General features: G+C 70.7%; 54 protein-coding genes and 1 tRNA gene (2 of these 55 running past the window's edge). 23 read left to right on the forward strand and 32 right to left on the reverse strand.

Annotation, left to right across the window (positions count from 1 at the left end; translation table 11 throughout):
- Positions 1 to 39, reverse strand: the beginning of a protein-coding gene (locus H4W81_RS27590) for a DMT family transporter (RefSeq protein ID WP_192777485.1). Its footprint begins 846 nt before the window's first position; the window shows 39 of its 885 coding nt (coding positions 1-39); it begins with the start codon at positions 37 to 39; its stop codon lies off the left edge, out of view.
- 80 nt (positions 40 to 119) lie between these two features.
- Positions 120 to 482 carry a VOC family protein gene (locus tag H4W81_RS27595; protein ID WP_192777486.1) on the reverse strand — a complete coding sequence of 121 codons (363 nt, stop codon included), beginning with the start codon at positions 480 to 482 and terminating at the stop codon, positions 120 to 122.
- A gap of 206 nt (positions 483 to 688) precedes the next feature.
- Between H4W81_RS27595 and H4W81_RS27600 the strand changes: the two genes are divergently transcribed.
- From H4W81_RS27600 to H4W81_RS27615, 4 genes are all read left to right on the forward strand, one after another.
- Entirely contained in the window at positions 689 to 1,552 is an 864-nt protein-coding gene (locus tag H4W81_RS27600; protein ID WP_192777487.1) for a DMT family transporter, read from the forward strand.
- A 79-nt stretch (positions 1,553 to 1,631) separates the two neighbouring features.
- Positions 1,632 to 3,821 carry an accessory Sec system translocase SecA2 gene (gene secA2, locus H4W81_RS27605; protein ID WP_192777488.1) on the forward strand — a complete coding sequence of 730 codons (2,190 nt, stop codon included), beginning with the start codon at positions 1,632 to 1,634 and terminating at the stop codon, positions 3,819 to 3,821.
- A gap of 17 nt (positions 3,822 to 3,838) precedes the next feature.
- Complete coding sequence (locus H4W81_RS27610; protein ID WP_192777489.1) at positions 3,839 to 4,159, forward strand: hypothetical protein; 321 nt, start codon at positions 3,839 to 3,841, stop codon at positions 4,157 to 4,159.
- A 47-nt stretch (positions 4,160 to 4,206) separates the two neighbouring features.
- Positions 4,207 to 4,557: a PRC-barrel domain-containing protein gene (locus H4W81_RS27615; protein ID WP_192777490.1), complete on the forward strand. Its 351-nt coding sequence runs from the start codon at positions 4,207 to 4,209 to the stop codon at positions 4,555 to 4,557.
- Positions 4,558 to 4,601: 44 nt separating this feature from the next.
- On the opposite strand, the gene H4W81_RS27620 is transcribed toward H4W81_RS27615, so the two are convergent.
- Positions 4,602 to 5,198 carry a nucleotidyltransferase family protein gene (locus H4W81_RS27620; protein ID WP_192777491.1) on the reverse strand — a complete coding sequence of 199 codons (597 nt, stop codon included), beginning with the start codon at positions 5,196 to 5,198 and terminating at the stop codon, positions 4,602 to 4,604.
- A gap of 62 nt (positions 5,199 to 5,260) precedes the next feature.
- Between H4W81_RS27620 and H4W81_RS27625 the strand changes: the two genes are divergently transcribed.
- Together H4W81_RS27625 and H4W81_RS27630 are read left to right on the forward strand one after the other, a co-directional pair.
- Positions 5,261 to 5,722 carry a DUF1360 domain-containing protein gene (locus H4W81_RS27625; protein WP_192777492.1) on the forward strand — a complete coding sequence of 154 codons (462 nt, stop codon included), beginning with the start codon at positions 5,261 to 5,263 and terminating at the stop codon, positions 5,720 to 5,722.
- The gene (locus H4W81_RS27630; protein WP_192777493.1) at positions 5,719 to 6,210 is read left to right on the forward strand and encodes a DUF6328 family protein; all 492 of its coding nucleotides are present in this window, start codon (positions 5,719 to 5,721) and stop codon (positions 6,208 to 6,210) included. Before H4W81_RS27625 ends, H4W81_RS27630 begins: the two co-directional genes overlap by 4 nt.
- Here H4W81_RS27630 and H4W81_RS27635 read toward each other — a convergent pair.
- Positions 6,177 to 7,130 (reverse strand): LLM class F420-dependent oxidoreductase, encoded by a 954-nt coding sequence (locus tag H4W81_RS27635; RefSeq protein WP_192777494.1) that lies wholly within the window; start codon positions 7,128 to 7,130, stop codon positions 6,177 to 6,179. The two genes, H4W81_RS27630 and H4W81_RS27635, sit on opposite strands and share 34 nt — an antisense overlap.
- A 63-nt stretch (positions 7,131 to 7,193) precedes the next feature.
- Here H4W81_RS27635 and H4W81_RS27640 point away from each other — a divergent pair, with 63 nt between their 5' ends.
- Positions 7,194 to 7,343: a GPGG-motif small membrane protein gene (locus H4W81_RS27640; protein ID WP_164903902.1), complete on the forward strand. Its 150-nt coding sequence runs from the start codon at positions 7,194 to 7,196 to the stop codon at positions 7,341 to 7,343.
- Positions 7,344 to 7,710: 367 nt separating this feature from the next.
- Here the strand turns inward: H4W81_RS27640 and H4W81_RS27645 are convergent, their stop codons facing one another.
- Genes H4W81_RS27645 through H4W81_RS27660 form a run of 4 tightly spaced genes read right to left on the reverse strand, consistent with a single transcriptional unit; the run spans position 7,711 to position 11,233 of the window.
- Complete coding sequence (locus H4W81_RS27645) at positions 7,711 to 9,264, reverse strand: membrane dipeptidase (RefSeq protein ID WP_192777495.1); 1,554 nt, start codon at positions 9,262 to 9,264, stop codon at positions 7,711 to 7,713.
- A 38-nt stretch (positions 9,265 to 9,302) separates the two neighbouring features.
- A complete protein-coding gene (locus H4W81_RS27650; protein WP_225958819.1) occupies positions 9,303 to 10,034 on the reverse strand; it encodes a metallophosphoesterase family protein in 732 nt (243 codons plus the stop codon).
- The gene (locus H4W81_RS27655; protein ID WP_192777497.1) at positions 10,027 to 10,275 is read right to left on the reverse strand and encodes a BON domain-containing protein; all 249 of its coding nucleotides are present in this window, start codon (positions 10,273 to 10,275) and stop codon (positions 10,027 to 10,029) included. The genes H4W81_RS27650 and H4W81_RS27655 overlap by 8 nt, the downstream gene beginning before the upstream one ends.
- 46 nt (positions 10,276 to 10,321) lie before the next feature.
- Entirely contained in the window at positions 10,322 to 11,233 is a 912-nt protein-coding gene (locus H4W81_RS27660) for a DNA topoisomerase IB (RefSeq protein ID WP_337959976.1), read from the reverse strand.
- 54 nt (positions 11,234 to 11,287) lie between these two features.
- Here H4W81_RS27660 and H4W81_RS27665 point away from each other — a divergent pair, with 54 nt between their 5' ends.
- The 3 genes from H4W81_RS27665 (at position 11,288) to H4W81_RS27675 (ending at position 14,473) form a co-directional block, all read left to right on the forward strand.
- Complete coding sequence (locus H4W81_RS27665) at positions 11,288 to 11,545, forward strand: hypothetical protein (protein ID WP_192777498.1); 258 nt, start codon at positions 11,288 to 11,290, stop codon at positions 11,543 to 11,545.
- Positions 11,545 to 12,546 carry an SDR family oxidoreductase gene (locus H4W81_RS27670; RefSeq protein ID WP_192777499.1) on the forward strand — a complete coding sequence of 334 codons (1,002 nt, stop codon included), beginning with the start codon at positions 11,545 to 11,547 and terminating at the stop codon, positions 12,544 to 12,546. The genes H4W81_RS27665 and H4W81_RS27670 overlap by 1 nt, the downstream gene beginning before the upstream one ends.
- Before the next feature lie 97 nt (positions 12,547 to 12,643).
- Positions 12,644 to 14,473, forward strand: a complete 1,830-nt coding sequence (locus H4W81_RS27675) for a transketolase (RefSeq protein WP_192777500.1) — start codon at positions 12,644 to 12,646, stop codon at positions 14,471 to 14,473.
- A gap of 53 nt (positions 14,474 to 14,526) precedes the next feature.
- On the opposite strand, the gene H4W81_RS27680 is transcribed toward H4W81_RS27675, so the two are convergent.
- Together H4W81_RS27680 and H4W81_RS27685 are read right to left on the reverse strand one after the other, a co-directional pair.
- Positions 14,527 to 14,910, reverse strand: a complete 384-nt coding sequence (locus H4W81_RS27680) for a ChaB family protein (RefSeq protein WP_192777501.1) — start codon at positions 14,908 to 14,910, stop codon at positions 14,527 to 14,529.
- A 24-nt stretch (positions 14,911 to 14,934) separates the two neighbouring features.
- Positions 14,935 to 15,183, reverse strand: coding sequence for a DUF6458 family protein (locus tag H4W81_RS27685; protein WP_192777502.1), 249 nt, complete (start codon positions 15,181 to 15,183; stop codon positions 14,935 to 14,937).
- A 37-nt stretch (positions 15,184 to 15,220) separates the two neighbouring features.
- On the opposite strand from H4W81_RS27685, the gene H4W81_RS27690 reads away from it, so the two are divergent.
- Genes H4W81_RS27690 through H4W81_RS27705 form a run of 4 tightly spaced genes read left to right on the forward strand, consistent with a single transcriptional unit; the run spans position 15,221 to position 20,627 of the window.
- Positions 15,221 to 15,703 (forward strand): shikimate kinase, encoded by a 483-nt coding sequence (locus H4W81_RS27690; protein WP_225958820.1) that lies wholly within the window; start codon positions 15,221 to 15,223, stop codon positions 15,701 to 15,703.
- A gap of 12 nt (positions 15,704 to 15,715) precedes the next feature.
- On the forward strand, positions 15,716 to 16,279 hold the full coding sequence (locus H4W81_RS27695; RefSeq protein WP_192777503.1) for a GNAT family N-acetyltransferase: 564 nt from the start codon (positions 15,716 to 15,718) through the stop codon (positions 16,277 to 16,279).
- Positions 16,276 to 19,515: a protein kinase domain-containing protein gene (locus H4W81_RS27700; RefSeq protein WP_192777504.1), complete on the forward strand. Its 3,240-nt coding sequence runs from the start codon at positions 16,276 to 16,278 to the stop codon at positions 19,513 to 19,515. Before H4W81_RS27695 ends, H4W81_RS27700 begins: the two co-directional genes overlap by 4 nt.
- Positions 19,516 to 19,535: 20 nt before the next feature.
- On the forward strand, positions 19,536 to 20,627 hold the full coding sequence (locus H4W81_RS27705) for a winged helix DNA-binding domain-containing protein (protein WP_192777505.1): 1,092 nt from the start codon (positions 19,536 to 19,538) through the stop codon (positions 20,625 to 20,627).
- A 90-nt stretch (positions 20,628 to 20,717) separates the two neighbouring features.
- On the opposite strand, the gene H4W81_RS27710 is transcribed toward H4W81_RS27705, so the two are convergent.
- Complete coding sequence (locus tag H4W81_RS27710; protein ID WP_225960236.1) at positions 20,718 to 21,032, reverse strand: DUF4232 domain-containing protein; 315 nt, start codon at positions 21,030 to 21,032, stop codon at positions 20,718 to 20,720.
- The gene (locus H4W81_RS27715) at positions 21,029 to 21,190 is read right to left on the reverse strand and encodes a hypothetical protein (RefSeq protein WP_192781478.1); all 162 of its coding nucleotides are present in this window, start codon (positions 21,188 to 21,190) and stop codon (positions 21,029 to 21,031) included. The genes H4W81_RS27710 and H4W81_RS27715 overlap by 4 nt, the downstream gene beginning before the upstream one ends.
- Positions 21,191 to 21,242: 52 nt before the next feature.
- Here H4W81_RS27715 and H4W81_RS27720 point away from each other — a divergent pair, with 52 nt between their 5' ends.
- Entirely contained in the window at positions 21,243 to 22,166 is a 924-nt protein-coding gene (locus H4W81_RS27720) for a LysR family transcriptional regulator (protein ID WP_192777507.1), read from the forward strand.
- Here H4W81_RS27720 and H4W81_RS27725 read toward each other — a convergent pair.
- Genes H4W81_RS27725 through H4W81_RS27745 form a run of 5 tightly spaced genes read right to left on the reverse strand, consistent with a single transcriptional unit; the run spans position 22,143 to position 26,910 of the window.
- The gene (locus H4W81_RS27725) at positions 22,143 to 22,871 is read right to left on the reverse strand and encodes a serine hydrolase (protein ID WP_192781076.1); all 729 of its coding nucleotides are present in this window, start codon (positions 22,869 to 22,871) and stop codon (positions 22,143 to 22,145) included. The genes H4W81_RS27720 and H4W81_RS27725 overlap by 24 nt on opposite strands.
- 5 nt (positions 22,872 to 22,876) lie before the next feature.
- Positions 22,877 to 24,466, reverse strand: a complete 1,590-nt coding sequence (locus tag H4W81_RS27730) for an N-acyl-D-amino-acid deacylase family protein (RefSeq protein ID WP_192777508.1) — start codon at positions 24,464 to 24,466, stop codon at positions 22,877 to 22,879.
- Positions 24,463 to 25,215, reverse strand: coding sequence for an amino acid ABC transporter ATP-binding protein (locus tag H4W81_RS27735; RefSeq protein ID WP_192777509.1), 753 nt, complete (start codon positions 25,213 to 25,215; stop codon positions 24,463 to 24,465). The genes H4W81_RS27730 and H4W81_RS27735 overlap by 4 nt, the downstream gene beginning before the upstream one ends.
- Position 25,216: 1 nt before the next feature.
- A complete protein-coding gene (locus tag H4W81_RS27740; protein ID WP_192777510.1) occupies positions 25,217 to 26,047 on the reverse strand; it encodes an amino acid ABC transporter permease in 831 nt (276 codons plus the stop codon).
- Positions 26,044 to 26,910: an ABC transporter substrate-binding protein gene (locus H4W81_RS27745; RefSeq protein ID WP_192777511.1), complete on the reverse strand. Its 867-nt coding sequence runs from the start codon at positions 26,908 to 26,910 to the stop codon at positions 26,044 to 26,046. The genes H4W81_RS27740 and H4W81_RS27745 overlap by 4 nt, the downstream gene beginning before the upstream one ends.
- Before the next feature lie 122 nt (positions 26,911 to 27,032).
- On the opposite strand from H4W81_RS27745, the gene lysA reads away from it, so the two are divergent.
- Together lysA and H4W81_RS27755 are read left to right on the forward strand one after the other, a co-directional pair.
- Positions 27,033 to 28,268 carry a diaminopimelate decarboxylase gene (gene lysA, locus H4W81_RS27750; RefSeq protein WP_225958821.1) on the forward strand — a complete coding sequence of 412 codons (1,236 nt, stop codon included), beginning with the start codon at positions 27,033 to 27,035 and terminating at the stop codon, positions 28,266 to 28,268.
- A gap of 77 nt (positions 28,269 to 28,345) precedes the next feature.
- Positions 28,346 to 28,879, forward strand: coding sequence for a ferritin-like domain-containing protein (locus H4W81_RS27755; RefSeq protein ID WP_192777513.1), 534 nt, complete (start codon positions 28,346 to 28,348; stop codon positions 28,877 to 28,879).
- 49 nt (positions 28,880 to 28,928) lie between these two features.
- Here H4W81_RS27755 and H4W81_RS27760 read toward each other — a convergent pair whose 3' ends face one another.
- From H4W81_RS27760 to H4W81_RS27790, 7 genes are all read right to left on the reverse strand, one after another.
- Positions 28,929 to 34,103 carry a DNRLRE domain-containing protein gene (locus H4W81_RS27760; protein WP_192777514.1) on the reverse strand — a complete coding sequence of 1,725 codons (5,175 nt, stop codon included), beginning with the start codon at positions 34,101 to 34,103 and terminating at the stop codon, positions 28,929 to 28,931.
- 75 nt (positions 34,104 to 34,178) lie between these two features.
- Positions 34,179 to 35,138 carry a hypothetical protein gene (locus H4W81_RS27765; protein WP_192777515.1) on the reverse strand — a complete coding sequence of 320 codons (960 nt, stop codon included), beginning with the start codon at positions 35,136 to 35,138 and terminating at the stop codon, positions 34,179 to 34,181.
- A 162-nt stretch (positions 35,139 to 35,300) separates the two neighbouring features.
- Positions 35,301 to 36,311, reverse strand: coding sequence for a rod shape-determining protein (mreB, locus tag H4W81_RS27770; protein WP_192777516.1), 1,011 nt, complete (start codon positions 36,309 to 36,311; stop codon positions 35,301 to 35,303).
- A 387-nt stretch (positions 36,312 to 36,698) separates the two neighbouring features.
- Positions 36,699 to 38,909 (reverse strand): alpha-L-fucosidase, encoded by a 2,211-nt coding sequence (locus H4W81_RS27775; protein WP_192777517.1) that lies wholly within the window; start codon positions 38,907 to 38,909, stop codon positions 36,699 to 36,701.
- Between the two features lie 171 nt (positions 38,910 to 39,080).
- The gene (locus tag H4W81_RS27780; RefSeq protein ID WP_225958822.1) at positions 39,081 to 42,338 is read right to left on the reverse strand and encodes a beta-N-acetylglucosaminidase domain-containing protein; all 3,258 of its coding nucleotides are present in this window, start codon (positions 42,336 to 42,338) and stop codon (positions 39,081 to 39,083) included.
- A 151-nt stretch (positions 42,339 to 42,489) separates the two neighbouring features.
- Complete coding sequence (locus H4W81_RS27785; RefSeq protein WP_192777519.1) at positions 42,490 to 42,732, reverse strand: ABC transporter permease subunit; 243 nt, start codon at positions 42,730 to 42,732, stop codon at positions 42,490 to 42,492.
- Between the two features lie 15 nt (positions 42,733 to 42,747).
- Positions 42,748 to 43,566 (reverse strand): TetR/AcrR family transcriptional regulator, encoded by an 819-nt coding sequence (locus H4W81_RS27790; protein WP_192777520.1) that lies wholly within the window; start codon positions 43,564 to 43,566, stop codon positions 42,748 to 42,750.
- Positions 43,567 to 43,631: 65 nt separating this feature from the next.
- On the opposite strand from H4W81_RS27790, the gene H4W81_RS27795 reads away from it, so the two are divergent.
- On the forward strand, positions 43,632 to 45,335 hold the full coding sequence (locus H4W81_RS27795; RefSeq protein ID WP_192777521.1) for a right-handed parallel beta-helix repeat-containing protein: 1,704 nt from the start codon (positions 43,632 to 43,634) through the stop codon (positions 45,333 to 45,335).
- 108 nt (positions 45,336 to 45,443) lie between these two features.
- Here H4W81_RS27795 and H4W81_RS27800 read toward each other — a convergent pair.
- Positions 45,444 to 45,516 (reverse strand) — tRNA-Met (locus tag H4W81_RS27800).
- Between the two features lie 157 nt (positions 45,517 to 45,673).
- Here H4W81_RS27800 and H4W81_RS27805 point away from each other — a divergent pair.
- Entirely contained in the window at positions 45,674 to 46,108 is a 435-nt protein-coding gene (locus H4W81_RS27805; RefSeq protein WP_192777522.1) for a GNAT family N-acetyltransferase, read from the forward strand.
- Between the two features lie 392 nt (positions 46,109 to 46,500).
- Here the strand turns inward: H4W81_RS27805 and H4W81_RS27810 are convergent, their stop codons facing one another.
- Positions 46,501 to 47,790 carry a serine hydrolase domain-containing protein gene (locus tag H4W81_RS27810; RefSeq protein ID WP_192777523.1) on the reverse strand — a complete coding sequence of 430 codons (1,290 nt, stop codon included), beginning with the start codon at positions 47,788 to 47,790 and terminating at the stop codon, positions 46,501 to 46,503.
- 342 nt (positions 47,791 to 48,132) lie between these two features.
- Complete coding sequence (locus H4W81_RS27815) at positions 48,133 to 49,026, reverse strand: NAD(P)-dependent oxidoreductase (RefSeq protein WP_225960241.1); 894 nt, start codon at positions 49,024 to 49,026, stop codon at positions 48,133 to 48,135.
- A gap of 100 nt (positions 49,027 to 49,126) precedes the next feature.
- Here H4W81_RS27815 and H4W81_RS27820 point away from each other — a divergent pair, with 100 nt between their 5' ends.
- Both H4W81_RS27820 and H4W81_RS27825 read left to right on the forward strand, forming a co-directional pair.
- Positions 49,127 to 49,726: a TetR/AcrR family transcriptional regulator gene (locus tag H4W81_RS27820; protein ID WP_192777525.1), complete on the forward strand. Its 600-nt coding sequence runs from the start codon at positions 49,127 to 49,129 to the stop codon at positions 49,724 to 49,726.
- A 58-nt stretch (positions 49,727 to 49,784) separates the two neighbouring features.
- Positions 49,785 to 50,531: a peptidylprolyl isomerase gene (locus tag H4W81_RS27825; protein ID WP_192777526.1), complete on the forward strand. Its 747-nt coding sequence runs from the start codon at positions 49,785 to 49,787 to the stop codon at positions 50,529 to 50,531.
- A gap of 47 nt (positions 50,532 to 50,578) precedes the next feature.
- Here the strand turns inward: H4W81_RS27825 and H4W81_RS27830 are convergent, their stop codons facing one another.
- The 4 genes from H4W81_RS27830 to H4W81_RS27845 form a co-directional block, all read right to left on the reverse strand.
- Positions 50,579 to 50,731, reverse strand: coding sequence for a hypothetical protein (locus tag H4W81_RS27830; RefSeq protein WP_192777527.1), 153 nt, complete (start codon positions 50,729 to 50,731; stop codon positions 50,579 to 50,581).
- Between the two features lie 117 nt (positions 50,732 to 50,848).
- Positions 50,849 to 51,082 (reverse strand): hypothetical protein, encoded by a 234-nt coding sequence (locus H4W81_RS27835; RefSeq protein ID WP_225958823.1) that lies wholly within the window; start codon positions 51,080 to 51,082, stop codon positions 50,849 to 50,851.
- A 33-nt stretch (positions 51,083 to 51,115) separates the two neighbouring features.
- Positions 51,116 to 51,460: a hypothetical protein gene (locus tag H4W81_RS27840; RefSeq protein ID WP_192777528.1), complete on the reverse strand. Its 345-nt coding sequence runs from the start codon at positions 51,458 to 51,460 to the stop codon at positions 51,116 to 51,118.
- Between the two features lie 262 nt (positions 51,461 to 51,722).
- Positions 51,723 to 52,286, reverse strand: coding sequence for a DUF2399 domain-containing protein (locus tag H4W81_RS27845; RefSeq protein ID WP_318781999.1), 564 nt, complete (start codon positions 52,284 to 52,286; stop codon positions 51,723 to 51,725).
- Positions 52,287 to 52,374: 88 nt separating this feature from the next.
- Between H4W81_RS27845 and H4W81_RS48815 the strand changes: the two genes are divergently transcribed.
- Together H4W81_RS48815 and H4W81_RS27850 are read left to right on the forward strand one after the other, a co-directional pair.
- Complete coding sequence (locus H4W81_RS48815; protein WP_264083189.1) at positions 52,375 to 52,503, forward strand: hypothetical protein; 129 nt, start codon at positions 52,375 to 52,377, stop codon at positions 52,501 to 52,503.
- Positions 52,500 to 52,979 carry a hypothetical protein gene (locus tag H4W81_RS27850; RefSeq protein WP_192777529.1) on the forward strand — a complete coding sequence of 160 codons (480 nt, stop codon included), beginning with the start codon at positions 52,500 to 52,502 and terminating at the stop codon, positions 52,977 to 52,979. Before H4W81_RS48815 ends, H4W81_RS27850 begins: the two co-directional genes overlap by 4 nt.
- A 413-nt stretch (positions 52,980 to 53,392) precedes the next feature.
- Here H4W81_RS27850 and H4W81_RS27855 read toward each other — a convergent pair whose 3' ends face one another.
- A protein-coding gene (locus tag H4W81_RS27855) for an N-6 DNA methylase (protein ID WP_318782000.1) crosses the window boundary here: on the reverse strand, positions 53,393 to 54,836 show its 3' portion. Its footprint extends 887 nt past the window's final position; 1,444 of the gene's 2,331 nt are visible here — the last part of the coding sequence; the start codon falls outside the window, past its right edge — the gene reads right to left on this strand; the stop codon is at positions 53,393 to 53,395.

The raw sequence follows: 54,836 nt of genomic DNA on the forward strand, positions 1-54,836 counted from the left end.
TGCCCCGGCGAGGGCGATGACCAGGCCGACCCACGTCATGGGCGCCCGCGCAGGGGCGTGGAACCTCTCAGGAGCATTGCTCCAGCTTAGAGTCCCTGCGCCATGGCTTGAATCAGACTTTAGGAGGACCTCTCAGGACAAACGCAGAACAGATGACCCTCGGGGTCCTGCATGACGACCCAGCCTTCGCCGGGCTGGAACTCGGGCTTGGTGGCGCCGAGCGCCTCGTACTCCTCGACCGCCTTGGCCACGTCGGGCACCCGGAAGTCGAGATGGAACTGCTTGTCGTCACTCGGCCACGCGGGCGCCTTGTAGCCGGGCAGCCGACCGAAGTAGATGCTCGTGGCGCCGTCGCCGACCGCGGAGTACTCGGCCTCGGCGACCTGGATCTCGAAGCCGGTCACCTTGGACCAGAACTCCGCCATCTTCACGGGGTCTTCGCAGTCGATGGAGACGGCGATCAGGCTTGCCTTCGTTGTCATGACGCCAGTCTGGCAGGCATACCTGTCAGCTCCTGTCAGGTACACGAGGGCATAGGGTGAGGGGGTGCCGTACTTCGTGATCTCTCCGCCGCCCGCGCACTAGCGGGCGGCACTCTCCTGTAGTTCTCCGGGTCCTCCGCGATCCGGGGGTGGTTGCCGCCCGCGTACGGGCCGGACGTCGACAACCACTCCTCCCGGAGAGATCAATGACGCAAGTTTCCGTGCGGCGCGGCGTGCTGTACGTCTCGGTGGCCGCGGCCGCCTGGGGCACCGGCGGCGCGGCCGGGTCCCTGCTCTTCCAGTCCACAGGGCTCGGCCCGGTCGGGGTCTCGCTCTGGCGATACCTGCTCGGCGCGCTCTTCCTCATCACGATCATCCGCCGCAGGCCGGCCACCCACCGCAGGATGCTGCTGGTGGGGGCGGGTATGGCGCTCTACCAGACCGCCTACTTCGGTGCGATCGCCGCCTCGGGGGTGGCCATCGCGACGGTGGTCACGATGGGCGCCACGCCGCTGTTCACCGCGGTGGGCGGGCGGATCTTCCTCGGCGAGCGGCTCGACAGGGTCGGCACGGCCTGCGTCGGCGCCGCGCTGCTGGGGCTGATCCTGCTCACGGCCGGGTCGAGCGGCGCGGGCCCCGAGGCCACGGCCACGCTCGCGGGCGTGGGCCTCGCGCTGCTGTCGGCGGCGGGATACGCCGCCGTCACGCTCCACTCCAGGCGGCACCACGACGACCCGTACGGCACCGCCGTGGGCGGGTTCGCCGTGGGCGCGCTGTGCCTGGCGCCGTTCGCCATGACCGACGGCTTCCTGCCAGAGGTCACGCTGCCGACCGTGGCGTTGCTGATCTACCTCGGCGCGGTGCCGACCGCCCTGGCGTACGGGCTGTATTTCCGGAGCCTGTCCGCGCTCAGAGCGACCACCGTGTCGGTGATCTCCCTCGGCGAGGCGGTCGGCGCGGCGGCGCTCGGCGTGCTGCTGTTCGGCGAGCGCCTGACGGCGCTGACCATGGCGGGTTGCCTTGTGTTGCTCGGCGCGGTGGTCGTACTCACCGTGCACGAGCGCGAATGAGCTAGTGTCCGGTACGGCGGGCGCCGCCGTACCGGCACGTACGGGAACCGGTGCCGACCGAGCGCTCGTTGGAGGATTCGTGGCGTCGTTTTCCGGGTTTTTCAGGAACCTTCTGGACCGGCCAGGAGGCCTGAACCTGAGCCCCTACCAGAAGATCGTCGAGGCGGCGGCCAAGCTGTGCTTCCCCGGCGAACTGCCCGAGCCGAAGATGGACGACCTGGCGCAGTTCTGCGCCGTCGTGCGCGAGGCCGCGGACCGGACGCTGGGGCTCAGGCCGTACGACGTGCAGTTGCTGGGCACGCTGGCGCTCCTTCACGGGCACGTGGCCGAGATGGCGACCGGCGAGGGCAAGACGCTGTCGGGCGCCATGGCCGCGGCGGGCTACGCGCTGCAGGGCAAGCGGGTCCACGTGATCTCGGTCAACGACTACCTGGCGCAACGCGACGCGGAGTGGATGGCGCCCTTCTACGCGGCGCTCGACGTCAGCGTCGGCTGGATCAGCCAGAACTCCACGCACGAGGAGCGGCGCGCCGCCTACGAGAAGGACGTCTGTTACGGCCCCGTCAGCGAGATCGGCTTCGACGTGCTGCGCGACAGGATGCGCACCGACGCGAGCGAGATCATCATGCCCGCGCCCGAGGTGGCGCTGGTCGACGAGGCCGACTCCGTGCTGGTGGACGAGGCGCGCGTGCCGCTGGTGCTGGCGGGCGCGGCCGACCCGGGCGACGCCGTGCCCGAGATGGCGGCGCTGGTGCGCACCCTGGTCAGGGGCTACCACTACGAGATCGACGAGCAGTCGCGCAACGTCTTCCTGACGCCGAAGGGCGCCGACAGCGTGGAGTCGATCCTCGGCGTCGAGCTGTACGACGAGAACGAGCCCGGCACGCTGATCGAGCTCAACCTGGCCCTGCACGCGCACGCGCTGCTCACCCGCGACGTCGACTACATCGTGCGCGACGGCAAGGTGCAGCTGATCAACCCCTCGCGCGGCCGCGTGGCGCTGCTGCAGCGCTGGCCCGACGGCCTGCAGGCGGCGGTGGAGGCCAAGGAGGCGCTCTCCCCCACGGAGAAGGGCGAGATCCTCGACCAGATCACCGTGCAGGGGCTGATCAGGCGCTACCCGCAGGTGTGCGGCATGACCGGCACCGCGGTCGCGGTCAGCGAGCAGCTCGGCGAGTTCTACGGGCTGAAGGTGGCGGTCATCCCGCCGAACAAGCCGTGCGTGCGGGTGGACGAGCCCGACCGCCTCTACCCGACCGAGCCCGACAAGGACGCGGCGCTGGTCGAGATGATCCAGGAGATGCACGCCACGGGGCGGCCGATCCTCATCGGCACCCTCGACGTGGCCGAGTCGGAGAACCTGGCCAAGCTGCTGCAGCGCCGCGGCATGGAGCCGGTCGTGCTCAACGCCAAGAACGACGCGGAGGAGGCCGCGATCATCGCCAGGGCGGGCGAGCTGCGCGCGATCACCGTCTCCACCCAGATGGCGGGCCGCGGCACCGACATCCGCCTCGGAGAGGGCGTGGCCGAGCTCGGCGGCCTGTACGTGATCGGCTCGGGCCGGCACGTCAGCAGCCGCCTCGACGACCAGCTGCGCGGGCGCGCGGGCCGCCAGGGCGACCCCGGCGGCTCGGTCTTCTTCGCGAGCATGCGCGACGACCTCATCACCCAGTACGTGCCGGACGAGCGCCCGCCCGCCGCCGACCCCGACGGTGTCGTACGGCACCGCCGCGGCGCCTACCTCATCGGCCACGCGCAGCGCGTCGCCGAGGGCGTCAACCTGGAGATCCACCGCAACACCTGGCGCTACACCCGCCTGCTCGAGCACCAGCGCGAGCTCATCCTCGAATGGCGGGACAAGGTCCTGCACACCGACGCGGCCGCCGAGGCGCTGGCCAAGGCCGACCCCGAGCGCTGGGCCTCGCTCGACGACGACTCCCGCGACGAGCGCGCCAGGCAGATAGTCCTGCACGCGATCGACACCTGCTGGACCGAGCACCTGGCGTTCCTGAGCGACCTGCGCGAGGGCATCCACCTGCGGGCGCTGGGCCGCATGAGCCCGGTCGACGAGTTCCAGCGCGAGGCGGTGGCGGAGTACAAGACGTTGCTGGCGGAGGTGGAGCGGCGCTCGCTCGAGTCGTTCGAGGAGCCGGGCCGCGACCTGAAGCGCCCGTCGGCGACGTGGACGTACATGGTGCAGGAGAATCCGTTCGGCACCGAATGGGACCGCATTCTGAAGAGGGTCACCTCGGCTGTCCGGCACGGGTAAAGGCAGCGTGATGAACGGTGACGAACATCGTCGTCGACTGGATTCTCCTGGCGCTGGCCGTTTTTCTGGCGGCGCTCGGGAATGCCGTTCTCATCACCGGGCGCATTCCCAGGGGAACGCCCCAGCGGCGCAAAGTCATCAATCCGCGCCTGCAGGGATGGGCATACCTGCTGATGGCGGCGGCGTGCGCCTTGATGATCCTGCAGAACGCCGGCCTGCCGGACGAGATGAAAACGCTGGGACTGGTCTTGTACGGGGTGTGCCTGCTGAGCTCCGCCGGAATCGCGCGCTGGAACACGCGCGGCCGTCCGGCGGTTAGCGCGCAGCCGCCAGGGTAGTGGGGGCGGGCCCGAGAAAGACGAAAGAAGAGAGGGAGAGAGCACCAATGGAGCTCTGGAACTATCGTCCTGACGTCTACGACCGGAACCAGAGTCTGGACCTCGTGGGTTACCACGTCCAGGCGACGGACGGCAAGATCGGGTCAATCGACGAGGCGACCTACGAGGTCGGCGAGAGCTACGTCATCATCGACACCGGACCGTGGATCTTCGGTAAGAAGGTCATGCTGCCCGCCTCGGTGATCACTCGCATCGACCCGCAGGAGCGCAACGTCTACGTCTCCAGGACGAAGGAAGAGATCAAGAACGCTCCCGAGTTCGACGAGGGTTCGTTCAAGGAGCCGGACTATCGGCAGCGGCTGGGCGACTACTACGGCCGCTTCCCTCAGACCTTCTGACACGAGGAGGCGGAAGGGCCGCGCCCACCGGGCGCGGCCCTTTCTCATGGCCACTTGGGGTCCATGACCGCCTCGACCGGCTTGTCGATGATCTCAAGGCGTTCCAGCAGCGTCAGGAAGGTGAAGGCGTAGGGCGAGTGCTCGGTCACCGCGGCCACCCTGTTCCAGTCGACCTGCTCGCGCAGCGCCCGCACCTGCGGCAGCAGCGAGCCGTAGTCGCAGGAGTGCTCCGACATCGGCAGCAACCAGGAGATGACCAGGTCGGTGGCCTCCAGCACGGGCACGATCACCGCCGAAGCCGGCAGCGACTCGGCCCTGGCCAGCAGGCCCTCGGTGACCGACCGGTCGGCGATCCTGAAGATCAGGTCCACCAGGCGGCCTTCGTCATAGGCCTTGACCAGCCAGTCCTCCGGCGGTTTCGCGGTGGTGAAGCCGATCCTGGCCAGACCCTCCAACGCGGCGGGCACGTCCTTCTCCATCAGCACGAAATCCACGTCGTGCAGCGAGGGAGCCGCTCCCCTGGCATAGGCGGCGCAGCCGCCCGCGAGCGCGAACGGCACGCCGGACTCCTTGAGCCCGGTGCTGGCTCTCTTCAACGTCTCCAGGATGGAATCGGTGACCTCGTGGCTGTGGCTGCCCATGTGACGCCAGCTACCCGCACGCTCGGCGACTAGACCTGCCGAGCAGGGGTAGCGGGCACTCCATGACGGAGATCACCGAGGAGTACGGCCGCCCGGTCGGCGGCTACCTGCGGATCATGGCAGCGTACGGCGGGGCCGTCACGGCCGCGGCCGCGCTGGCCGTCTTCCTGGGGAAGAAACCGCCCGAGCGGATCGGCGTGCTCGATCTCTTCCTCATGGGCGTGAGCACCCACCGGATGTCGCGCACGCTCGCCAAGGACAGCGTGACCAGCCCGCTGCGCGCCCCCTTCACCAGGTTCGACGGGGTGAGCGGCCCCGCCGAGCTGAAGGAGGAGCCGCGGGGCGCGGTGGGCGAGCTGGTCGCCTGCCCCTTCTGCCTCGCGCAGTGGGTGGCCACCGCCTACGCCGTGGGACTGGTCTTCGCGCCTCGGCTGACCCGCCTGGCGGGCTCGACGATGACGGCGGTGGCCGTCTCCGACTGGCTGCAGCTCGGCTACGCCAAGCTCATGAAGGAGGCCGAGTGAAAGAGGAGCGGGCCGAACCCGGCGAGAGCCACAAGGAGCGGGTGGATCGCGAGCTGGCCGAGCTGCTGCAGGGGCTGCGGGTGGCGGTCACCGGCGTGCAGGTGCTGTTCGCCTTCCTGCTCACCGTCCCGTTCCAGGTGGGTTTCGTCAAGGTCGACGCCCTGGGCCGGTGGCTGTTCTTCATCTCGCTGATGGCCGCGGCGTTCGCCTCCGTCTGCTTCATCGCCCCCGCCGCCCAGCACCGGCTCCTCTTCCGCACCGGGCTGAAGGAGAAGATGCTGCACCGGGCCAACGAGCTGGGCGTGGCGGGTGCGATGTTCCTCCTGGTGGCGATGACCAGCGCGGTCGCCCTCGTCACCGAAACGGTGATCAACAACTGGCAGGCCGCGCTGTTCGCCGCCGCCGTGGCGCTGACCGGTGTCTGGTTCTGGCTGCTCCAGCCGCTGCTCGACCTCTACCGGAGCCGGGGCAGTACCTCGGCCGAGTAGAACGCGAAGAACGCGTCCTGGTCGGGTCCGATCTGGTTGACGTAGATCTCGTCGAATCCGGCGTCGACGTACTTCCTGATGGCCTGGACGTGCGCCTCGGGGTCGGGTCCGCACGGGCTCGACCCGGCCGCCTCCTCCTCGGTGACCATCTCGGCCAGCTGCTCGAAGTGCCTGGGCAGCGGCAGCAGCTGGGAGGCCTCGCCCTTGATGCCCTGCGTGGGCCAGAGCCGGTGGACCGTCGCCCTGGCCTGCGCCTCGTCGGGGGCGTAGCAGACCTTCAGCCCGCCCGCCGCGGGCTTGCTCTCGCCGCCCGACTTGTGGAACAGCTCGACCAGCTCGGCGGTGGGTCCGGTGGTGATGTAGCCGTCGGCGATGCGGCCCGCCAGCTCGACGGACTTGTCGCCGAACCCCGACATGTAGATCGGCGGCGGCTGGTCGGGCAGGGTGTAGAGCCTGGCGGTGTCGACGCGGTAGTGAGTGCCCCTGTGCGTGACGAGGTCGCCCTGCCACAGCTTGCGTATGACGTCGACGGCCTCCTCCAGCATCTCCAGGCGCTCCTCGGCGGGCGGCCAGGCCGTACCCGTGATGTGCTCGTTGAGCGCCTCGCCGGTGCCGATGCCCAGGCGGAAGCGGCCCTCGCACATGGCGGCGCTGGTGGCCGCGGCCTGGGCGACGACGGCGGGGTGGATGCGGATCAGCGGACAGGTGACGGCCGTGGTGACGGGCAGCCTGGTGGTCGCCGCGATGCCGCCGATCACCGACCACACGAACGGGCTCTGACCCTGTTCGTCCAGCCACGGGTGGTAATGGTCGGAAATCCACAGCGCCTCGAAGCCGGATTGCTCGGCCAACTGGGCCTGGCGGACGAGCTCGTTGGGGCCGTGTTCCTCTGATGACAGGAAATAGCCGAATGTTGTCATAAATCGGCCCCTTCCCGGCGGGTTGAATGTTAGACGGCTTTCCTCCGGGGCAGCTCAGGTCCCATGGCTACTTTGCTCTGGATCATCGCAGTAATCCTCGTCATCGCCGGGATCTACGTGATCCTGGCCCGACGCGACATTCTCTGGGGAATCGTCCTCATCGTTCTCGGATTCCTCGTCGGCCCTGGAGGCGTCAGCATTTTCAACGTATGAAGCCCCTCGGGTGGGCAGGGACAAGCGCCCTGTCCACCCGAGGCTTTGCCCAATAGGACATGGCCCTGCCATTCCGCCCACCAGTGGGGCAGGAGGCAGAGGTGAGCCAGGAGAGCGCGGCCACCAAGGCCATGATCAGGGACCAGCTCACCGTCCTGCGCAGGCGGATGCGGCGTGAGGCGCCCATCAGGGACGCGGGCGGGCGGGTGGTGGACTTCCCGGTCGCCGCCACGAGCGAGCACGTCAGAGACGTCACGGGCCGCGGGGCCGACCAGCTCCGCGGCCGTCGTCTGGTCGAGAGCAATCCCGAGGAGAGCATCGAGTGCGTGCTCGCCCCTGGACGGCGGCATCTCCGACGACGTCTGCGTCACCGCGCTGCGGGTGCTGTAGCTCCCTCCCACGTCCTGAGGTACGCCTCCGCCCCCGAGGCGAGGTCGTCCACGATCGGCTGGCCCGCCAGGTGCCTCAGGTCCTCGATCCAGTCGGGCACCAGGCCGTAGTGGGCCACCCCGTCCACGTTGTAGTCCCACACCCGCTCGCCGGTGCGCGGCCGGTCCAGCGCGGTGGTGCCGTCGTAGGAGGTGAACGGATAGGTCACGGCGCTGCCCGCCCGTGGCGCGGGCAGCGGGCCGAGGCCGTTGGCGTCCAGGCCGTAGCCGTAGCCGGGACGTCCGCTCTCCTGGCGCAGCGGCTGGGTGCGCCGCCACTCCTCGGCGAACTCCTCGGCGGCGTGGCCGTACTGGGTGACCATGCCGCCCAGGCGGTAGATCCGCGGCAGGAAGGCCGGGTCGGCCCAGCTGTGCGAGGAGATGACGCCCGGGTAGCGGGCGGCTTCGAGCAGGTCGAGCGTCTGGCCGGCGGCCTTGACGCTCATGTGGTCGATCTCGATGATCATGCCGCGCCGCATCATGCCCTCGACCATGTGGCGGCCGAGCGAGGTCAGTCCCTTGGGGTTGCAGTGCGGGGCGGGCGGATAGACCGGCAGCCCGACGCCGGGCGGCAGCCAGCGGGCCAGTTCCGGAGGCAGGACGGCGGGCGAGATCGGGTTGTCGTGCTCGGGCCCTCGGCACTTCTCCACCCGCCAGAAGCCGCCCGACGACAGCAGGTTGCCGAGGTTGACGATCGCGCCCTGGGTCCCGGAGTCGAAGCGCACACCGCACAGCGCGTTGTCGTACTTGTGGCAGACGAACATGCTGCGCACGCCGAGCGCGTGCATCTCGTCGAGCCCGCGGTCGATCTGCGCCTTCGTGCAGTGCGGGACGCCGAGCGTGGTGCGGCAGCCGAACGGCTCCGAGGTCTCGACGCCCAGCACGACGGCGAGCTTGCCCGCCGCGATGACCTCGCGCGCCTCCTCGGGGCCGCGCACCACGCGGAACCAGCCGAGCCCCGGGCCGCCCGCGAGCGTGTCGATGTGGTTCTGGAGCTCGAACGTGCGCTGGGCCTCGCGCCTGATGGCCCACATCTCGTCGCACGGGTTGCTCTTCAGCGGGTAGATCTCGCAGAGCTGTCTGTTGGCCACCAGGTCGTTGACCAGGACGCGCAGGCCGCCGCGCCACGCGCGTTCGATCCACTCGTAGTAGGCCTGCTGGTGGGTGAGGGAGTCGTGCGCGGGCCAGTCCTTGAAGGTCGGCCAGCCGACGGGGTCGTGGGTGCCGGTGGGCGAGCCCGTCCTGGTGAAGTTCTCGAACCAGGCGGCCTCGCCGTTCGGATGGTGGTCGAGGCAGTCGAGCAGCGCGCGGGCGATGCCCGCGGGATCGAACGGTTTGCCGCACAGCAGCTTGCCACCGAACGCCTCGTACGACATCAGATGGCTGTGCGCGTCCACGAACCCGCGCACGGGTGCGGACGGCGAGGGCGGGGGCGCGGCCATCGCGACCGCGCCCAGCAGGGCGATGAGAGCCAGGACACGGCGGAGGGCCATGCACTGACATCAACACCGAGCTACCGCTCGGTCAAGACCTAACATGAGTCGTGCTCACTCAGGCAGTAGAGGCCGTAGGCCCTGCCCAGCACCGGCAGCGCCACGTTGCGCACCCTGATGCCGCCCGGCGTCATGCCCTTCTCCGAGCCCTTGTGCGCGTGACCGTGGAAGATGAGATCGGCTCCGACCGTGTCGACGGCCTCGGCCAGCAGGTAGCTGCCGAGGAAGGGGTAGATCTCCAGCGGCTCCCCCTCCAGGGTCTCCTTGACCGGCGAGTAGTGCGAGAGCACGATCTTGTAGTCGGTGTCGAGCTCCTTCAGCGCGCGCTGCCAGCTGTCGGCGATGCTCCTGGTGTGGCTGACGAAGCCCTTGATCTCGCGCTCGCCGAACTCGCTGGCGCACTTGCCCGCGAAGCCGCCGCCGAAGCCCTTGCCGCCGACCACCCCGAGCCGCGCGCCGCGGCAGGTGATGACGACCGCGTCGTCGTCGAGCACGATGATGCCGTGGTCGCGCATCTCGCTCATGATCTCGTACTGCAGGTCGGAGTGATAGTCGTGGTTGCCGAGGACGGCCACGACGGGGATCGGCAGGTCGCGGAACTCCTCCGCGACCAGCCTGCCCTCCGCCAGGGTCCCGTGCCTGGTGAGGTCGCCCGCCAGCAGCAGCACATCGGCCCTGCCCTCGAGGCCGGTCAGCCGCGCACGGTACTGGCCCCGCACGTCCTCACCCAGGTGCACGTCACCTACGGCCGCGATACGCAGCTCAGTCAAGATGCTCATCCTCTCCGGGCTCTCGGACCTGCACGACCTGTAGCTCGTTGTGCACGTGCAGCTCGGGGGCGGCCTCCTGCGCGACCCGCTCCATCAGGCGCCTGTGCTCCTCACCCGTGACATGGCCGCGCAGGAACAGCTGGTCGCCGCGCACGTCGACGCGGATGCCGAGCTCACTGGTCCTGTCGTCCTCGGCGAGCGCCCGCTGGACGCGCGCCGCGACGTACTGCGGAGCCTCCATCGCTTCCTCCTTCGTCAAACGGCTCGCATGCCCGCTGACGACCCGGTCAAACGGCCCTGATCAGGTCGATGACCGCCTGTTCCGGGTCACCGGGACCGATCGCCCTACCCTGCTCGAAGGCCTCGATCACCCGGGGATCCACATAGGAGGCGCGCGCGACGGCGGGGGTGTTGCCCAGGTACTCGGCCACCTCCCGCATCACCCTGCTGACGCTCGGCGTGCGGGACAGTCCGACGGCCGCCAGCACGGTGCCGTGCCAGGTGCGGAAGTCCTTGGCCGTCGCCTCGCAGCCGAGCGTCTCGCGCACGTAGTCGTTGATGTCGGCGCTGCGCACGTCCACCCAGCCGGAGCTGTCGCGGTAGCGCAGCAGCTCGCCGTCGTGGCCCAGCGCCTTCAGCGACCTGATCACCTTGCAGGCCGCGGAGTCGACGACCTCCACCTCGCGGGGGATGTCGCCCTTGGCCGGATAGGAGAAGACGACGCTGCCGTTCGCGCAGGTGACGTGGTCCATCCTGAGCGTGGCCAGGCCGTACGACTCGTACTCCTCGCCGCCCACCCTGAAGTAGCCGACATCCAGCAGGCGCGCGGCCGCCGCGAGCACCCGCTCCCTGGTCAGGCCCCTGCCCTCCAGCTGCTCCTGGACGATCTTCCTAAAGGCCGGCAGCCGCTCGGCCATCTCCAGCACCCTGTCGAACTTGATCCGGTCCTGCTGGGCGCGCCACTCGTCGTGGTAGCGGTACTGCCGCCGCCCCGCCGCGTCGGTGCCCGCCGCCTGCAGGTGCCCGTCGGGCGAACGGCAGATCCACACGTCCTTCCACGCGGGCGGCACGGCCAGCGCCCTGATCCTGCGCAGCGTGGCACGATCGCGCACGGGCCGCCCGTCGGGATAGGAGTAGCTGAATCCCCGCCCCCTTCGCCTGCGCCTGATGCCAGGCTCATTCTGGTCACTGGGGTGCACGCCGCCCGGCTACCCGCGACGTTATGCCGCAAACTGCACGGGCAGGGGACGGCCATGCATGATGACGACTACCGTCCCGAAGAGCACTCCTCTTCCGGCAAGCCCATGGTTCCTTCGACTCCACGCGATGTGGTCCACATCAGGGCGGGGTCGTTCATTCTGATCTTCCTGTTCGCGATCGGCGCCATCAGCATCATCGCCGGGATCGGCTGGCTCGCCATCGTGGCGGGCGTGCTCGTCGTGGCCACCATCGTGGACATCGTGCTGGCCGTACGCCGGCAGAAAGAGCGTGGCGCGGGAGAGGCGGGTTGATGCGCTCGGCTCGCGTGGTCGTGGTCACCGGGGCGAGCGGCGGTGTGGGGCGGGCGGTGGCGCGCGAGCTGGGCGCCCGCGGTGACTCCGTCGCGCTGATCGCCCGCGGCACGACGGGTCTGGCCGCGGCGGCGGTCGACGTGGGTGCCGCCGGCGGCTCGGGGGTGGTCTACCCCGCCGACGTCTCCTCCTACGAGGAGGTACGGCAGGCGGCCGAGAGCGTCGAGGAGGACCTCGGGCCCATCGACGTCTGGATCAACGTCGCGTTCTCCTCGGTGTTCGCGCCCTTCGCCGACGTGCGGCCCGAGGAGTTCGAGCGGACGACGGCGGTGACCTACCTCGGCTACGTGTGGGGCACCAAGGTCGCGCTCGACCTGATGCGCCCGCGCGGCAGGGGGGTCGTCGTGCAGGCGGGGTCGGCGCTGGCCTACCGGGGCCTTCCGCTGCAGTCCGCCTACTGCGGCGCCAAGCACGCGATCAGGGGGTTCACCGAGTCGGTGCGCACCGAGTTGATGGCGGAGGGAAGCGGGGTGCGGGTGTGCATGGTCCAGCTGCCCGCGCTGAACACCCCGCAGTTCGACTGGGTGCTGTCACGGCTGAGACGGCATCCGCAGCCCGTGCCGCCCATCTTCCAGCCCGAGGTCGCGGCCAGGGCGCTGGTACACGCGGCCGACCACCCCGAGCGCAGGGAGTACTGGGTCGGCGCCGCCACCGCGCTCACCATCCTCGGCCAGCGGTTCGCGCCGGGGCTGCTCGACCGCTACCTGGCGAGGACGGGCACGTCCTCGCAGGTCACGACGGAGCAGCCGCCGACGGGCGTGGCGAACCTCTGGGAGCCCGCCGACGAGGAGCACGACTACGGCGCGCACGGGAGCTTCGACTCCCGGTCGCACGAGCACAGCCCGCAGCTCTGGCTGTCCCAGCACCGCAGGCCCGTGCTCATCACGCTCGGCGCCGCCGCGGCCGCGGGCGCGCTGGCCACGCGGGCGCTGCGCCGCTGACAGAGAGGCCGGCAGAGAGGCTGACAGGGGCGCTGACATAGGCGCTGACATAGGCGGGGCAGGGCGGGGTAGGCGGCGGGAGACCTTAGGAGGACCGATGCCGGAGCGGGATGTTCAGTACTTGTGCGAGTTGGCGATGCAGTTGCGGGTGGACTCGGTGCGGAGCTCGGACGCAGCGGGCTCAGGCCACCCGACCTCGTCGATGTCGGCCGCCGACCTGATGGCCGTCCTGTTCGCCCACCACCTCAGATACGACTTCGACCACCCCGACAACCCCGCCAACGACCACCTGATCTTCTCGAAGGGGCACGCTTCGCCCCTCCTCTACGCGCTATACAAGGCCGCGGGAGCCATCACCGACGAGGAGATGCTGACCTTCAGGAAGCGCGGCAGCCGCCTGGAAGGGCATCCGACGCCCCGCCTGCCGTGGGTCGACGTGGCGACGGGCTCGCTCGGGCAGGGACTGCCCGTGGGGGTGGGAGTCGCCCTCGCGGGCCGGCGCCTCGACCGCCTGCCGTACCACGTGTGGGTGCTGTGCGGCGACAGCGAGCTGGCCGAGGGGTCGATCTGGGAGGCCGCCGAGCACGCCGGGCACGAAGGGCTGTCCAACGTCACCGCGATCGTCGACGTCAACCGACTCGGCCAGCGTGGGCCCACCCGGCACGGCTGGGACACCGGCGCATACGCCCGCAGGTTCGGCGCGTTCGGCTGGCACACGATCGAGGTGGACGGGCACGATCCCGGCCAGATCGACTTCGCCCTCGGCGACGCGCGGAACACCCGCAGGCGACCGACCGTCATCCTGGCCCGCACCCGCAAGGGTGAGGGCGTCAACGACGTGGACAACCGCGAGGGCGCGCACGGCAAGCCACTGAAGGACGCCGCGCACGCGATCACGGAGCTGGGCGGCGACAGGGGCATCACCGTCAAGGTCAACCCGCCCGAGCTCTCCCGCGCCCCGCACACCTTCCCCAGCGGGCCGCTCGAGCTGCCTGCGTACTCTCCGGGCGAGAAGGCCGCCACACGCAGCGCGTACGGCGCGGCGCTGAAGGCCCTGGGCGCGGCCCGCGGCGACGTGGTGGCGCTCGACGGCGAGGTGGCCGACTCCACCAAGACCGAGGCGTTCGCCCAGGCCTTCCCCGAGCGGTTCTTCGAGTGCTACATCGCCGAGCAGGAGATGGTCGCCACGGCCGTCGGCCTGCAGGTGCGCGGCTGGGTGCCGTACGCCGCGACGTTCGCCGCCTTCTTCACCAGGGCGCACGACTTCATCAGGATGGCCGCCGTCAGCGGCGCCGATCTGCGCCTGGTCGGCTCGCACGCCGGAGTGTCGATCGGCGAGGACGGGCCCTCGCAGATGGGGCTCGAGGACATGGCGATGATGCGCGCCCTCCACGGCTCCACCGTCCTGTACCCGTGCGACGCCAACCAGACCGCGGCGCTGGTCGCCGAGATGGCCGACGTCTCCGGCATCTCGTACCTGCGGACCACGCGCGGCGAGACGCCGGTGATCTACGGCCCCGGCGAGCGGTTCCCCGTCGGCGGGTCGAGGGTGCTGCGGCACTCCCCCGACGACAGGGTCACCGTCGTCGCGGCGGGGATCACCGTGCACGAGGCGCTGGCCGCCGCCGACCTGCTGAAGCAGGAGGGCGTCTCCGTCGGGGTGGTGGACATGTACTCGGTCAAGCCCGTCGACCGGGCGGTGCTGAACGAGGCGGCCACGACGACGGGGAACCTCATCACCGTCGAGGACCACAGGCCGGAGGGCGGGCTCGGTGACGCCGTGCTGGACGCGGTGGCGGAGCTGGGCCCGAGGGTGGTCAAGCTCGCGGTGCGCGGGCTACCCGGCTCCGCCGCCCCCGCCGAGCAGCTCGCCGACGCGGGGATCGGCAGGGACGCGATCGTGTCCGCGGTCAGGCGACTGCTGTGAAAGCGAGGGGGATCCCGAAGGGGTGCGGGATCCCCCGCTCAGCGGGACTCGGCTCAGCGGGACTTGGCGGTCTGCCGCCTGTTGGCCTTCTTGATGGCGTCGACCAGCTCGGCCTTGGTCATCTTGGAGCGGCCCCTGACGCCGAGCCTGGCCGCCACGCCGTACAGGTGCTCCTTGCTGGCGTTGGCGTCGACGCCCTCGGCGGTCCGCCCCGAGCGGTCGGTCGCGCCCTTGTCGGAGGGACCCTTGCGCGCCTTCGGCTCCCAGTGATCGCCGACCTTCTCGAAGGAGTGCTTCAGCGCCGAGAAGGCGGTGCGGTGTGCCCGCTCGCCCTCGCCGTAGGTCTCGACGGCCGAGTCGTGCGCCTTGATCCACGTCTCCTGCGCCTTCTTGGGCGACCTGGCGATGGTCGACGGCATTTCCTCGCGTGCCGGCATGACAGCCCCCTTTCCCTGCGTCTTCTAGATCTGCGGAGGATCGGTGTAGCGTCGCTCCTCGTAGACCGTCGTCCGGTCTCGCTCCGTTTCCACCGGCGCTACGATCTCCCGTGTCACCCTGACCCGGTAGAGGCCGAACAGCATCAGCGCGATGCCGCCCAGCATGAGGATGACGCCCACGACGTTGATGTCCAGGCCCGCGACGTCCCAGTCGACGGCCCACGTGAGCACGGCGCCGAGCATGATGAGGAAAATGCTTCCGGCGATGGTCATGGAATACCTCCCTAAAGCCAAGGAAACTTCTATCCTCATGTCGAGAAACAAACCCGTCGTGGTCGTCGGGCTGATGGGCTCGGGCAAGACCACCGTTGCCCTGCTGCTGGCCCAGGCCCTCGGCGTGCCGATGAGCGACAGCGATCCCTACCTCAGGAAGAGGTACGGCAGGAGCGCCGCCGAGATCGCCAGGGCGGAGGGCGCCGACGTCCTGCACGAGCGGGAGGCCGAGCACGTGCTCAGCGCCCTGGGCGAGAACCAGGTCGTCGCCGCGGCCGCCAGCACCGTCGAACGCCCCGAGGTCCGCGAGGCGCTCAAGGAGGCGTTCGTGATCTGGCTGGACGCGACGCCCGAGGTGCTGGCGGAGCGGATGAAGTCGAGCGACCACCGCCCCGACTTCGATCCCGCGCTGATGAAGGCCCGCCGCGACCCGTACTTCAGGCAGATCGCCGACCTGCGCGTCGACGTGACCTCCGCGCTTCCCCAGGAAGTGGCCGACAAAGCGATTGACGCCATGTGATACCCAAGACGCATGTTCGCCACCAAACCCACCCTCGTCGGAGAGCTCGTCACGCTCCGCCCCGTCGGCCCCGAGCACGTCGCAGGTCTGCTCGAAGGCGTGCGCGACCCCGAGCTCAGGCGGCTGACGGGCTCGCACGCCGACGCGGACGAGCCCGCGTTCCTGGCCCAGTGGTACGCCACGCGCAAGGACCACGACGACCGCCTCGACCTGGCGGTCTGCCACGACGACGAGTACGTGGGCGAGATCGTGCTGAACGAGCTCGACACCGACAACCTCTCCTGCAACCTGCGGATCATGCTGACCAGACCGGGGAAGGGCTTCGGCACCGAGGCGATCACGCTGCTGCTCGACCACGTCTTCGCCACCACCCCGCTGCACCGCGTCAGCCTCGGTGTCTACGCCTTCAACGAGCGCGCCGTGCACGTGTACAAGAAGGTGGGATTCGTCCAGGAGGGCGTGCTGCGCGACGCGCTGCTGTGGGAGGGCGAGTGGCACGACGAGATCGTGATGTCGGTGCTGCGCGAGGAATGGGTCACAACCAAACCCGGGATTGGCGCATCTAAGCTGCCGTGACGACGCGTTTGCTCCCAGGGGATCCCGACAGGCTGGGTGGCTACTGGCTCGCCGGGCGGCTCGGCTCGTGCTTCGACGCCTACGACAGCGGTGGCAGACGTTTTGTGATCAAGATGGCGCGCGGCAGGGCGCCCTCGGTCGCACCGCACTGCGTGGCCAGGGTGGTGGAGTCGGGCCCTGGCTACGTGGTCAGCGAGTTCGTGCAGGGCCCGAGCCTGCGCGAGGCCGTGGCCCACGCGGGCCCCTACGCGGGCGACCGGCTGCATCGGCTCGCGGTCGCGCTGGCCACGGCGCTGGTCGCCATCCACGACGCGGGGGCCGCCCACCGCCACCTCGGGCCCGACTCCCTGCTGCTCGGTCCCGAGGGGCCCAAGGTCACGGGGGTGGGCACGGCCCGGGCCCAGTGCCCCGCTCCCGAGGTGTTCACGGGGAGCGCGGCGGGGGCGCCCGCCGACGTGTTCTCCTGGGGCGCGACCGTCCTGTTCGCCGCGACGGGACGCGAGACCTTCGCGGCCGAGAGCCTGGGCGAGCTCATGCACGCGGTGCTGACCGTCGACCCCGACGTCGGCGACCTGCCCGAACCGCTCAGGTCGCTGGCCGCCAGGGCGCTGGCCAAGGAGCCCGAGGACCGTCCCACGGCCCGCGAGCTGCTCATCGGCCTGACCGGCAGCGCCGAGCCCGCCGTGGGCGCGCACCTGGCCGCCGAGATCAGGCCGCCCGACGACCTGCGCGGGCCGCGCCCGCTCGGAGAGGTGGCCGAGGAGGTCTACCAGGGGTTGCCGCCCGAGCAGCAGAGCGCGCTGCCGGAGTTGCTGCTCCGCATGCGCGAACCGGGCCGGCTCCCGCTGGCCGAGGTCGAGGACGAGCCCGTGGTGGCGACGCTGACCGAGGCGGGCCTGCTCGTCCGGCGGAGCATCGCCGTCCCTCCGGCCGACCGCCCCGAGGGCCGGCTGGTGGCGGTCGCCGACGACTCGATCGGCCCGGTCAGCCCCGCGCTGTTCCATGCGTGGCCGAGACTGCGCACCTGGTCGGCGGACGTGACCCCCTTCAGGCGGCGCAGGCTCCTGCGCAAGGCGCTGGTCGCGGGCCTCGCCGCCTGCGTGGCCGTGGTGCTGGCCGCGACGGCCGTGACCGTACGGCAGGGCGCGGAGCGCAGGGCCGAGACGGCGGAGGCGGCCGCGCGGACGGTGGCGGCGCGGGCGGAGAGCATGCGCAGCGCCGATCCGCAGACCGCGATGAAGCTCAGCGTGGCTGCCTGGAGCCTCGCGCCGGTGACCGAGGCGCGCAACGCCCTGCAGCGCTCGCTCGGCCAGGCCGACCTGGGCGCCTTCACCGACCCCGACCCGTCGGACGGCGCCGCCTACCGGCTGGCCGACGACGGGAGGAGCCTGCTCAAGCAGCGCTCCGACCAGGTCGAGATCTGGGACCTGACCACGCACCGGCGGACCGCCGCGCACCGGCTGCCGGTGCCCGCCGACGCCTGGACCTCCCTCACCGGCGACGGCAGGACCTACGCGGCGGGCGACGAGGCATCGGTCCGGGTGTGGAACCTCGAATCAGGGCAGCAGGTCGAGGGCGAGTGGCCGGGCGGCAAGCCCGCGCTCCACGCGGAGGGCCGGCTCCTGTCCGTCGCGAACGGCTTTCGCACCAGGCTCTACCGCACCTCAGGCGGCGGCGCCCCGCTGCTCGACGTGACGGGCAAGACGATCACCACCTCCGCCGACGGCCGGTGGGCGACGGTGTCCTCGGTCTCGGGCCAGGTCGAGGTCTGGGACCTCGACCGGCGCAGGCGGCTCTACACCCGCTCGACGGAGCCGTCCGTGAGCGCGGTCGAGATCGAGTACCCGCCCACCACGGCGTTCAGCCCCGACGGCCGGCTGCTGGTGATCGGCGGCGGCGAGGGAGGGCTGATCCTCGACACCGCCACCGGCGAGTCCGCGGGCATGCTCGACCGGACGGACGACCGAGAGTCCATCGTGTGGGGCCCGCTGACCTTCTCCCCCGACGGCCGCTACCTCCTCGAACCGCTCGAACCCGACGAGCTCGATCCCGTGGCGGCCGAATGGAGCGGGCCGGTGTCGGACGCGCCCACGGCGGAGGCCGACGAGCAGGAGCCGCCCGAGCCCGAGCTGGGCCAGGTCGTCCGCCTCTGGGAGGTCGGCCAGGGACAGCTGCTCGGGACCTATCCGGCCAGGAAGGCGACGGGAGACTTCGCCTTCTCCGGCGACGGCGGCGCGATCCGCTACACCGCCGAGGGCGGCAGGGTCCTGTCGGTCGACATCTCGGACGCGCTCGGCAAGGAGCCCCGGCAGGAGACCGTGGCGCTCAGCGCCACCAGGAAGACCACCCATCTCCCCGCCCAGCGCCTGCTCTCGCCCGACGGCAGGATCGCCGCCGCCGAGGCGGACACGGCGACCAGGCTCTACGACGTCGAGGCCCGCAGGTCGCTGGGCGAACTGCCCGCCACCGGCGAGCTGTCCTTCGACGCCGGGGGCAGGCGGCTGGCCGTGGGCGGCGAGTCCACCACCACCGTCTGGGACGTGGACACGCGCGCGCGGATCGCCGAGGTGCCGACGGGCACGAGCTACGACGTGGCGCTGTCCCCCGACGGTCAGGTGCTCGCCGCCACCGGTCCCGGCGGGCTGAGGCTGTGGAGCCTCCCCGAGGGCAAGCAGGTCAAGGGGCCGTTCAACACGCTCAGACAGTCGCTGGCCTTCACCCCGGACGGCAGGCGGCTGTTCGCGGGGCAGGACGTGATCGATCTCTCGACCGGCAAGGTCACCGAGACCGGCGGCCGCGACAGCTTCGCCACCGCCTTCAGCCCCGACAGCCGCCGGGCCGCCTTCGTCATCGACGCCGACTTCTTCCTGGTGTGGAAGCTGTCCGACTGGCCGAAGCAGGCGGTCAGGAGGTCGTCGGGATACGGCACCAGCATCAGGTTCTCCCCCGACGGCAAGCTGATCGCGATGACCGGCGAGTACACCTCGCTGTGGGACGCCGGCACGCTGCGCGAGATCAGCAGGGTGCCGCTGGGACAGGGCGTCGCCGACGTCGCCTTCAGCGCCGACGGGACCAAGCTGGTCGGGCTGCTGCGCGACGGCAGCGTGCGCGAGAGCCCGGTCGATCCCGCCATGGCCGCGAAGGCGGTGTGCGCGAAGGCGGGCGGCGCGCTGGACGAGGAGGGCTGGAAGCGGCTGTTTCCCGAAACGCCCTATCCCGGTGGGATGTGTTCCTGAGCGGCTCTAGGGTTACGCCCATGGATCCCGTCCTCAGCCGCCGCGCACTCAACCGGGCCACCCTCGACCGGCAGCTCCTGATCACCAGGACCACCAGGCCGGTCATCGAGGTGATCGAGCACGTGGCGGGGCTCCAGGCGCAGACCCCGCACTCCTGGTACACCGGCCTCTGGAACCGCGTGGAGGGCTTCCGCCCCGAGGACGCCGCCGACCTCCTCGAGACCAGGCAGATCGTCCGCATCGCGCTCCAGCGCTCGACCATCCATCTGGTCAGCGCCCGCGACTGCCTGGCCATGCGCCCGCTGGTGCAGGTCGTGACCGAGCGGATGACGCGCAGCACCTTCGGCAGGAAGCTGGAGGGCGTCGACCTCGACGAGCTGGCCGCGCTCAGCCGCTCGCTCCTGGCGGACCGGGCGATGACGTTCGCCGAGCTGGGCAGGGCGCTGGGCGAGCGCTGGCCCGACCACGACCAGCACGCGCTCGGGCAGGGCGTGCGCTGGCTGGTGCCACTGGCGCAGGTGCCGCCGCGAGGGCTGTGGGGCAGGAGCGGGCCGATCGCGCACACCAGCGCCGCGTCGTGGCTGGGGTTCGAGGTGCCCGCGATGACGCCGGGCGAGCTGGTGCTGCGCTACCTGAAGGCCTTCGGGCCCGCCTGCGTCAAGGACGTGCAGACCTGGTCGGGGCTGACGCGGCTGTCGGAGGTGGTCTCCTCGCTCGACCTGGTGACCTACCGTGACTCCGCGGGACGGGTGCTCTACGACCTGCCCGACGCCGTCCTGCCGCCGGAGGACCTGCCGGTGCCGGTGCGGTTCATGTACGACTTCGACAACCTCTTCCTCTCGCACGAGGACCGTTCCAGGGTGGTCGAGCATATGGAGCTCCTCAGGCGGTTCGCCGCGTACAACGTGCAGCCGAGGATGATCCTGGTGGACGGTTTCCTCGCGGGCGACTGGACGACGGCCAGGGCGAAGGGGACGACCACGCTGACCATCCACCGGTGGGAGCCGTTCGACCCGTCGGAGGCGGTGGAGGAGGCCGGGCGGCTGCTGGCCTTCCTGGCGCCGGGCGACCGGCACGACGTGGTGGTCTCGGACGGCGCCTCGAAGACCTGACCGGCGCTCACCGGCTGGGGTTGGGGGACCTGGGGATTGGAGGTCGTGTGTCACCGGCTGGGGTGCTTTCGGGTCGGTGTCCTGGGGCCGTCAGCGGGTGAGGGGGGTGACGTCGAGGCGGCCGTCGTCGCACACGGTGGCGGTGAAGGGGATCTCCAGGTGCGCCGTCTCGTCCGGTGGGATGATCACCAGGCGGGCCGACGCCGGGCAGCTCGTCTCCCGCCCCGTCTCGACGACCGTCCAGTGGAGCCTGGACGACGCCGCGGACCCAGGCTTGAGGAGCACCTTGCGAGGGGTCGCCGCCTCCCTGCGCGTGCGGGTGCGCAGCGCGTCGCCCCTGCCATCGATCATGACCAGCCCCGGGTACCCGTACACCCAGCAGCTCCGCCCCGACCTGTTGGTCAGTGTGAGCGGCGCGTAGCGCTGCCCCGCCCCGGGTCCACGCGCCCGAGGCCGGCCTTCAGCGCCCCCGTGCCGCACCGGGGGACGGGGGCCGCGGCGGCGGGAGCGGCCAGGAGTGTTCCCAGCAGGGCGGCCATGGTGACGACGGATGCTGCTCTCATATGGGATAAGACTCATAAACCGGGCGCACAGTTCGACCTCTACCCTGGTTCCGTGCTGAGTAGTAATCGCCTGCGGGTGCTCCTCGAAGTGTTCAGGACGGGGAGCATCGCGGGCGCGGCCAGGGTGCTGCGGCTGTCGCCGTCCGCGGTGTCCCACCAGCTGTCCCGCCTGGAGCAGGAGGCGGGCGTCGGCCTGGTGGAGCGCAACCCGCAGAGCCTGCGCCTGACCGAGGCGGGCCGCCGCCTGGCCCTCAGGGCCCAGGAGGTCGTGGACATCATCGAGGCGGCGGAGAAGGACCTGCTGGCCCAGGCCAGGGTGGACGCGGGCGAGCTGCGCATCGGCTTCTTCGCCTCCGCGGGCTACCGGCTGCTGCCGCTGGCGCTCTCGCGCTTCGCCTCCAGGTACCCGCAGGTGGCGCTCGACCTGGTGGAGGGCCAGCCCTACGAGCTGCTGCCCGATCTGGAGCGCGGCGCGCTCGACGTGCTGGTGGTCTTCGAGCACGCCCTCGATCCGTGGAAGTGCCCGGAAGGGGTGGAGGTGGTGCACCTGTTCGACGAGCCGCAGCTGCTGGTCGTGCCCGCCGGTCACCCCGCCGGCATGCGGCCCAAGGTACGGCTGGCGGAGCTGGCCGAGGAGCCGTGGATCACGACGTTCGGCGCCGAGCACCCCGTGTCGATCCTGGAGCGGGCCGGCACGCTGGAGGGCTTCTCCCCGCAGATCCGCTGCCGCAGCGACCACTACGAGGTGACGATCGGCCTGGTGCGGGCCGGGCTCGGCGTGGCGCTGGTGCCGAGCCTCGGCCTGCACGGCGTCTCGGGGCTGCAGATCTGCCGCCTGACCACGCCGAACCTGTTCCGCAGGATCGGGGTGGCCAGGCGGCCGACCAACCCCAACCCCGCCGCGATCTCGTTCCTGGCCTACCTGCGCACCGCCTCGGCCCAGCTCAGGAACTCACTGGAGCCCGCGCTCAGGTGAGGCGACGGCCAGCCCCGCCTGCCGTACGGCCGCGGCCAGCTCGTGCTCGCTGCCGGGCGGCCCGCAGGCGAGCACCGCGTAGGCCACGCGCCCGTCCATGATCCCGACGTCGGTCCTGACGCCGTCGTCCGTGCCCGTCTTGTTGGCCAGCCAGCCGCCCTCCGGGTCGTGCCTGACCAGTGCGGGGACGAGACTGTGGTCGGTGTTCTGCCGCATCCAGCCACGCATGAGCACCTGCCAGCCCTCGGCGCCGTTGACGAGGGCGGCGAGGGAGACGAGCTCGGCCGCGGTGCCGATCGCGAAGGTCGGCGGGTGCTCGGGGCCTCTCGGCTCCCTGACGCGGTCGAGCAGCCGGGTCCTCGACAGGCCGAGCGCCGCGGCGGCGGCGTTCACCCGCTCCAGCCCGACCCTGCGCAGCAGCGCGTTGGTAGCGGTGTTGTCGCTGACCGCGGCGGTGAGCAGGGCGAGGTCGCCGACCGACCACGTGCGGCCCGACAGCGAGGTCAGCAGGCCCGAGCCCGCGCAGTAGTCGTCGTCCCGCAGCGCGACGGGCTCCTCGGGCCGCAGGATGCCGCCCTCGATGCTCATCGCCACCTCGGCCAGCAGCAACAGCTTGCCGACGCTGGCCAGCGGGAGCTCGACGTCCTCGTTGACGCCGCGGGTCTCCCCGGTGACCAGGTCGCGCGTCGCCATGGCGAGCGTCATGTCCTTCACAGGGCGAGGATCCTTCCCCGCCGGGCGGCGGTGAGCGTGCCGTCCTCGACGGCCACCTCGCCCGCCACGACGACCGCGGCCAGGCCGGTGGGCGGCAGCAGTGGATCGGCGTAGGTGGCGCCGTCGGCCACCGTGCGCGGGTCGAGGAGCACCAGGTCGGCGTGGGCGCCGTCGCGCACCACTCCCCTGTCCTCGAGGCCGAACCGCGCGGCCGCCATGCCGGTCATCTTGTGCACGGCCGTCTCCAGGGGGAACAGGGCCTGGTCGCGGGAGTAGCGTCCGAGGACCCTCGGGAAGGTCCCCGCCAGGCGGGGGTGGGGGTGGCCGGGCTTCGGCACGCCGTCCGAGCCGATCATCGCGAACTCGCTGGTCAGCACGCGCTGGACATCGTCCTCGCGCATCGAGTGACTGATGATCGTCACCTCGCCCTCCTCGGCGAGGAGCAGTTCGGCGGCGGTGTCGATGGGGTCGCCGCCCAGCTCGGCGATCGTGCGGCCCTCCGCCTCCGGGTGGTTGGCGGCGCAGGCGACCGAGATGCGGTCCCATCCGCCGTTGCCGACGGTGTTCTCCCAGCCCGGCACACCCTCGGCGATGGCCCTGCGCATCCGCTCGCGCTCGGCCCTGTCACGCAGCCGCGCGAGCAGCGCCTCGGTGCCGCCGTCGTTTGCCCACGGAGGGAACATCGCCGACAGGGAGGTGCTGCCCTCGGTGTAGGGGTAGACGTCGCAGGTGATGTCGAGGCCCTGCTCGCGCAGCGCGGCGATGCGGGGCAGGGTGCGCTCGGTCCTGCCCCACGCGTGCCTGCCCGCGGTCTTGTGGTGGCTGACATGGAGCGCGGCGCCGCTCGCCCTGGCGATCTCGACCGCCTCCTCCAGCGCCTCCTCGACGCGCGACATCTCGTCGCGCAAGTGCGTGACGTACGGCCTGCCATGCCGTGCGGCCACCCTGGCCAGGGCGACGACCTCGGCGGTGTCGCCGTAGGTGCCGGGGGTGTAGATGAGGCCGGTGGACAGGCCCGCCGCGCCCGCCGCGAGCGCGTCGTCCAGCAGGGCGCACATGGTGTCGAGCTCGCGGGCGGTGGCGGGGCGGTCCGCGTAGCCCAGCACGCCCGCTCTGAGGGTGCCGTGCCCGACGAGCGAGGTGAGATGGTTCGACCGCGGGGCCTGCCGGTGCGCCTCCACGAACGCCCCGTAGTCCTGGAAGATCGGGATGTCGCCGCCGAAGCCCGCCCTGCTGGACCTGCGCAGGGCGGGCACGCGCTCGGGCAGGGCGGGGAAGAGGCTGGATCCGCAGTTGCCGCAGATCTCGGTGGTGACGCCCATCCGCACGGGAGCGGCGGCCAGCTCCCTGCCCCGCTCGCCGAGGAGGGTCACGGCGTCGGAGTGGGTGTGCACGTCGATGAAGCCGGGGGTCACCACGAGCCCGTCGGCGTCGATCACCCTGGCCGCGCCGCGCTCCGCCGCGACCGCGGGGTCGCGGGGGAACAGGACGACGCGCCCGCCCGCGACGCCGACGTCGGCGTGGCGCAGGGGGGCGCCGGTCCCGTCGGCGACGAGCGCGCCGCGGATCAGCAACTCGAGGTTCACAGCACCTGCCCGAGGAAGGCGCGGGTGCGGTCGTGGCGCGGGTCGGCCAGGACCTCGCGCGGCGGCCCCTCCTCCACGATCACGCCGTCGTCGATGAAGACCAGATGGTCTCCGGCCTCCCTGGCGAAGCCCATCTCGTGCGTCACCACGATCATGGTCATCCCGCTGGCCGCCAGGTCGCGCATGACCTGCAGCACCTCCTGCACGAGTTCGGGGTCGAGCGCGCTGGTCGGCTCGTCGAAGAGCATCACCTTGGGGTTCATCGCCAGGCTGCGCGCGATCGCCACACGCTGCTGCTGCCCGCCCGACAGCTGGCTGGGATAGTGCCCCGCCCTGTCGGCCAGGCCCACCCGCTCGAGCAGCGCGAGCGCCTGCTGCCTCGACTCCGACCGCCTGACGCCCTTCACCGTGCAGGGGCCCTCCATGACGTTCTCCAGCGCGGTCATGTGCGGGAACAGGTGGAAGCGCTGGAAGACCATGCCGATCTCCTGGCGCTGCCCGCACAACCGCTCGGGACGCAGGTGGTGCAGCCGCCCCGCCTTCTCGGCGAAGCCGATGAGCTCGCCGTCCACCCAGACGCGTCCCGCGTCGATCGTCTCCAGGCGGTTCACGCAGCGCAGCAGCGTGGACTTACCCGATCCCGAGGGGCCGACCACGCAGACCACGCCGCCGGGCGGCACGTCGAGGCTGACCCCCTTCAGCACCTCCAGGTGCCCGAAGCGCTTCCGCACCGATTCGATCTTCACCATGCTAGTGGCCACGGCTGAACCGCCTCTCCAGGAAGTGCTGGCCGACCGTGGCGACGCTGGTGAGCAGCAGGTACCAGGTGGAGGCGACCACCAGCAGCGCGATGACCTCGAAGTTGTCCAGGTAGATGCGCTGGGAGACGGTCAGCAGCTCGGCGCCGGCGATGACCGAGACCATCGAGGTGGTCTTCAGCATCGAGATGAACTGGTTGCCGGTCGGCGGGATGATCACCCGCATCGCCTGCGGCAGCACGACCCTGCGCAGGATCTGCCGGTGGGTCATGCCCAGCGACTCGGCCGCCTCCCGCTGTCCGGGATCGACGGACTTGATGCCGGCCCGCACGATCTCCGCCATGTAGGCGCCCTCGTTGATGGTCAGCCCGAGCAGCGCCGCGGTGAACGGCGTGATCAGCTCGTTGGCCGGCCACTGCAGGAACATCGGCCCGCCGAACGGGATGCCGATCCCGATCTGGGGGAAGACCAGGCCGATGTTGAACCAGAAGATCAGCTGCACGAGCAGCGGCGTGCCGCGGAAGAACCACGTGTAGAGGCCGGCCGCGCCGCGCAGCACCGGGCTGTCCGACAGCTGCATGACGGCGGCCGTCACGCCGAGCACGACGCCGATCGCCATGGACAGCACGGTCAGCGCGATCGTGACCCACAGGCCGCCGAGGATGCGGCCGTCGAACAGGAAGGCGGCGATCACGTCCCAGTGCAGGTTCGGGTTGACGATGATCGTGTAGGCCAGCCAGGCCAGGACGAGCGCCGCCACCGCCGCCGCGGCCAGCCGTCCGGGCCTGGACGGTTTCACCGCCTCGATCGGGAGCTCCATCATGCGCCCGTGTTGATCGTGACCTTGGCGACGGCGTTCGGGGTCGTGCCGTACTTCTCCAGGATCCTGCCGTACTCACCGCTGTCGATGAGCTCCTGCAGCGCCTTGGCGACGGCGTCGCGCAGGCCCGTCTGCCTCTTGTCGACGGCGATGCCCCAGGGGCCCGCGTCGTACTGCTCGGGCAGGACCTCGTACTTGCCGGTCTCCTTGGCGTACATGAAGGCCACGGGAGAGTCGACGATCGTGGCGACGGTGCGTCCCGAGTCGATGGTGAGCAGGCCGGTCGGCGCGTCCTCGCTCTGCAGGATCTCCATCTTCTCGGCGCACTTGTCGTTCTGGCGCTTGCCGATCTCGAGGTTGGAGCTGCCCTTGGCCAGGACGACCTTCTTGCCGCAAAGGTCGGCAAGGGTCCTGATGCCCTCCGGGTTGCCCTTCTTCACCATGATGGAGCCGCCGGCGTTGAAGTAGTCGACGAAGTCGACCGCCTTGCGGCGCTGCTCCAGGTCGCTCAGCGCGGACATGGCGATGTCCCACCTGCCGCCCTGCAGCCCGGGGATGAGGCCGTCGAAGGAGGCGTTGACGACCTGCGTCCGCAGCCCGAGCCGTGCGCCGATCGCGACGGCCAGGTCCGGGTCGACGCCGGTCATCTCCTGGGTGCCCGGCTTGTACATCTCCATCGGCGGATAGCCCTCCGAGGTGGCCATCCGCAGCACGCCCGACTTCCTGACCGCCTCGGGGACGAGTTCCTTGGCGCTCTTGCCCGTCGAGGAGGGCGGGGTGGGCGCCGCCGTGCCGGAGGTCGACCTCCCGCATCCCACGCCCAGGGCGCAGATCGCCGCCAGGGCGATGACCAGGTGTTTCCGCATGGCACCCCATGGTGGCGAGCACGCCGCGCGCCACCAAGACCCGTGAAGGCATGCGACCCTCAGCAACGAAAGCGTCGAGGCTGGCTCGTCTCGGGCATCGCGTCTGCCTACGCTCCCGCTTCATGAGCTTGGACATTTGGCCCCAGACCACCGCGTGGACCGGCGGGGAGCTGCACCTCGGCGGCGTCAGCGCGGTCGAGCTGGCCAGGGTGTACGGCACGCCCGCCTACCTGCTCGACGAGGCCGACTTCAGGGCCCGTGCCCGCGCGTGGCTCGACGCGCTGCCCGACGGCGACGTCCACTACGGCGGCAAGGCCTTCCTCTGTCCCGAGGTGGTGCGCTGGCTGGACGAGCTCGGCCTGTCGCTCGACGTGTGCACCGGCGGTGAGATGGCCGTGGCCAGGGCGGGCGGCATGCCGCCCGAGCGCGTGGTCTTCCACGGCAACAACAAGTCGCCCCTCGAGCTGCGCCGCGCGGTGGAGTGGGGCATCGGCTGCGTCGTCGTGGACTCCTTCACCGAGATCGCCAGGCTCGCCGCCGTCGCCGCCGAGCTGGGCGTCACGCAGCGGGTGATGATCAGGGTCACCCCCGGCGTGGACCCGCACACCCACGCCGCCATCGCCACCGGCGGCGAGGACTCCAAGTTCGGCTTCTCGCTGGCCGCGGGCCTGGCCGCGCGCGCGGTGGAACAGGTGGCCGCCGAGCCCTCACTCGAGCTGCACGGCCTGCACTCCCACATCGGCTCGCAGATCTTGGAGCTGGAGGCCTTCGGCCTGGCCGCGGCCAGGATGGCGGAGTTCGCCGCCTCGACCGGGGTGACCAGGCTCGATCTGGGCGGCGGCCTCGGCGTCGCCTACACCCCCGGCGACCCGACCCCGCCGACGCCGGCCGAGCTGCTCGCCGTACTCAAGAAGGAGACGGAGGGGCTGCGCCTGGCGGTCGAGCCGGGCCGGTCCATCGCCGGGCCCTCCACGGTCGCGCTCTACGAGGTCGGCACGGTCAAGGGCCGCTACGTCAGCGTCAACGGCGGCATGAGCGACAACCCCCGCCCCGCCATGTACGGCGCCGCCTACACCGCCGCGCTGGCCAACCGGCGCTCCGACGCCCCGCCCAGCGCGGTCACCGTCGTGGGCAAGCACTGCGAGAGCGGCGACGTGCTGGTCAGGGATCTTCCCCTCCCCTCCGACCTGCGCCCGGGCGACCTGCTGGCCGTCCCCGTGTCAGGGGCCTACCAGCGCTCCATGGCCGGCAACTACAACCACGTGCCGCGGCCCCCCGTCGTGGCGGTCATGGACGGCTCGGCCAGGGCGATCGTCCGCCGCGAGAGCGAGGAGGACCTGCTCAGGCTCTATCCGTAGGCCCCGGAAAGGAATTGCAGAGTGATCCTTTGCGGCGGGTGGTGCGTTACGCGCCATCTCCTGGGCATATGCGGGCCATGGCTGAGTTCCTGACCGACATCAAGACCATCCGTGAGCGCGCCAGGGTCGAGATCGGCAAGGGCCCGATCACCGACGCGTACGGCGCCGACCTGGAGCGCGTGATCCAGGTCTGCAACGAGGCGCTGGCGACGGAGATCGTTTGCGTGCTGCGCTACAAGCGCCATTACTACACCGCCAGCGGCATCATGGCCGAGTCGGTGGCGGCGGAGTTCCTCGAGCACTCCGCGGACGAGCAGGAGCACGCCGACAAGCTGGCCGCGCGGATCATCCAGCTCGGCGGTGAGCCGGACTTCAACCCGGACACACTGACCTCGCGCTCGCACTCGCAGTACGACGCCAGCAGGGGCCTCGCCGACATGATCAAGGAGGATCTGGTCGCGGAGCGCATCGCGGTGGCGGCCTACACCGAGATCATCCAGTGGCTCGGCGACAAGGACGTGACGACGCGCAGGATCTTCGAGGAGCTGCTGGCGAAGGAAGAGGAGCACGCCGACGACATGAAGACCCTGCTGGAGCGGGTGCCCGGGTAGCGGGTGGCCCTGGACGGCGGATGCTCGCTCCACCGCCCAGGGCCGTGGCTCACGCCGGATACGGCCGCTGGAGGAAGCGGCCCAGCGCCGGATCGTAGAGGCGGTCGCCGATCAGCAGCGTGCCGTCCAGGGTGGCCGCGTGCAGCCTGGTGCCCAGCCAGCCGTACCTTCGTGGGCTCGAGGCGACGCCGTACTCGTCGAAGCCCAGCACCGTCGCGGCCCCGCTGTCGAGGTCGAGCTCGGTACCGACGTCGCCGTGCAGGGTGGCCAGCTGGACCCTGACCGCGCCCGTCGCCGAGGTGAGCGCGGCGAGGCCGCCGCCGATCCCCCGGACGGTCCTGACGATCTCGCCGCCGTCCGCGAGCCAGCTCGGCGACTCGCCTTCGGAGCCGTAGTGGTGGACGGTGACGCCCGCCGCCGTCGTCTCCGACCTGACCCGGCCCATCGGGTCGCGCGCCCAGGTGAGCGTCCGGTCACCGACGGTCTGCCGGTACGGCGCGCCGTCGGCGGAGTACTCCACCTTCCTGCCGCCCGGCAGGCTCGTGGTGCGTCCCGCCGCGTCGTAGTCGTAGCCGTCGCCGGTGAGCCTGCCGTCCGCGTAGGAGTAGGTGGTGATCGTCGCCGCCGCGTCGTCCGGCTGCGGGCACTCCTCCTCCGAGCTCTGCACGGCCAGCCGCGTCCGGTTGTCCGCGCCGTCGTAGGAGTAGCGGCGCAGCGTGCACACGGGAAAGGCGATCTCGAGCGCGGAGGTGAGCCTGCCCGCCCTGTCGTAGCCGAACGTGCGGTCGGCCATCTCGTCGGTGCGCAGGTGGAGCAGCCGCTGCCCGTGCACCGAGAGCCCGACCTGGTCGATCATCACCGGCCCCTCCGTCCCCTCGCGGGTGTGGACGCGGGCGAAGGCCTGGCCGACCTCGTCGTACAGGTTGTCCACCCGCAGCCCGCCGGGCAGGCCGCCCGCGACCAGACGGCCTTCCGCGTCGTAGCCCGCGGTGAACGTGCCCGCGACCGAGTCGGTGAGCGAGGTGAGCAGCCCGCGCGGCTCGGCGGCGTGGTCGTAGGCGTAGACGGTGGTGGAGGGCGCCGAGTCGGTCACCTTCGCCGGGCGGTCCAGATCGTCGTACTCGGTGCGGGTGAGCGCGCCTTCCGCGTCGGTGTGCGCGATGGCGCGCCCGAGCCGGTCGTAGGCGGTGGTGACCTTCGCGCCCGCCTGCCTCCGCTCGACGATCCTGCCGCTGGCCTGGTCGTAGCCGAGCTCCTGGGTCCCGATCCGCACGGGACGGCCCGCGGGATCCCGCTCGATCGCGGTGACCGTGCCGCCCTCCGTCACCGTGTCGGGCTCGCCGAAGGCGGTGTAGGTGAACGTCTTGCCGCCGTCCCTGCACGGCAGTCCCGCCCACGTGGGACGGCCGCCGCACTCGCCGGCGCCGTCGGCGGTGAACAGGACCGGTCTGTCGACGGTCCTGGTGACGGCCAGGCCCTCGGGGTCGTGGACCGTCCTCACCGGCAGGCCGGTCGCCCAGTCGTAGACCGTGGCGGTGGTCCGCACGTCGGCGTCGGGCCTGGCCTCTCTCCCGACGATCCTGGCGCCCTTCCTGACCGTCGTGGGCAGCTCCCTGGCGGCGGCGCCCGGGGGCCTGCCCTCGTCGTAGCCGATCACGGTGTGCGTCCTGGCGCCGATGGCGAACCCGGCGGGCAGGTCGTCGACGTCGGCCTCCAGGTTGACGATGTGGACGGGGTCGAGCTCCTCCAGCTTCCTGCGGCCGGACGGATCGTAGACGGAGCGGGTGGAGAGCAGTTCGGCGCGCTCGACGGGGCTGTGCCCGCTGATGCCGAGCTCGCCGAGGCGGTAGTCGGTGTCGGGACGCTGCGACAGCTCCCTGTTGCCCGCGGACAGCTGCCTGACCCGGTGGCCGAAGCGGTCGTAGTCGGCCGCGGCCAGGTGGCCGCCCGGGGTGAGCGTGTTCACCGCGCGGCCCGCGCCGTCGAGGTAGGTGACGGTGGCCCTGGTCCAGGAGCCCGGCTGCTGGCCGGGAGGCAGCACCGCGGTGCCGGTGACCGGAGCCGCGGCCTGTCCCCAGGCCGCGACGTGCGCGGCCGTCACGTCGGCGGGCCCGCCCGCCGCCTTGCTGAGCGGCACGCCGTAGCCGATCGTGGTCGTGGCCTGGCCCGCGACCTGGTCGGCGGTGCCGGGCCGCAGGGTGGCGCGGCCGACCGCGAGCAGCCGTCCTTCGCCGTCGTACGCCGGCGTCCACGGCAGCTCGCCCGGTGGAGTGATCGAGGTGACGCGGCCCGCGGCGTCGTAGCGGTAGGCGGTCTTGAGTGCGGGGCTGATCCTCGGGTCCCACACCTCGGCCAGCCGTCCCGCGGCGTCGTAGGCGTACTGGGCGATCGCCGTCCCCTGGAAGCTCAGCGTGCTGACGCAGCCGTCCGCGCCGTAGGCGAGATCGAGCCGGCGGCCGTCCTCGCCGATGGACAGCAACCTGACCTGGTCGCCGACCGTCTCGTAGGTGCCGTCGGCGGGCAGGTACAGCGCTCCCTGCTTGGTGAACGCGGTGGCGCGGCCGAGGGAGTCGGTGAGCGTGTAGGAGCCGGTGAGCGTGAGGTCCTCCGCGCCGGGCTCGGGCTTCCAGCCGCCGGCGGTCCTGGTGAAGTGGACCGGCGTGCGGTCCTCCCTGATCACCTCGACCGAGCTCGGCGAGGTCTCCCTGAGCGAGGCGATTCCGGCCGACCACTCCTGGCCGAAGGGGGCGATCGGCCCGCTCCTGCCCCTGGAGCCGGCGGTCCTGGTGAGCGTCAGGCCGAACGGCCCGCCCTCACCGGCCTCGAGCCGGTAGTCGCCGGTCAGCAGGTTGACCCGGCCGGGCCCCACCTGCGCGGTCGCCGCCCGCGAGGCCCACCGGTCGGATACGACGGTCGCGGGGGCCGTCTCGGCCGCGCTCCCCGACACCACCGCCCTGACCTGGACCGCGGCGTCGCCCAGCTGCGCGTCCATCGTCCAGACGAGCCCGGAGAGCTTGCCGGGCGCGGGCACCGGCCACGCGGTCAGCGGCTTACCGTCGGCGCCGAGGACGCTGCCGGCGGGGATGTCCGTCCACGCGTCGGTCTCGGCCCTGCGGTACTGGAAGGTGGCCTGGGTGAAGCCGGTTCCCGAGACCGCCAGCTCGACCTTGCCCGTGGTCCGCAGGCCGTCACTCGGCGAGGTGAGCGTGGCCACCGCCGCGCCGGTGCCGACGTTGAAGGTGTAGGCGGTCGCGGGCGAGGCGTTGCCCGCCTTGTCGAGCGTCGAGACAGTGAGCGTGTGCGGCCCGGTGGCCGGCGGCGTCAGCTTCACGCTGACGGCGGCGCCCGTGGTGAGCACCTTGGTGACGGGACCGTCGCCGAGCCGGTAGGAGACCCAGCCGGTGTCGGTGCTGGCGGGGGTCAGGGTGAACACGCCCGGCCGGCCGGCGTCGCCGTGCCAGCCCCCGTCGGCGGGGTAGTCCGTCGAGCTCACCTTGGGCGCGGGCGGCTTGGCGGTGTCGACGGAGAACGTCGCGCTCTGGTACGCCTTCGACGACAGCGAGCCGTCGTTGGCCCAGGAGCGGATCGTGTACGTCCTGCCGTTGGCCAGCTTGCCGGCGGGCATGGTGGCGGCGGAGTGGCCGTTGCTGGCCACGTAGCCGCCGTAGAGGTTGTCGACGACCAGGGCCGTGCCGTTGTAGACGTCGAACAGGCCGCGCACATTGCCGCCGTCGGGATCGCGCACGTGGGCCCGCAGCTGCGGCGTGAGCGTGTTGGTCCACCTCGTGCCCGCGTAGTCGCTGAACGGCGAGATCCACGTGGACACGGGCGTGCTCGGATAGGAGTTGTAGGTCACCGAGATGTACGGCACGCCGGAGGAGGCGTTGCCCGACCTGAAGCGCTTCCACGCGTACTCGTCGGATTCGTCGGCGGCCTTCAGTCCCATGCCGGACTCCGCCCACCCCTTGTCCGCCCAGTGCTGGACCAGCGAGGTGACGTTGGCGCTCACCCAGCCGTCCGCGCAGCCGCTGCCCCATCCCTTGGTCTCGGAGGAGGTGGCGTAGCGGGCCGCCAGGGCGGGCCCGGGCCAGCGGGAGGAGGTCGAGGCTCGGTTGGCCGTCCAGACCTCCCACGCCCTGGCGTTGCACGACCACGAGTGGAAGTTCCAGAGCTTCAGCGACGCCGAGACGATCTTCTTGCCCGCGATGCCCGGGGTCTTCCAGGTGATGAAGGATCTGGCGACCTGGCCGCTGCCGTTGTTGCCGATCTTCAGCTCGGTCGCGCCCGACTGGTCGGTGCCGTAGCCCTCCTGCACGAAGGTGTCGAAGACCTGGCCGAGGTTGAGCGAGGGGTCCACGGTGACCGGGTACCGCGTGGCGGGGTCGTCGAGGAAGGCCCGGTCAGGGGTCAGGACGAGATCCTGCCCCGACAGCCTCATGGCCACGGGCGCCCGGTGCAGGTGGTCGCCCGAGCCTGGATCCACCCTCGCGTCCCACATGACGGGGGCCGGGATGGTGACGGCCCTCCTGCCTTTGCGATCCACCAGCTCGACGCCGCCGTCCGCGCTCTGCCGGGCCTTCATGCCCGGCGCCCTGAGGCTCAGCGTGTACGTCAGCGGCGCGGCGGGACGGCTCTTCAGCAGCAGGAACTGCTCGGCGCCGGTCCTGGTCGCGCTCACCACGAGGTCGGCGCCGGGCAGGACCTCGGGGTAGGTCGCCGTCTCGCCGTCCAGCCGGGGCGCGGGCAGCGCGCCCTTCCAGCCCATCGTGACCTGGGAGTCGCCCTCACCCACGGTGATCAGGTCGCCGCGGCCGGTGCCGAGCGTGAGCGCGCGCCCGTGGCCCCTGGTCGCGATCCGGCCCGTCGGCGTCCTGGCGAGCCTGATGTCGACGGGGGCCCACCCGCCGTCGTCGCGGAACCTGATCGGCCCCGCGAAGCTGTCGACGGTCATCGAGCCGTCGGGGTTGGCGTAGGTGGTGGTGCTCTCCGTGCGGGCGGACTCCACCTCGACCCGCTGCCCCTTCAGGCGGGCGGTGAGCCTGGCCGAGGCCTCGTCGGGAGCGGAGGCCGGCGGGCTCTTCGGCGGTACGGCGGGGGCCGGATCGGCCTGGACGGCGGGCGGGCTCTTCGGCGGTACGGCGGCGGCCGGGTCGGCCTGGACGGCGAGCGGGAGAAGGACGAGCGCGAGACCACTGGCGATCGCCCGTGGCGTGGTGGCAGGCATGGGTGCTCCGGAGGCGGACGTAGGGCGACGCCCCCGCCACGTCGGGCGGGGGCGCCGGAAATCGCGAGGGTCGGGCTACCTGGTCGAGCAGCTCTGCTTGCGCACCTCACCCCAGGTGATCGGACCCGGCCACTGGGCGCGGATCGCGAAACACTGGTTCTTCTGGGCAGCTTCGCGGATCTTGTAGATGAAGGAGGCGATGCCGGTCACGACCGCCACCTTGCAGATCAGCTTGACCCGCTTCTCCTTGACCTTGTCGCAGCCCGCCTTCAGCACCTCGGCGGCGGCCGCCGCACCGCCGTACAGCCAAGCGTTGTGGATCCTCTTGGTGAGGGTCCTGGAGAAGATCACCCGGCACATGGCCTTCCACCACGTGCACTGGAGCTTGAGGGCCGGGTCGGCGACCACCGGGTAGGCGGCGCCCGCGTGGTGGACCGTCTGGATCAGCGTCATCCCCTCGACCCGGTAGGTCGTCGGGACCGGGTTGCCGTTGGCGTCCTTGGCCCACGGGGCGTCGATCTCGCCGAGGTAGACCTCCTCGTTGTAGATCAGCACCGTCGCGCCGTCCTCGTCCAGCTCCAGGGTGCTGTTCTCGGGAGCGGTGATCGGGAAGCGGTACTCGGTGGGCGCCGACGCGTCCTTGATCACCGTCAGCACGCGGGCCACCTGGCCGGTGCGCTGGTGGGCGAAGGCGACGCTCGGCTGCTTGGCCGCGTACGTCACCAGGCCGGGCAGCGGCTGGTTGCCGGCGCCCAGGGCGTCAGGGGTGCCCATGCCGATCTCGGAGTCGCTGACGGTCACCGTCAGCGCGGTGTCGACGGCGGTGGAGGCCGCGAACGGCTGCTGGATGTTGCCTTCGGGGATCTCGGTGGGCGGCGTGGTCTTCGCTTCCTCCACGATCTCGGGGACGACCTGGGTCAGGGCCGCGAGGGCGGGGTCCTCGGCCGCGAACGCCGGGGTGCCGGCGATGTTCACGGTGCTCAAGGTCAGGCAGACCGCGACCAACGCGGTGAGCGCCCGGGTGCCAGTACGCATGAATGTCCTTCCACATGCGATGAGGGGGGATGGCACAAACGCCGCAAACGTAAAGATCGTTATTGGCCGGACGGGCGATCTTGGATGGCCTGGGGATGAACGTTGGCCGTCCCGCCGCCTTTACCCCCGCCCCCTCGCCTGGACGGCCCGCGGACCCGCCGGTCAGCGCCTGGCCGACCCCATGCTCAGGCCCAGCGCGACGGCGTACTCGGGCCGCTCCACCCGCGACACGGGGATGCCCAGTTCCTTGCCGAGCCGGGCGGGCAGTCCGCTCAGCAGCACGCCGCCGCCCGTGAGAAACAGGCCGCGGCGCCCCACGTCGGCGGCCATCTCGGGCGAGCACGACTCGAGCACGCTGCGCACCGCCTCGATGATCGCCCTGACCGCCGGGGCGACGGCCTCGTGGACGAGCTCGGCCGAGATCGTGGCGTACGCTCTCGCGCCCGTTTCCGGGTCGGTCCCGCCCACCCGCAGCCGGTGGCCCCTCGGCGGCTCACCCGCCCCGCCGATCTCCTTCTTCAGCATCTCGGCGGTCCTGTCGTCGATCTCGAGATCGTGGGAGCGGCGGACGGCGACCTGGATCGCCTGGTCCATCTCCTCGCCACCGACCCGCTTGGAGACCGCGGCCACGACCGTGCCCAGCGAAACGGCCGCGACGTCCGTGGTGCCCCCGCCGATGTCGACGACCATGGCGGCGACGGGGTCGCGCGGGCCCAGCCCCGCGCCGAAGGCGGCGGCCAGGCAGTTCTCCATGAAGACGATCCTGCGCGCCTCGGCCTCGTAGGCCGCCTCCCATGTCACCTTCCGCTCGATGGGGGTGATCCCGCTGGGGACGGCGATGGTCATCCTGGGCCGCGCGAACGGATGCCCATGCACCTTTCTCACGAAATATCGCAGCATGCGGCGCGCCATGTCGGGCTCGACGATCACCCCGTTCCTGACCGGCCGTACGGTGACCGAACCCGTGGGCGGCTTCCTGACCGCCGACCCGTAGGCGACGATCCGTCCCGTCCTGGGGTTGAGCGCCACCATGGAGGGCTCGTTGATCAGGATGCCGCGACCTCTGACGTGGATCCGGGTGCTCGTGGTGCCGAGATCGATCGCCAGATCCCGGCCGAGGAACGTGAGCGGGGATCCGATCCGCCGGACATGCCCACTTTGTTCGTTCCTCATGGTGTAGTGCCTTGCCAGCAGGGCCTCCGCGCAACACCAACCGCTCACCCCAAGTCGGCAAACGGTCCGCTTGCGACCCGCTGGGGTGGGTCTGGCGGTGGGGTCTGGCGGTGGGGTCTGGCGGTGGGGTCGGAAGGCATCCGGCGGCGGACGTTCGAAGGCCGAGCGAGGGTTTCCCGGAGGCCCGAGATCACGCAGGGGGAGCAGGAGGGAACCTCCAGGCGAAACAGGCCGGAGGGAGGGGCCCCGGCGGTGTGGGCCGGGAGGTCGGAGGACGGCCGTCCCTGGTGGTACGGATCCGGGAGAGCCGGGGGCGGCCATCCCCCGGTGGTGCGGGTCGGGGCGGCCGCCCCCGGTGGTGCCGGGTGGGGGCGGCCGGCTCGTCGGTCAGTTGGAGATGCGGCCGCGGACCTGGACCTCGGCCAGTGACAGCGGGTTGTTCGTGGAGGCCAGTTGCACGCGCACGTACCGACCCCGTGTGCCCTCGGGCAGCGCGATCCGCGAGGGCCGGCCGGCCTGGGCCGCCACGTGCACCGCCGTGACCCCTGGAGCCGAGCGCGCCTCCTCCAGTCCGTCTGCGGTGATCGGCTGGTCGGAGGCGAGCACCCAGAAGTCCTTCAACCTGTCTCCGCAGCAGTCGGTCCTGTTCCAGATGTCCACGCCCGAGAGCGCGGCCGACTCCCCGAGATCCACCTGCCACCACGCCTGCCGCTCGGGTTCGGCGGTGTGGGTGACCGAGCCCCCGAAGAAGGCGCCGTCGGTGTTGCCGTCGACGGCGCGTCCCGCGGGCGCGTCGTAGCCGGTGCTCTTCTGCGTGGCGGGCCTGCCGAGCGAGAGGTTCGGCAGGTTGACGGTCAGCGGGTGCCGCACGGTCGTGGCCATCCGGCCCGTGCGCAGGGCGAAGGCGACCTCGTGCCGGCCGGCCTCGGCGCCCGCCGGAGCGGTGACCGTCAGGGGGATCGTGGCGCTCTCCCCCGGCGCGAGGGGATCGACGCGCGTGGCGGCGGGGGTGACCGTCCAGCCGGAGGGAGCGCTCGCCGCCAGCTCCGTGACGGGCGCCTGCGTGGCGCCGGTGTTGGTGAGGGTGAGGGTGCCGGTGACGGTCCGGCCCTCGGCGATCTCGTCGGGAAGGTCGGTGGACGCCCTGAGCAGCGTGTTCACCCCCGGCGTGGTGATCTTGAAGACGTAGGCGTGCCTGCCCTGCTCCTGCGGCGTCTTCACCACGAAGCGGCCCTGCCCGTCGCGGTGCCAGGCCAGCGGCGCCCCGTCCGAGCCGAGCAGCGTGACCCTGGTGGAGTGGTCGGCGGGCACGTCGGCGCCGAGCGTGAGCTCCTCGCCCGGCCAGGCCAGCGCGGTGGCGTAGAGCGCGCCGTCCTTGACGGTGTAGCGGACGTCGTCGCCGCCCCCCTTCTCCTCGGCGTGGTTCCAGTAGGTGGTGCCGTAGATCGCCTCGCCGTTGACCTTCAGCCAGTCGCCGATGTCGAGCAGGCGCTCGCGCATCAGCGAGGGGATCGTGCCGTCGGCGCGCGGGCCGATGTCGAGGAGCAGGTTGCCGTTCTTGCTGACGATGTCGACGAGGGAGTCCACGAGCTGGTCGGAGGTGAGGTAGTCGGACTCGGGCTCGTTCTGGTTGTAGCCGTAGGAGTGCGCGATGCCCCTGCTGGCCTCCCACTTGTTGGCGTCGATGTCGGCCTTGACGGTGTACTCAGGGGTCTGGAAGTCCAGCTCGGTGCTGTCGAGGTTGCCGCTCTCGATCTTGCACCGGTTGGCGACGGCCACCTCCTTGCCGCTCCTGAGCGCCTTGTTGTAATAGTCGGCGATGACTCCCGCGGTCTTCCAGTACGAGGCGGGCTTCTCCCACTGGCCGTCGCACCAGATGATGTCGGGGTCGTAGCCGTCGATCAGCTCGCGCATCTGGGGCAGCATGTAGTCGCCCACGTAGTCGGCGACCTGGGGCGCGCCGGTGTAGGGGATCTCGGCGCCGGTGTAGGGGTTGCGGGCCGGCCTGCCGGTGTAGGAGGGGTTGTACCACTCGTAGAGCGAGTAGTAGAAGCCGGTCTTCAGCTTGCCGTCCCGGTGGGCGGCGGCGAACAGCTCACCGGACAGATCGCGCTTCGGGCCCAGCTCCACGGTGTCGCGCCCGCTGACCCGGCTGTCCCACAGGGAGACGCCCTCGTGGTGCTTGGAGGTGAGCACGAAGTACTTCGCGCCCGCGTCGTTGAACAGCTTCACCCAGTCGGCGGGGTCGAACTTCTCCGCCTTCCACTGGTCGACGAAGCGGTCGTAGTCGAAGCCCGTGCCGTAGGTGTCGCGGTGGTGCCTGTTGGTGGCGCTGCCGCTGGAGTTCAGGTAGTTCCAGTACCACTCGGCGTAGCTGCCGCGCGGCCCCCACGCGGGCACCGAGTAGGCGCCCCAGTGGATGAAGACGCCGAACTTGGCGTCCTCGAACCAGCGCGGGGTGGGATGGCTGTTGAGCGACTCGACCGTCGGCTCGTAGTGATCGGGGGGCGCCACCGCGGCCCCCATGGCCAGGACGGCCGCCGCCGCCAGTGCCATGGCCTTCTTCAGCGGCCGGGCCGGGATGATAGATCCGATCACAGAGCGGCGTAAAGGGGGGAATTTCCGGCTCATGGGCTTCTCCTGCCAAGATTCGTCGGATGACTGTAACCCGGCAGTGGAGTCCTCACAAGGGGCCCTACTTCTCTGTGAGGTTGTCCCCCTCCGGACGGCTCGCCCGGGCCATACCGGCCCGGACGAACCGTCACGGGGTCAGGCGGCCCGGTGGATCTCCACCTCCCACAGGGAGTAGCCGTAGCGGGTGGCGCGCCGTACGCCCTGCATCCGGACGAACCTGGTGCTGTTGGGCGAGTCGATCCACACCTCGTCGACGCCACCGTCACCCGCGCTCACCTCGGCCGCGCGCGTCCAGGTGGTGCCGTCGGCCGACACCTCGACCCGGTAGGCCGCGCCGTAGGCGGCCTCCCAGCGCAGCACGACCTTGCCGACGTCGACGGGCTCGGCGAGCTCCACCTGGAACCACTCGCCGTCGGCGGCCCTGGACGACCATCGGGTCCTGGCGTCGCCGTCCACGGCCTTGGCCGGGTCGAAGACCGTGCCGCCCTCCACGCTGGAGGCGGTGGCGGGCCTGCCCTTGGCGAGATTGTCCGCCGACACCGGCCGGTGGACGACCGCCTGGAGCTCCTGCGTCACCGCGCCGAACGTGAACGACAGCTTCTCGGTACGGCCCGCCGCGCCCGCCGGCGGGGTGATCTCGAAGGGCACGGCCACCTGGCCGCCGCGCGGCACGGTGACGTCCTTCCGGTCGGGCGAGACCGTCCACCCCTCGGGCGCGGACACCGTGAGCGTCTCGGCGACCGGCCTGGCCAGCTGGGAGCTCAGCACGACCGTCGCGGTGGCCTTCTGCCCCGCCGTGGCAACCAGCGTGCCGGGGGTGACCCGCAGCTCGGCGGCCGGCACGTCGGCGTAGCGCGGCACGATCTCGGCGATCTGCGGCTTGGCGCCGCCCGCCGTCCAGGCCAGCCGTACGGCGTCGCCCGTCAGGTCGGTGACGTCCAGCTCGGTGTAGGCGCCCGTGAGGGCGCCGACGCCCTTCCACTGCCCGTCGGTCCTGACCTGCACCTCGGCGGCTCCCGAGCCGATGACGACCACCTTGTCGATCAGTCGCGGCCGTGACAGCGCGACCTGCAGCGCCTCGCCCTCGGCGGGCGCGGTCGCGGCCGTGTAGACGGTGTCCAGGTTGCCGTCGACCGTGGCGGCCAGGTCGCCCGCGGGGGCGCCGCTCGCGGTCAGCCTGGTCTCGGCGTCACCCAGCGTGGCGACGGTGAACTCCCGCACGACCAGCCAGTAGTCCTGCGCGCCCGCCGAGCGGTAGCGGACGTAGCGGGCGAGCGTGCCCTCGGGCGCCCTGGCCCGCACCTCGGCGGTGCTGCCGCTGGTCAGCCGGTTCCAGGACTGGCCGTCGAGGGAGTACTCCAGGACGCCCGAGCGAATGTAGTCGTTCGGGCTCGAGGGCTTGCCCATCAGCACCGCGATGTCGCCGATGGGTTTCACCGAGCCGAGGTCGAGGCTGATCGCGTCGCCGGTGCGCGGCGACGACGGACTCCAGTAGAAGGTGTCGAGGTTGCCGTCGGCCATCAGCTCGGGTCCGTACCCGGAGTAGACGCCGAGCGTGCTGGAGGCGGTGGCGCGGCCCGAGCCGACCCCGATCCAGGCGTCGTACACCTTGAGCGCGTCGGTGACGAACCTGTCGAGGACGCCGTCGCCGATCTTGGGGAAGGTGGTGGAGTGCGGCTGCCGCACGTCCCTGATGGCCTTGGCGTCGGCGACCAGCTTGGTGATCTCGGCGCGGATCGCCAGCGCGCCCGCCCCGTCGTCGGCGCGGACCTCCTCCAGCAGGTCCAGCGACCTGACCAACGCCTTCGTCCACAGCCTGGTCGCGTCCAGCCACGACTTGGCCTCGTCGAGGAAGGCCTGGTCGGGCACGCCGCGCTCGATGAGGTCGGGCGCCTTGGCGTACCTCTCGGCGAGCTCGCGCAGCCCCTCCCCCTTCGCGATCGCGGCGGCCAGCACCGGCGACTGCTTGGTGTGCAGGGTGCCGTCCAGGGTGTTGAGGTCGGCGAAGTCGCGCAGCGCCTGGACGGTCGCCGCGTCGCCGTCCGCCCGCTCGGCCAGCGCCCTCAGCCACGACTGCTCGGCGTCGTAGGCGCGGTCGTTCCAGCCGAACTCGCCGAAGGAGTAGAGCGAGATCTTGCTGACCGCCGCCTGGTTCATCGGGTTGGAGATGATGCCGACGAGGCTCTCCGACAGGCCGTTCTCCCGCCCGGTGTAGGGGGCGATCAGGAGTCTGCCCGGGGCGTAGTCGTTGACCGGGTAGTTGTCCCAGACCAGGATCTTGTGGCCGAACACCGCCCTGGCCTCGGCCGCCTCCCTCTTGAGGATCACGGTCGGCACCACGCCCCACCCGGTCCAGTGGACGATCACCTCGGCGTCGAGGTTGTCCCTGAACGCCTTCTTGTAGGGCGTCTCCGTGGCGTTGTAGTACTCGGTCGGCACGGTCTGCAGCGGGGCGACGTCGCCCTTGCCGCGCACCCAGGCCTGCACGGTGTTGAGCAGGTCGGTCTGCGCCCAGCCTGGACCCTTCGCCGCGTACTTCGCGCGGTCGCCCTCGCAGTTCCACCGGTTGGGGTCGATGTCGTCGAGCGCGACGTTGAACGACCTGCCGCCGAGGGAGTAGATCGCCTCGAACTTGGCCAGCAGCTTGTTCACGTCGTCGGCCGAGGTGTAGCAGATCGACAGGCCGGGCGAGATCGCGAACGTGAAGTCCACCCTGTTCGCCCTGGCGCGGCCGATCAGCTCGCCGAGCTGCGCCAGCTTGTCCTGCGGGTACGGGTCCCGCCACCTGTCCCGGTGGTACGGGTCGTCCTTGGGCGCGTACTGGTAGGTGTTCATCCGGTGCGCGCCGAGGTAGTCGAGATGGTCGAGCCGGTCCTGGTGCGACCACGGCGTGCCGTAGAAGCCCTCGATCGAGCCGCGGTAGGCCATCGAGGGCCAGTCGCGCACGACCACGCCCGGCACCCGGTCGTTGCCCTGACGCCGCTGGATGAGCTGGGCGAAGGTGAGCGCGGCGTAGTAGGTGCCGTCGGCGTCGACGCCGTCGAGCGCGACATGCTTGCCGCTCTCGCTCTCCCCCGCCGCCAGCACGTAGCCCTCGGCGGGCAGCCCTTCAGGCCCGGCCACGCCCAGCTTGTCGGAGCCGCCGCCGAGCCAGAGCGTGACGGGGGTCTTGGGGTCCGCGCCGTCCGTCGTCTCGACGCGCTTCACGCCCGCCGCCTGGAGCGCCTGCCGTACGACGGCCTCGGCCTGGGGGTCGCTGCGGGTGGTACGGACCAGTCCGACGACCGGGGAGAGAGGGAAGCCGTCGTCTCGGGCGGTGACCTGCTGTGGAGTCGGATAGATCTCGACGGCCTCGGCGTGCGCCGTAGCGGGGGTGATCAGCGAAGAAGCCATCAGAGCACTGACGAGGGTGATCAAAGCGGGACGTTTGGGGGGCACTCGTCCTCCTATGCGCAATTCACCCTTAAAGGGTGCAGGATTGCTCATATGAGATCACCCGGCCGTCGTCTGGTCAATACTGGTACGGACCGGCTGGGAGTCTCGCTCAGGGGTTGTCGGAGAAACGGGCGAGGACGAGGGACTCGACGACCCCCACCACCGCGTATGCCAGGATGGACACCCCCGTGACGACCACGATGTCCGCCCACACCCGGTCGTAGCGGAAGCCGCCGATCGCCCGCAGGATCTCCGCGCCGATCCCCTCCCCCGTCGCCAGCCACTCGGCGATGAGCGCGCCGATGATCGAGGCGGGCACCGAGATCCGCGCCGAGGCGAACACGGCCGGCATGGCCGCCTTCACCTTCTAGCCCTTGCGCATCCGATAGGCGCGTTGCTGGCAGGCGCGGGAGCAGTAGTCCCTGGGCCTGCCGGTGGCGGCCGTGTCGACGGCCTTTCCGCACACCACACACCGGGTTTCATCACGCTTTTCGTCACCAATGAGTGACTCGATCCCGTCGAGCACCCGCTGCAGGCCGAACTCGAAGGGGTCGAGCGGCGCGTCGTATCCGCCCTCCCTGTAGATGCGGCTCAGCGTCGGATACCGGTCCATGTGCTGGAAGAGCGACTCGCGCGCGCCCCACCACTCCTCCTCGCTGACACCCGTCCGCCGCTCGGTCCGCGCGGTGCGCACCATCTGCTGGGCGGCGCTCTCGACGAACCCGCCGACGAGGGTGACCACGGCCACCACCTCCGCGGGCTGCAGGCCGGTCCGCGCCACCACCTCCAGCGCCCACTCGAAGCCCGCCACCGCGTTCGGCCCCGGCACCCGCCGGGAGAGCGACGCCTCGACCAGCCATGGGTGGCGCTGATAGAGCGCCAGCTCGGCGCGCGCCCACGCCTCCAGCTCGGCCCGCCAGCCGCCGGAGGGCGCCACGCCGGCGGCCGCCCGCTCGCCGATCACCTCGTCGCGCATGAGGTCGACCAGCTCCGTCTTGCCCGGCACGTGCCGGTACAGCGACATGGTGGTGAAGCCGAGCCGTTCGGCGACCCTGCGCATGGAGACCGCGGCGAGCCCTTCGGCGTCGGCCAGCTCGATCGCGGCCCGCACGATCCGCTCCAGGCTGAGGCCGCCTCTGGACCCCGACCCCCACAGCAGCTCGGTGCTGCGCTCAGGATTCGCCATCTTGACTCCCCTCTATGTCTATGCTGTATACCAGATGTGTACGCCATACACACGAGAGGATTCTCATGCTCTTCGTTGATCCGGCCGGTGACGACGCGGGCCCCGGCACGCTCGAGCGGCCGTTCGCGACACTGGAGCGGGCCAGGGCGGCGGCACGGCCGGGCACCGTGGTCAGTCTCAGGGCCGGAACCCACCGGCTCACCGAGCCGTTCCTGCTCTCGGCCGCCGACTCAGGCGTCACCTACCAGGCCTACGGCTACGGCACCGCCGCGCAGGAGCCGGTCGTGGTCAGCGGCGGCCGGCGGGTCACCAGCTGGCGCAGGGGCGACGACGGCGTCCATCGGGCCGAGGTGCCCGGTCTCGCCACCCGCCAGCTCTACGTCTCGGGACGGCGCGCCGCACGGGCGGCGATCGCCCTCGACCACCGCCTCACCAGGACCGAGAGCGGTTACGTCATCGACGACCCCGCGCCCGCCACCTGGCAGGGCGAGGTGGAGTTCGTCTACCGGGGCGTCTATCCCTGGTCCGAGGCCCGCTGCCAGGTGTCGCGGATCTCCGGCGACGAACGCTCGACCACGGTCACCATGGCGCGGCCCGCCTTCGACTGGGCCATCAGGCTCTACCACTCGATCATCTCCTGGGACGGCCCCGGCGCGGGAGAGTCGAACGGCGCCGACGCCCCGACCTCCGCCGAGAACAGCCCCGCGTTCCTCACCGAGGGCGCCTTCGCGCTGAGCGGCGCGGTCCTGCACTACCTGCCGCCGCCCGGCGAGGACCTCGACGAGGTGGTGGCGCCGGTGCTCGAGACACTGCTGCACGCCAAGGACGTGCGCGACGTCGCCCTCCGCGGCGTCACCTTCGCCGACGCGACCTGGCTGCGGCCCAGCACGCCCGAGGGGTTCCTGCACTACCACGGCAACGGCTACTACGACGGCGGCGAGCTCCAGACGGTCACCTTCGCCGAGGGCCAGGGGCAGGTCACCGTCCCTGGCGACGCCGCGACCATGCCCGGCAACGTGATCTTCGAGAACGCCTCGCGGGTCACGCTGGAGGGCTGCAGGTTCACCCGGCTGGGCGGGGTGGCGCTGGAGTTCCGCGGCGAGGGCGCGGACAACACCCTGCGCGACAGTGTGGTCGACGATGTGTCGGGCGGCGGCGTGGTCATCGGCTCGGGCGCGCTCCGCCACCGGATCGAGAACACCCACGTCCACCACATCGGGCGCGACTACCACGGCTCACCGGCCATCCTGCTGTCCGGCACCCGCGACACCGTCCTGTCTCACAACGAGATCGGCGACGTGCCGCACGCGGGCATCGTGGTCTACGAGGGGCGCGGCGCCCAGGTGCTCGACAACCTGGTGCACGACACGATGCAGGTGCTGGCCGACGGGGGCGGCATCTACGTGTCGGGCAGCCAGGGCGACTCGGCCGAGAGCGGCGCGCTGATCCGCGGCAACGTCGTCCGCGACACGATCACCCCCTACAACTTCGGCCTCTACACCGACTACGGGGCCGCGTGGGTCACCGTCCAGGGCAACGTCGTCCACCGGGCCGACGCCCCTGTGGTGCTGAACGTGTCGCCACCGCTGGAGCACGTGACCTTCACCGGCAACTTCTGGGACGCCGACCCGGGTGCGGCCCCCGAGGGCGTGACGCTCTCCGGCAACACGACGCTCCCCGAGAAGGCGTTCGACGACGATCCCGCGGTCGCCGGCATCGTGGCGAACGCGGGACTCCTGCCTGGGCCCTCGACAGCACGCGGTCGCTGACGAGGCAGAGCATGCCGTACTCCCTGGCCCTGCGGCGGGCGAAGTCGGTCAGCTCGGCGCTGACCGTTTCCCGGCCCTGGTAGCGGGTGCGAGAATCTCCCCGCCCAGTAGCGGGTGCGGGAATCGAACCCGCCTTGTGCGGCTTATGAAACCGCCGAGCACACCAGCACCCTCACCCGCCACAACGGCTCGCACGTGACGCCTTAACGTCGCGTGCGGGCCTCTTGGCGCATTCGGCTGCGGTACATGAAGAAAGCATCCCGAAACCCGCCATTCGCCGGCAACTCTATTTTTGGTGCGGCTCGTGAGCCGTTCGCCCGATATGGCAAGGTGTCGTGGTGTTCATCCGTAAGGCAACAGAGACCGACGCCGACCAGATCGGCGATGTCTTCCTCGCCGCCCGCGCTCAGATGGCGTACCTGCCCCGCCTGCACACCGACGAGGAGACCCGCTGGTGGATCTCCAACGTCGTCCTGCCCTCGCACGAGGTGTGGGTGGCGTCGCGGGGCGCTCGGGTCGCGGGGTTCGCCGCGCTGCGGGAGGAGTGGCTGGAGCACCTGTACGTGGCCCCCTCCGCCCAGGGCTCCGGGATCGGCGCCGCCCTCCTCGACCGGGCCAAACACGCCAGACCCAGGCTCGACCTGCACGTCTTCCAGGCCAACGAGGGCGCCATCCGCTTCTACGAACGCCACGGCTTCACCCTGGCCGGAACCGGCGACGACAACGAGGAATCCCTCCCCGACGCCCACTACCGTTGGGAGAGCAGCACGTAGCCTCCGTCCCTCTCCCACGAAGGGCGCGCGAGCACGGCAGGAGAGGTCACTGAGAACGATGCCCGTCCGGGCAGAAAAGGTGCGCTGTGCCGCCGTTCGGAAGCAGCACGCGGTGACGGGTCAGGAGTGACCCAGAACGTCAGCGCGTGCATCGTGCCGCCACGGGGCAGTGCCATCTGACCTCTCGCCACGGTTCGCACGCGAGCCCCTCCAGGTGCGAGGCCGGGGCACATCCTCAGCACGGACCTCCACCTCCTGCCGTATCGACGCCGGGGAACAACAGGCCGCGACCGTCAGCAGGTCGGCCCGCGCCGCAGCCCTCGTGGCGGCCGCTGTCGCGTCCTGCGCCGCAGCACGAGTGTGGCGTCCCGGACCGCAGCGACGGCGCGCGCTCAATCGCCGTCGCTGGTCGGCGGCTTGGACGGCTGCGGGCTGAGAGACGGCGCCCGGCCGGGCAGGTTGAATACGTGGTCCGGGGTCACGATGCGCGTGACGGCCTGCCCGAAGAGCGTGCCGGGCTCCTTGCCGTCGTGCACGATGTCCGTGTTGACCAGGACGACCAGCGTCGCCTGCTCCTCGGGCAGGTACACCGTCAGCGACTGGTAGCCGGGCAGTGAGCCGTTGTGCCCGATCCAGCCCTGCACGTTGAAGATGCCGAGCCCATACCCGGCACCCGGGATGGACGTCGGGACCGTCCTGAGGCGTTCGGCCTGCGTCTTGGGGGCCAGCAGGGTGCCGGTGGCGAGGACGCGGGCCCAGGTGCGCAGGTCCTGAAGGTTGGAGATCATCGCTCCCGCGGCCCAGCCCCAGGAGGGGTTCCAGTCCGTGGCGTCCTCGACCGAGCCCGAGGCGGTCTGGTTGGTGTAGCCGTTGGCGTGGGGGTTCGGGAACGTGGCGTCGGTCGGAAAGACGGTGTGGCTCAGGCCGGCCGGCTCCAGGACGTTCTTCTGGATGAAATCGTGCAGCGGCAGGCCGCCGGCCTGCTCCACCACGAGGCCCACCAGAACGATGTTGGTGTTGGAGTACTGGAACTCCTCGCCGGGCTGGAACTGCACCGGATGCTTGAAGGAGTAGGCCAGCAGCTGCTGGGGGGTGAAGGATCGTTCGGGGTCGGCGGTGAGGGCCTTGGAGAACCCTTCGTCGTCGCTGTAGTTGAACAGTCCGCTGCGCATGCCCGCGAGGTCGCGCAGGGTGATGCGGTCGCCGTTGGGTACTCCGTCGACGTACGTGGCGATCGGGTCGTCCAGGCCGACCTTTCCCTGGTCGACGAGTTGGAGCAGGGCGGTCACGGTGAAGGTCTTGGTCTCGCTGCCGATCCGCAGGTACATGTCCGGACTCATCGCGGCACCGGTCGCCTTGTCGGCGACGCCGAAGGCGCGCACGTACGCCCCCTTGCCGGGCGCCGACAGGCCCACGATGACGCCGGGCGCCTGGGTCTCGCGCATGACCTGCCGGACCGCGGTGTCGAGGCGCCCCGTGACGGCGGGGGTCAGTTCGGGGAAGTCCGTCTGCTGAGACGAGGGGAAGAACACGGAGGCTACGGAGAGCTGGGCGGGGAGAACGCTCGCGGGCGTCGTAGCGCCGGCGTTCCCGACGACCCCGGCGCACACCGGAAAGACCAGCAGACCGGCCACGGCCAACCTGACGAGGATTCCGCGCGTACGTCCCTGTGACGACCTCATGGCAGCCTCCTGCCGTACGAGGAAACACTCCTCCACCAGCCTACGGAGGCGATAAATGGCCGCTTTGGTCGACCTGGAGCAGGTCGACCAGCAGGTCACCGCTCAGCCTCCCGCCCCGGCGGTGGCGACATCAGCGTCCCTCTGGGCGCGGCGCGAGTCGGCGCCTGATCGGCGCCGAGCACCGGTGCTCGGCAGACGGACTGCCGCCGTATGTCGGCGCAGGGCCCGGCCGACGAGATCTCCGAGATGCGCGGGCTACGGCCGGAGACGTGTTTCACCACGGTGACCGACGAGGCCACCGGACTCACCCGGCTGTGCTCTGGCAGGCGCCGGCTCTACGGCTTATGGCGAGGACCGCGCGGGACGTGGGGCGGCGTCGGTTCGGGCCTCGAGGGCGTGGAGGACGGCCACCATGTCGGACCCGCCGTGTCCCAGCGCCACGGTCTCGCGGAAGAGCGCGTGGCAGACGTCCAGCAGGGGCGAGGCGAGCCTCGACTCCCTGGCCGCGTCGGCGATCAGCTGGTTGTTCATCAGGACGTCCCTGACCGCCGCCTGCACCGCGAAGTCACGGGCGAGCAGCTTGGGCGCCTTCATCCGGGAGACGCCGCTGGCCATGGGACCGGCGTCGAGGACGGCCAGGAACTGCCGCCGGTCCAGTCCGTGGCGGTCGGCGAAGTGGAACGCCTCGGTGAGCCCGGTGACCATGGTGATCAGGAAGAGGTTCACCGAGAGCTTCATCAGCAGCGCGTTCGGGACCGGGCCGCAGGTGAACGTCTCGTGGCACATCGGCAGGAGCCGCGGGCGCACCACCTCCACGGCCGCCCGCCCGCCGGCCAGCATCGCCACGAGCTGTCCCGCCTCCGCCGGCTTGCGGGAGCCGGAGACGGGGGCTTCGACGTAGCCGCCACCGGCCGCGTGGACGTCGGATTCGAGCCCGCGCGAGTAGTCGGGCGAGGTCGTCCCCATGTGGACGATCGTGTGCCCCGCGACGTTCGTCCCGAACTCCGGTGTGCCACGGCCCAGGGCGGAGTCGATGGCGGCGCCGTTTGCCAGCATGAGGACGACGACCCTGGCGCGCTTGAAGACCTCGGCGGGGCTCGCCGCCACCTTCGCGCCCGCCGCGCGCAGCGGTTCGCACCTGGCGGTGGTGCGGTTCCACACGACGAGCGCCGTCCCGGCCCGAGCGAGGTTGAGCGCCATGGGCTGCCCCATGACGCCGAGCCCGATGAAACCCATGTCCACGACGTACCACCTGGCCTTGCCTCTATGACACTTGTCATAGTAGTAGCCTCTATGACGACCGGCATAGGCCCACGAGGCGAGGACGTTGGAGGCGATGGCGGTGTCCGAACGGGGGCCGCGCGAGCGGATGGTCTTCGGCGCGGCTCAGCTCATCCGGCGGGACGGCGTGACCGCGACGGGCATGCGCGCCGTCGTCGCGCACGCCAAGGCGCCGCGGGGATCGCTCCAGCACTACTTCCCCGGCGGCAAGGAGCAGCTCGTCAACGAGGCCGTGGGCTGGGCCGGCGACTACGCGGGCAAGCGGGTCGCCCGCTTCCTCGCCGAACTGCCCGACCCCTCGCCCAGCGGACTGTTCGCCGCGATGGTGCGCCAGTGGACCGACGAGTTCCTGACGGCCGGGTTCACCTCGGGCTGCCCTGTCGCGGCGGCCACGGTGGACTGCGCCGATTCCAGCGACTCGATCAGGGCCGCTGCCGCCGCCGCCTTCGCCCGCTGGACCCGGGCGGTGGCCCAGGCGCTGAAGGGGATGGGCGTGCCGGAGGACCGGGCCGGCTCTCTCGCGACACTCATGATCAGTTCGCTGGAGGGCGCCATCCTGATCGCCAGAACCGAGCGCGACGTGCGCGCCCTGACCACCGTGGCGAGGGAGCTCGGCCCGGTCCTGGACGGCTGCGCCACAATGCCGACCTCTTGACGGCGTGCGCGTTGATCGATTAGACCTCAGGGAGCCCGTCGACCCCCCGGAGGACACCATGTCAAGCAGAGTGTTGATACGACTCGCGGTAGCCGCGGTGACGACGGGTTCGCTGGTCGCGCTCGGCGCCATGCCCGCCTCGGCGACCCCGGAGCCCGCCGCCGACAAGCCGCCGAGGACGACGAAGGGGCCGTGCGGCTACGCCACGACCCCGGACGAGCCGGCCGCCCGTAAGGTGCCGCTGCCCCCTGACCCGCGCCGCACCCCCACGCGGCAGATCTCCGCGGTTCTCAAGACCAACCACGGCGACATCGGGCTCACCCTCGACCCGGCCAAGGCGCCGTGTACGGTGCAGAGCTTCGTGCACCTGATCCGGCACAAGTTCTACGACGTCACCTCCTGCCACCGGCTGACCGCCTACGACCGGCTGAAGGTGCTGCAGTGCGGCGACCCGAGCTTCACCGGCGAGGGCGGGCCCGGCTACCGGTACAAGGACGAGCTGCCCACCGACCTGCCGCCGTGGCCGGGCGACCCCACCGGGGCGCGCAAGACGTATGCGCGCGGCGTGCTGGCCATGGCCAACGCCGGCCCGAACACCAACGGCAGCCAGTTCTTCCTGGTCTACGGCGACTCCGGGCTGCAACCCAACTACACGATCTTCGGGACGGTCGACGCCGCCGGGCTGGCCACGCTGGACCGCATCGCCGCCGGCGGCATCCAGCCCACGCCGGGCGGCCCGACGCCGCCGGTGGACGGCAAGCCCGTCCTCCCGGCCGACATCACCGACGCCCGGGTCGTCCGCTAACGCGCCCTGTCCGCCGGGAACGGCGTGACCCGTTCCCGGCGGACCAGCTAGCCGGTCAGCCGCTCGTGCAGGCGGCGTGCCGTCCGCACGAAGCCGCTCGACCCCGGCCGCGCGGCCACCTCCGCGACGGCCGGGAGGGGGCCGCGCGCCCTCGCCCAGGCGGCCGCCCGTACGGCGAAGCCGAGCGCCGCGGTGTGCACGGAGTGCGCCTGTGCCCCTGTCGAGCACCTCGCCGTCGAGCGCGGCCAGGTCGAGCCGGGCGTGGACGCCGCCGCACGCGGAGAAGGACTCCAGGCGCAGCCGCTGCCCGTCGCAGGTCACCAATCGCGGGTCCAGCCGGGCCGCGGCTGGTGGTAGCGGGTCATCGCCACGTCGGCCAGCGCCAGCAGCCCGGCCGCCGCCGGAGCCGCCTCGGTGATCAGCCCGCTGAAGAAGCGGGGATAGGTCTGGGGGCCGGACAGGGCCCGGCCGCCGGAGGTCGACAGGTCGAGCCGGGAGCCGTAAAGTGTTGAGGGCCCGGCGTAGGAGTACGCCTGCACCGCGTTCGTCATGCCGGGGACACTAGAGATCGTCACCGACAGTTCTCACTTCCAGAAGACCGCCACCGCCGCGGTCAGCATGGCCAGCACGCCCACGCTGTAGAAGACGGCCGGCCGCTTGACCCGCTGCCTGACGCCCACGATGGCCAGCACCAGCAGGACGAGGTCGAGGCCCAGCTTGAGGCCCATCTTGGGGTTGTTGACGGGCAGATCGAGCGCGTACCTGACACCGATCAGCGCGGCGCCGGTGACGGCCTGGCCGATCGCGCCGCCGATCATGTAGCTGCCGATCTCGGGTTGCTTCAGGCGCATCTGGTAGAAGAATCCGCCGACCATCGCGGCGAAACCGGCCAGGTGGAAGAAGAGCAGAAGAAGACGCAAGAAGTCCATGACCACACGGTCGGGCACCGCCGCCTCCCAGACATCCGTCAGCAGGAGACAGATGAGCTACTTCCGCCGGAGTACCCGCTGGTCCGGCGCGCGTAGTGGGAGTTGACCGCGGGCGGGCCCGTGTAGTTGGGGCCGGCCTGGTCGTCAAAGCCCAGGAAGACGTACGGCAGGCGGAGGTCGCGCCGCCCATGACAGCGGATCCGCCTTGCCCGAGCGTCGTAGCCGACCCGGCGGCGCGGAACGGCGCGACCCTGACGGTTGGTCAGGCCCTGTACAACGGCTCCTCATTGCCCGCCAGGTCCTCGATAAGCTCACCGATGAGCCGTTCCTCCATGACCGCTCGCCCGGTGGCCGCCATACGTGCCGCGAGCTCAGGTGCCCACGGGCTGCTGGCAGGACTGCCTTTCAACGCCTCGGACTCCCCCCGGCCGAGCGCCTGCTGATACGTGGTCACATCCATCCTCCATGGTGTGGCCCCGTACCTCGTCTGGGCATCCGCGGTGGTCCGCACCCCCGTCCAGTCGAAGTCGCCGCGCCACCACACCGATCCCGCGCAGGCGGCGACCAACCGGTGGCAGGCCAGCGACGGCATCCCTTCGGTGCAGATCAGAGGAGCTCCGCCCACGCCCACCGCGGCTCTCAACACCGCTGGGTTCTCACAGACGAACACTCGCGGCGAGGTCACCTGGAGCGGCATCGTCACCAGCTGGTGCAGCGTGGCCCGGAACGGCGTGGCCGCGTCCGCCGCGGCGCTCAGCCAGTCGGCCAGCGGCGAACCGGTCGCGCGTAGCCCGAGGACGAGCACCTGGCTCGCCAGGTCATCCACGATCACTCCGGCGGACTCCCACAGCCGAACCGTAGTCAACGAAGCCCACAGCAGCTACTGGGATCGCGACTCCGCCTCGCTATGGAACATGGGGCGCATCATCAGCGCGCAGACCGATCGGCTGGTCCAGCCGCCCGCTCTGAATGAGAACCCGCAGCTGCTGATGCCCGAACTCGACCCCGAGCTGGCCCTCCGAGTGAGCAGGTCTACCCCATGAACCGTGTCACCCTCGCCATTCTGCTCGTCCTTCTTATGTCGGGATGCACCATGTACGACAAGACCATTACGCAAGAACAAGCCGATGCCCGGGTGAACCAGCTAATTCGCGACACCGCCGCGGCCCTCACGCCGAGGCCGCGCCTCGAACTGATCCCATACGGGACGGGGGCCGACAACTGCCTGGCCGCTGATGCGCCAGAGGGGATGGTGTCCATCAACCGTGCGTACTGGCTGCGCGACATCCCCAAGAGCGAAAACTTGAACATCTCCCGCCAGGTGAAGGCCCACTGGCAAGCCCAAGGCCACCGGATCGTCGCGGTCGGCACCGGGAACAACCCCGACCTGAACGCAGAGTCGAACCCCGACCACTTCATTCTTGGCCTGAGCTGGGCGAAGGGCGACAACCTGTACCTCGCGTCGACCTCCACCTGTGTCTGGCCGGATGGAACCCCACCTGCCAAAACCGGCCGGTAGCCCGACCACCGAGTGCAACCGCCATCCGTCACGCCAAGATCTTTAACCTTGAATGGGCGTCTCCTTATGGCACAGGAGCCTGCCGTTCACATGGTGCCAAATCCGACGCCCGACTTGCCGAGGTCACCTGCCGCCTTCGATCTCGTTGAGTGAGCCAGCACTCTTGCTCGTCCGATCCGCTGCTCGCTGGAGACGCCACGCCCACAGTGCCTGCCACCATTCGAGCCGGTCCCTCGAATTTTGCGGAAATACCGCGTTGAGACAAGCCGCGGTGGAAGCCAGGACGACGATGATCGCAATGATGCCCCATGGAACGCCAAGCCAGGCAAGCGCGCCCAGCGGACTGGCTGTCCCCACAACACCGAGGGCAGGAGCGATGCGGCCGACACGACCTGGCGGACTGGGCCGGGCCATTAGACGATCACCGAGCCTTTGATCAGCTCATCCGTCAGCAATGAGCGGGCTTCGTGAGCGGCCCGCACATACTCCTCGTGGACAGCGATCTGCCGGTCGAGAAGGGTGAGCGCGCTCTCGATCTCTTGCTGCTCGGTGAGCGGGGGGACGGTGACTATGAGGTGGCTCAGGTCGCGCGAGTTGATTGTCGGGATAACCGTTGCCCTGGACCTGCGGTGGAGCCATTCCAAGGTGGACGGGAGATTGAGAAACCTCTTGAGGTAGCGGGCATCGACTCTTTCGGGCGCTCTGATGCGCAATCGATGGAGATTGGCTCCGAACAGCCACCCCTCGTGCTCCTGATTGACGAGCGTCGGCTGGCTCATCGCGCCTGCCCGGATGCACAGGATGTCGCCGGGGAGAAGCTGGAATCTGGCGAGCCGTTCCGCTGTTTGGTGCGTTGCCTTGTCGATGTCGTTCGCGACGATTTCGCCTTGTCGAAGGTGCCGGGGCATCACGATGGGCACCGATCCATCCGGCGTGCGCTCATCTGGACCTAGACGTGATACGGCGGGGCCAGCTTGGATCTCGCACACCTCGCCGAGGGGGACCCGGAGCCAGCCATCGGGAAGAGCCCCGAGTGACCGTCCGGCGGGCTGGGGGCGGACCGGTCGCGCGTATACGCCCTCCTGAAGTATCTCCCCGTGGAGCTGCTCAAGGCGGGCGAATGCGCTGATCGCAGATACTGGCTCCGAGTCGTCGTCTGGTTCGACGTGGTCCACATAATCGGCAGGATCCAATGAGTAGTCATTCCAGCGCAGTCTCTGGACTCCGACCGAAATGGCGAGTGCTCCACCGGGGAGCCTGCGTACTTCGCCCTCGGAGAGGTCTTGTCTGGCGCGGAAGAGCTGCGCGATCTCTGTGTCAGCGTCCGGAGACAAGATGACAGTGCCTTCTTGAGTGGCGACCATCGTCGACGCGTCGACCAAGAGCACCTGTTTCGGCGTTTCTGTGGGTCGACTCAAGAACCAGGCAATCACCGTTGTATCGGTTCCTGGGAACAGCCGAGCCGGTAGGGCAACGATCGCTTCGACCGCACCCTGCTCAACCATCTCCCGGCGAATGGCATGCTCGCGCTCGTCAGAGCTACTGCTGGCCTGATGTGGCATGAGCACAGCAGCCCTGCCTTCCGGGCTCAAGCATGTGACGGCGTACTGCAGCCAGGCATAGTTGTCGTTGTGAACGGGAGGTGGGCCGAAGAGCCAATCGCGGTCGGGCCCTGTATCCGGCCGGGCAGCTCGGCGGTTGAAGGGCGGATTCATCACTACCGCGCCGGCCCTGAACTCAGGAGGGGGCTCCATCCACGGCCGCGCACTGCTGAGGCGAAGGTCGGCATGTTGCCCATGCAGAGCCAGGTTCATCGCGGCCAGTTGCAGAGCCTCACTACTCGGACTCGTGCCGCGA

It is taken from the genome of Nonomuraea africana (assembly GCF_014873535.1).
In the GTDB taxonomy this organism is placed as follows: Bacteria; Actinomycetota; Actinomycetes; order Streptosporangiales; family Streptosporangiaceae; genus Nonomuraea; species Nonomuraea africana.

What these genes read in the sequence shown, in the direction of transcription:
- H4W81_RS27810 (WP_192777523.1), bottom strand. Translation starts at nt 47,790, where the DNA reads ATGAGGTCGTCACAGGGACGTACGCGCGGAATCCTCGTCAGGTTGGCC.
- H4W81_RS27595 (WP_192777486.1), bottom strand. Translation starts at nt 482, where the DNA reads ATGACAACGAAGGCAAGCCTGATCGCCGTCTCCATCGACTGCGAAGAC.
- H4W81_RS27695 (WP_192777503.1), top strand. Translation starts at nt 15,716, where the DNA reads ATGTTCGCCACCAAACCCACCCTCGTCGGAGAGCTCGTCACGCTCCGC.
- H4W81_RS27790 (WP_192777520.1), bottom strand. Translation starts at nt 43,566, where the DNA reads ATGGCGAATCCTGAGCGCAGCACCGAGCTGCTGTGGGGGTCGGGGTCC.
- H4W81_RS27815 (WP_225960241.1), bottom strand. Translation starts at nt 49,026, where the DNA reads ATGGGTTTCATCGGGCTCGGCGTCATGGGGCAGCCCATGGCGCTCAAC.
- H4W81_RS27795 (WP_192777521.1), top strand. Translation starts at nt 43,632, where the DNA reads ATGCTCTTCGTTGATCCGGCCGGTGACGACGCGGGCCCCGGCACGCTC.
- mreB (WP_192777516.1), bottom strand. Translation starts at nt 36,311, where the DNA reads ATGAGGAACGAACAAAGTGGGCATGTCCGGCGGATCGGATCCCCGCTC.
- H4W81_RS27765 (WP_192777515.1), bottom strand. Translation starts at nt 35,138, where the DNA reads ATGCGTACTGGCACCCGGGCGCTCACCGCGTTGGTCGCGGTCTGCCTG.
- H4W81_RS27760 (WP_192777514.1), bottom strand. Translation starts at nt 34,103, where the DNA reads ATGCCTGCCACCACGCCACGGGCGATCGCCAGTGGTCTCGCGCTCGTC.
- H4W81_RS27820 (WP_192777525.1), top strand. Translation starts at nt 49,127, where the DNA reads ATGGCGGTGTCCGAACGGGGGCCGCGCGAGCGGATGGTCTTCGGCGCG.
- H4W81_RS27825 (WP_192777526.1), top strand. Translation starts at nt 49,785, where the DNA reads ATGTCAAGCAGAGTGTTGATACGACTCGCGGTAGCCGCGGTGACGACG.
- H4W81_RS27675 (WP_192777500.1), top strand. Translation starts at nt 12,644, where the DNA reads ATGCCGGAGCGGGATGTTCAGTACTTGTGCGAGTTGGCGATGCAGTTG.
- H4W81_RS27840 (WP_192777528.1), bottom strand. Translation starts at nt 51,460, where the DNA reads ATGGACTTCTTGCGTCTTCTTCTGCTCTTCTTCCACCTGGCCGGTTTC.
- H4W81_RS27620 (WP_192777491.1), bottom strand. Translation starts at nt 5,198, where the DNA reads ATGGGCAGCCACAGCCACGAGGTCACCGATTCCATCCTGGAGACGTTG.
- H4W81_RS27785 (WP_192777519.1), bottom strand. Translation starts at nt 42,732, where the DNA reads ATGCCGGCCGTGTTCGCCTCGGCGCGGATCTCGGTGCCCGCCTCGATC.
- H4W81_RS48815 (WP_264083189.1), top strand. Translation starts at nt 52,375, where the DNA reads ATGGGGCGCATCATCAGCGCGCAGACCGATCGGCTGGTCCAGCCGCCC.
- lysA (WP_225958821.1), top strand. Translation starts at nt 27,033, where the DNA reads ATGAGCTTGGACATTTGGCCCCAGACCACCGCGTGGACCGGCGGGGAG.
- H4W81_RS27625 (WP_192777492.1), top strand. Translation starts at nt 5,261, where the DNA reads ATGACGGAGATCACCGAGGAGTACGGCCGCCCGGTCGGCGGCTACCTG.
- H4W81_RS27680 (WP_192777501.1), bottom strand. Translation starts at nt 14,910, where the DNA reads ATGCCGGCACGCGAGGAAATGCCGTCGACCATCGCCAGGTCGCCCAAG.
- H4W81_RS27755 (WP_192777513.1), top strand. Translation starts at nt 28,346, where the DNA reads ATGGCTGAGTTCCTGACCGACATCAAGACCATCCGTGAGCGCGCCAGG.
- H4W81_RS27745 (WP_192777511.1), bottom strand. Translation starts at nt 26,910, where the DNA reads ATGCGGAAACACCTGGTCATCGCCCTGGCGGCGATCTGCGCCCTGGGC.
- H4W81_RS27685 (WP_192777502.1), bottom strand. Translation starts at nt 15,183, where the DNA reads ATGACCATCGCCGGAAGCATTTTCCTCATCATGCTCGGCGCCGTGCTC.
- H4W81_RS27635 (WP_192777494.1), bottom strand. Translation starts at nt 7,130, where the DNA reads ATGACAACATTCGGCTATTTCCTGTCATCAGAGGAACACGGCCCCAAC.
- H4W81_RS27725 (WP_192781076.1), bottom strand. Translation starts at nt 22,871, where the DNA reads ATGACGCTCGCCATGGCGACGCGCGACCTGGTCACCGGGGAGACCCGC.
- H4W81_RS27615 (WP_192777490.1), top strand. Translation starts at nt 4,207, where the DNA reads ATGGAGCTCTGGAACTATCGTCCTGACGTCTACGACCGGAACCAGAGT.
- H4W81_RS27645 (WP_192777495.1), bottom strand. Translation starts at nt 9,264, where the DNA reads ATGGCCCTCCGCCGTGTCCTGGCTCTCATCGCCCTGCTGGGCGCGGTC.
- H4W81_RS27665 (WP_192777498.1), top strand. Translation starts at nt 11,288, where the DNA reads ATGCATGATGACGACTACCGTCCCGAAGAGCACTCCTCTTCCGGCAAG.
- H4W81_RS27735 (WP_192777509.1), bottom strand. Translation starts at nt 25,215, where the DNA reads ATGGTGAAGATCGAATCGGTGCGGAAGCGCTTCGGGCACCTGGAGGTG.
- H4W81_RS27640 (WP_164903902.1), top strand. Translation starts at nt 7,194, where the DNA reads ATGGCTACTTTGCTCTGGATCATCGCAGTAATCCTCGTCATCGCCGGG.
- H4W81_RS27780 (WP_225958822.1), bottom strand. Translation starts at nt 42,338, where the DNA reads ATGGCTTCTTCGCTGATCACCCCCGCTACGGCGCACGCCGAGGCCGTC.
- H4W81_RS27740 (WP_192777510.1), bottom strand. Translation starts at nt 26,047, where the DNA reads ATGATGGAGCTCCCGATCGAGGCGGTGAAACCGTCCAGGCCCGGACGG.
- H4W81_RS27705 (WP_192777505.1), top strand. Translation starts at nt 19,536, where the DNA reads ATGGATCCCGTCCTCAGCCGCCGCGCACTCAACCGGGCCACCCTCGAC.
- H4W81_RS27690 (WP_225958820.1), top strand. Translation starts at nt 15,221, where the DNA reads ATGTCGAGAAACAAACCCGTCGTGGTCGTCGGGCTGATGGGCTCGGGC.
- H4W81_RS27835 (WP_225958823.1), bottom strand. Translation starts at nt 51,082, where the DNA reads ATGACGAACGCGGTGCAGGCGTACTCCTACGCCGGGCCCTCAACACTT.
- H4W81_RS27850 (WP_192777529.1), top strand. Translation starts at nt 52,500, where the DNA reads ATGAACCGTGTCACCCTCGCCATTCTGCTCGTCCTTCTTATGTCGGGA.
- H4W81_RS27600 (WP_192777487.1), top strand. Translation starts at nt 689, where the DNA reads ATGACGCAAGTTTCCGTGCGGCGCGGCGTGCTGTACGTCTCGGTGGCC.
- H4W81_RS27670 (WP_192777499.1), top strand. Translation starts at nt 11,545, where the DNA reads ATGCGCTCGGCTCGCGTGGTCGTGGTCACCGGGGCGAGCGGCGGTGTG.
- H4W81_RS27715 (WP_192781478.1), bottom strand. Translation starts at nt 21,190, where the DNA reads ATGAGAGCAGCATCCGTCGTCACCATGGCCGCCCTGCTGGGAACACTC.
- H4W81_RS27655 (WP_192777497.1), bottom strand. Translation starts at nt 10,275, where the DNA reads ATGGAGGCTCCGCAGTACGTCGCGGCGCGCGTCCAGCGGGCGCTCGCC.